Origin of the sequence: Methylobacterium sp. Leaf111 (assembly GCF_001423285.1) — a bacterium.
GTDB lineage: Bacteria > Pseudomonadota > Alphaproteobacteria > Rhizobiales > Beijerinckiaceae > Methylobacterium.
Map to the genome: position 1 here is coordinate 1 of NZ_LMNE01000006.1, position 52646 is coordinate 52646.

General features: G+C 71.9%; 52 protein-coding genes, 2 pseudogenes and 1 riboswitch. Of the genes and pseudogenes, 27 read left to right on the forward strand and 27 right to left on the reverse strand.

The genetic code is table 11. The features are described 5' to 3' along the window. A pseudogene (locus tag ASF41_RS06610) lies at window positions 1-392 on the reverse strand (sugar transporter); the annotation flags it as partial. A gap of 240 nt (window positions 393-632) precedes the next feature. On the opposite strand from ASF41_RS06610, the gene ASF41_RS06615 reads away from it, so the two are divergent. From ASF41_RS06615 to ASF41_RS06650, 8 genes are all read left to right on the forward strand, one after another. Then, window positions 633-1961 carry a hypothetical protein gene (locus ASF41_RS06615; RefSeq protein ID WP_056216363.1) on the forward strand — a complete coding sequence of 443 codons (1329 nt, stop codon included), beginning with the start codon at window positions 633-635 and terminating at the stop codon, window positions 1959-1961. A gap of 113 nt (window positions 1962-2074) precedes the next feature. Continuing rightward, entirely contained in the window at window positions 2075-2629 is a 555-nt protein-coding gene (locus ASF41_RS06620; RefSeq protein ID WP_056349932.1) for a gluconokinase, read from the forward strand. A gap of 15 nt (window positions 2630-2644) precedes the next feature. Then, window positions 2645-3472 carry a Cof-type HAD-IIB family hydrolase gene (locus ASF41_RS06625; RefSeq protein ID WP_056379632.1) on the forward strand — a complete coding sequence of 276 codons (828 nt, stop codon included), beginning with the start codon at window positions 2645-2647 and terminating at the stop codon, window positions 3470-3472. Between the two features lie 213 nt (window positions 3473-3685). Continuing rightward, window positions 3686-4582, forward strand: coding sequence for a transglycosylase SLT domain-containing protein (locus ASF41_RS06630; protein WP_056216369.1), 897 nt, complete (start codon window positions 3686-3688; stop codon window positions 4580-4582). 352 nt (window positions 4583-4934) lie between these two features. Beyond that, window positions 4935-5870: a helix-turn-helix transcriptional regulator gene (locus tag ASF41_RS06635; protein WP_277996197.1), complete on the forward strand. Its 936-nt coding sequence runs from the start codon at window positions 4935-4937 to the stop codon at window positions 5868-5870. A gap of 243 nt (window positions 5871-6113) precedes the next feature. Continuing rightward, entirely contained in the window at window positions 6114-6971 is an 858-nt protein-coding gene (gene cysE, locus ASF41_RS06640) for a serine O-acetyltransferase (protein ID WP_055950704.1), read from the forward strand. 164 nt (window positions 6972-7135) lie between these two features. Then, window positions 7136-7348: a DUF3126 family protein gene (locus ASF41_RS06645; RefSeq protein ID WP_055950709.1), complete on the forward strand. Its 213-nt coding sequence runs from the start codon at window positions 7136-7138 to the stop codon at window positions 7346-7348. A gap of 144 nt (window positions 7349-7492) precedes the next feature. Further along, window positions 7493-7822 (forward strand): DUF6949 family protein, encoded by a 330-nt coding sequence (locus ASF41_RS06650; protein WP_055950713.1) that lies wholly within the window; start codon window positions 7493-7495, stop codon window positions 7820-7822. A gap of 115 nt (window positions 7823-7937) precedes the next feature. Here the strand turns inward: ASF41_RS06650 and ASF41_RS06655 are convergent, their stop codons facing one another. Together ASF41_RS06655 and ASF41_RS06660 are read right to left on the reverse strand one after the other, a co-directional pair. Continuing rightward, window positions 7938-8624 carry a transglutaminase-like cysteine peptidase gene (locus tag ASF41_RS06655; protein ID WP_056216376.1) on the reverse strand — a complete coding sequence of 229 codons (687 nt, stop codon included), beginning with the start codon at window positions 8622-8624 and terminating at the stop codon, window positions 7938-7940. 205 nt (window positions 8625-8829) lie between these two features. After that, the gene (locus tag ASF41_RS06660; RefSeq protein WP_056216378.1) at window positions 8830-9453 is read right to left on the reverse strand and encodes a transglutaminase-like cysteine peptidase; all 624 of its coding nucleotides are present in this window, start codon (window positions 9451-9453) and stop codon (window positions 8830-8832) included. A gap of 333 nt (window positions 9454-9786) precedes the next feature. On the opposite strand from ASF41_RS06660, the gene argS reads away from it, so the two are divergent. The 6 genes from argS to tatC all read left to right on the forward strand — a co-directional run bounded on the left by argS (window position 9787) and on the right by tatC (window position 16366). Continuing rightward, window positions 9787-11535, forward strand: a complete 1749-nt coding sequence (argS, locus tag ASF41_RS06665; protein ID WP_056491829.1) for an arginine--tRNA ligase — start codon at window positions 9787-9789, stop codon at window positions 11533-11535. A gap of 30 nt (window positions 11536-11565) precedes the next feature. After that, window positions 11566-13041: an SPOR domain-containing protein gene (locus tag ASF41_RS06670; protein WP_056491832.1), complete on the forward strand. Its 1476-nt coding sequence runs from the start codon at window positions 11566-11568 to the stop codon at window positions 13039-13041. A 284-nt stretch (window positions 13042-13325) separates the two neighbouring features. Then, window positions 13326-14333, forward strand: coding sequence for a beta-N-acetylhexosaminidase (gene nagZ / locus ASF41_RS06675; RefSeq protein WP_056491835.1), 1008 nt, complete (start codon window positions 13326-13328; stop codon window positions 14331-14333). Window positions 14334-14585: 252 nt separating this feature from the next. Beyond that, entirely contained in the window at window positions 14586-14843 is a 258-nt protein-coding gene (locus ASF41_RS06680) for a twin-arginine translocase TatA/TatE family subunit (RefSeq protein ID WP_055950728.1), read from the forward strand. Between the two features lie 117 nt (window positions 14844-14960). Then, entirely contained in the window at window positions 14961-15569 is a 609-nt protein-coding gene (gene tatB / locus ASF41_RS23585; protein ID WP_082504135.1) for a Sec-independent protein translocase protein TatB, read from the forward strand. Then, window positions 15566-16366, forward strand: a complete 801-nt coding sequence (gene tatC / locus ASF41_RS06690) for a twin-arginine translocase subunit TatC (RefSeq protein ID WP_056216387.1) — start codon at window positions 15566-15568, stop codon at window positions 16364-16366. Before tatB ends, tatC begins: the two co-directional genes overlap by 4 nt. Before the next feature lie 11 nt (window positions 16367-16377). On the opposite strand, the gene ASF41_RS06695 is transcribed toward tatC, so the two are convergent. Continuing rightward, on the reverse strand, window positions 16378-17130 hold the full coding sequence (locus ASF41_RS06695) for a 1-acyl-sn-glycerol-3-phosphate acyltransferase (protein WP_056379644.1): 753 nt from the start codon (window positions 17128-17130) through the stop codon (window positions 16378-16380). A 166-nt stretch (window positions 17131-17296) separates the two neighbouring features. Between ASF41_RS06695 and ASF41_RS06700 the strand changes: the two genes are divergently transcribed. From ASF41_RS06700 to ASF41_RS06710, 3 genes and pseudogenes are all read left to right on the forward strand, one after another. Continuing rightward, a complete protein-coding gene (locus ASF41_RS06700; RefSeq protein WP_056491838.1) occupies window positions 17297-18106 on the forward strand; it encodes an exodeoxyribonuclease III in 810 nt (269 codons plus the stop codon). Between the two features lie 76 nt (window positions 18107-18182). Further along, window positions 18183-19431, forward strand: a pseudogene (locus ASF41_RS06705) (DUF3419 family protein). A 26-nt stretch (window positions 19432-19457) separates the two neighbouring features. Continuing rightward, window positions 19458-20069 (forward strand): class I SAM-dependent methyltransferase, encoded by a 612-nt coding sequence (locus ASF41_RS06710; protein ID WP_056491841.1) that lies wholly within the window; start codon window positions 19458-19460, stop codon window positions 20067-20069. 235 nt (window positions 20070-20304) lie between these two features. On the opposite strand, the gene ASF41_RS06715 is transcribed toward ASF41_RS06710, so the two are convergent. Next, complete coding sequence (locus ASF41_RS06715) at window positions 20305-21771, reverse strand: amino acid permease (RefSeq protein WP_082504137.1); 1467 nt, start codon at window positions 21769-21771, stop codon at window positions 20305-20307. A gap of 164 nt (window positions 21772-21935) precedes the next feature. Beyond that, a riboswitch (SAM-I-IV-variant riboswitch) is annotated at window positions 21936-22048 on the forward strand. A gap of 64 nt (window positions 22049-22112) precedes the next feature. On the opposite strand from ASF41_RS06715, the gene ASF41_RS06720 reads away from it, so the two are divergent. From ASF41_RS06720 to pnp, 3 genes are all read left to right on the forward strand, one after another. Then, window positions 22113-23168: a low specificity L-threonine aldolase gene (locus ASF41_RS06720; protein WP_056491844.1), complete on the forward strand. Its 1056-nt coding sequence runs from the start codon at window positions 22113-22115 to the stop codon at window positions 23166-23168. 218 nt (window positions 23169-23386) lie between these two features. Beyond that, window positions 23387-23656 carry a 30S ribosomal protein S15 gene (gene rpsO, locus ASF41_RS06725; RefSeq protein WP_055950756.1) on the forward strand — a complete coding sequence of 90 codons (270 nt, stop codon included), beginning with the start codon at window positions 23387-23389 and terminating at the stop codon, window positions 23654-23656. Between the two features lie 206 nt (window positions 23657-23862). Further along, window positions 23863-26034: a polyribonucleotide nucleotidyltransferase gene (pnp, locus tag ASF41_RS06730; protein ID WP_056491847.1), complete on the forward strand. Its 2172-nt coding sequence runs from the start codon at window positions 23863-23865 to the stop codon at window positions 26032-26034. Window positions 26035-26156: 122 nt separating this feature from the next. Here the strand turns inward: pnp and phnN are convergent, their stop codons facing one another. The 8 genes from phnN to phnG are packed head-to-tail and all read right to left on the reverse strand — an operon-like array spanning window position 26157 to window position 32509. Beyond that, on the reverse strand, window positions 26157-26693 hold the full coding sequence (gene phnN / locus ASF41_RS06735) for a phosphonate metabolism protein/1,5-bisphosphokinase (PRPP-forming) PhnN (RefSeq protein WP_056491850.1): 537 nt from the start codon (window positions 26691-26693) through the stop codon (window positions 26157-26159). Beyond that, window positions 26693-27835, reverse strand: coding sequence for an alpha-D-ribose 1-methylphosphonate 5-triphosphate diphosphatase (locus ASF41_RS06740; RefSeq protein WP_056349907.1), 1143 nt, complete (start codon window positions 27833-27835; stop codon window positions 26693-26695). The genes phnN and ASF41_RS06740 overlap by 1 nt, the downstream gene beginning before the upstream one ends. A gap of 23 nt (window positions 27836-27858) precedes the next feature. After that, window positions 27859-28566, reverse strand: coding sequence for a phosphonate C-P lyase system protein PhnL (gene phnL / locus ASF41_RS06745; protein WP_056379656.1), 708 nt, complete (start codon window positions 28564-28566; stop codon window positions 27859-27861). Then, window positions 28563-29333: a phosphonate C-P lyase system protein PhnK gene (phnK, locus tag ASF41_RS06750; RefSeq protein WP_056491854.1), complete on the reverse strand. Its 771-nt coding sequence runs from the start codon at window positions 29331-29333 to the stop codon at window positions 28563-28565. The genes phnL and phnK overlap by 4 nt, the downstream gene beginning before the upstream one ends. After that, window positions 29333-30277: an alpha-D-ribose 1-methylphosphonate 5-phosphate C-P-lyase PhnJ gene (locus tag ASF41_RS06755; RefSeq protein WP_056491857.1), complete on the reverse strand. Its 945-nt coding sequence runs from the start codon at window positions 30275-30277 to the stop codon at window positions 29333-29335. The genes phnK and ASF41_RS06755 overlap by 1 nt, the downstream gene beginning before the upstream one ends. Continuing rightward, window positions 30274-31413, reverse strand: coding sequence for a carbon-phosphorus lyase complex subunit PhnI (locus ASF41_RS06760; protein WP_056491860.1), 1140 nt, complete (start codon window positions 31411-31413; stop codon window positions 30274-30276). Before ASF41_RS06760 ends, ASF41_RS06755 begins: the two co-directional genes overlap by 4 nt. Further along, window positions 31404-32066, reverse strand: coding sequence for a phosphonate C-P lyase system protein PhnH (phnH, locus tag ASF41_RS06765; protein WP_056491863.1), 663 nt, complete (start codon window positions 32064-32066; stop codon window positions 31404-31406). Before phnH ends, ASF41_RS06760 begins: the two co-directional genes overlap by 10 nt. Next, entirely contained in the window at window positions 32066-32509 is a 444-nt protein-coding gene (gene phnG, locus ASF41_RS06770) for a phosphonate C-P lyase system protein PhnG (protein ID WP_280138132.1), read from the reverse strand. The genes phnH and phnG overlap by 1 nt, the downstream gene beginning before the upstream one ends. Before the next feature lie 169 nt (window positions 32510-32678). On the opposite strand from phnG, the gene phnF reads away from it, so the two are divergent. The 3 genes from phnF (at window position 32679) to ASF41_RS06785 (ending at window position 36215) form a co-directional block, all read left to right on the forward strand. Next, window positions 32679-33425 (forward strand): phosphonate metabolism transcriptional regulator PhnF, encoded by a 747-nt coding sequence (phnF, locus tag ASF41_RS06775; RefSeq protein WP_056491869.1) that lies wholly within the window; start codon window positions 32679-32681, stop codon window positions 33423-33425. A gap of 256 nt (window positions 33426-33681) precedes the next feature. After that, a complete protein-coding gene (locus ASF41_RS06780) occupies window positions 33682-35634 on the forward strand; it encodes a YgiQ family radical SAM protein (RefSeq protein ID WP_156653232.1) in 1953 nt (650 codons plus the stop codon). Between the two features lie 65 nt (window positions 35635-35699). Then, window positions 35700-36215: a DUF1993 family protein gene (locus ASF41_RS06785; protein ID WP_056491876.1), complete on the forward strand. Its 516-nt coding sequence runs from the start codon at window positions 35700-35702 to the stop codon at window positions 36213-36215. 504 nt (window positions 36216-36719) lie between these two features. Here the strand turns inward: ASF41_RS06785 and ASF41_RS06790 are convergent. The 7 genes from ASF41_RS06790 to ASF41_RS06820 all read right to left on the reverse strand — a co-directional run bounded on the left by ASF41_RS06790 (window position 36720) and on the right by ASF41_RS06820 (window position 42888). Next, on the reverse strand, window positions 36720-37580 hold the full coding sequence (locus ASF41_RS06790) for a universal stress protein (RefSeq protein WP_056277787.1): 861 nt from the start codon (window positions 37578-37580) through the stop codon (window positions 36720-36722). A gap of 381 nt (window positions 37581-37961) precedes the next feature. Further along, window positions 37962-38813 carry a phosphonate ABC transporter, permease protein PhnE gene (phnE, locus tag ASF41_RS06795; protein WP_056349885.1) on the reverse strand — a complete coding sequence of 284 codons (852 nt, stop codon included), beginning with the start codon at window positions 38811-38813 and terminating at the stop codon, window positions 37962-37964. Beyond that, a complete protein-coding gene (phnE, locus tag ASF41_RS06800) occupies window positions 38810-39688 on the reverse strand; it encodes a phosphonate ABC transporter, permease protein PhnE (RefSeq protein WP_056491879.1) in 879 nt (292 codons plus the stop codon). The genes phnE (ASF41_RS06795) and phnE (ASF41_RS06800) overlap by 4 nt, the downstream gene beginning before the upstream one ends. Window positions 39689-39736: 48 nt before the next feature. Next, window positions 39737-40663 (reverse strand): phosphonate ABC transporter substrate-binding protein, encoded by a 927-nt coding sequence (gene phnD, locus ASF41_RS06805; protein ID WP_056491882.1) that lies wholly within the window; start codon window positions 40661-40663, stop codon window positions 39737-39739. A 30-nt stretch (window positions 40664-40693) separates the two neighbouring features. Further along, window positions 40694-41488, reverse strand: coding sequence for a phosphonate ABC transporter ATP-binding protein (phnC, locus tag ASF41_RS06810; RefSeq protein ID WP_056491885.1), 795 nt, complete (start codon window positions 41486-41488; stop codon window positions 40694-40696). A 92-nt stretch (window positions 41489-41580) separates the two neighbouring features. Beyond that, window positions 41581-42210, reverse strand: a complete 630-nt coding sequence (locus ASF41_RS06815) for a DapH/DapD/GlmU-related protein (protein WP_056491888.1) — start codon at window positions 42208-42210, stop codon at window positions 41581-41583. 12 nt (window positions 42211-42222) lie between these two features. Then, complete coding sequence (locus tag ASF41_RS06820) at window positions 42223-42888, reverse strand: DUF1045 domain-containing protein (protein ID WP_056491891.1); 666 nt, start codon at window positions 42886-42888, stop codon at window positions 42223-42225. Window positions 42889-43028: 140 nt separating this feature from the next. Between ASF41_RS06820 and ASF41_RS06825 the strand changes: the two genes are divergently transcribed. Beyond that, complete coding sequence (locus tag ASF41_RS06825; protein ID WP_082504141.1) at window positions 43029-43931, forward strand: DUF3108 domain-containing protein; 903 nt, start codon at window positions 43029-43031, stop codon at window positions 43929-43931. Window positions 43932-44047: 116 nt separating this feature from the next. Continuing rightward, a complete protein-coding gene (locus ASF41_RS06830; protein WP_056216439.1) occupies window positions 44048-44266 on the forward strand; it encodes a DUF2892 domain-containing protein in 219 nt (72 codons plus the stop codon). A 110-nt stretch (window positions 44267-44376) separates the two neighbouring features. On the opposite strand, the gene ASF41_RS06835 is transcribed toward ASF41_RS06830, so the two are convergent. Beyond that, window positions 44377-44643 carry a GlsB/YeaQ/YmgE family stress response membrane protein gene (locus ASF41_RS06835; RefSeq protein WP_056185315.1) on the reverse strand — a complete coding sequence of 89 codons (267 nt, stop codon included), beginning with the start codon at window positions 44641-44643 and terminating at the stop codon, window positions 44377-44379. A gap of 322 nt (window positions 44644-44965) precedes the next feature. Here ASF41_RS06835 and ASF41_RS06840 point away from each other — a divergent pair, with 322 nt between their 5' ends. Both ASF41_RS06840 and ASF41_RS06845 read left to right on the forward strand, forming a co-directional pair. Then, the gene (locus ASF41_RS06840; RefSeq protein ID WP_056216442.1) at window positions 44966-45325 is read left to right on the forward strand and encodes a RidA family protein; all 360 of its coding nucleotides are present in this window, start codon (window positions 44966-44968) and stop codon (window positions 45323-45325) included. After that, window positions 45322-46464 (forward strand): polyamine ABC transporter substrate-binding protein, encoded by a 1143-nt coding sequence (locus tag ASF41_RS06845; protein WP_056491894.1) that lies wholly within the window; start codon window positions 45322-45324, stop codon window positions 46462-46464. Before ASF41_RS06840 ends, ASF41_RS06845 begins: the two co-directional genes overlap by 4 nt. 82 nt (window positions 46465-46546) lie before the next feature. Here ASF41_RS06845 and ASF41_RS06850 read toward each other — a convergent pair whose 3' ends face one another. From ASF41_RS06850 to ASF41_RS25965, 6 genes are all read right to left on the reverse strand, one after another. Beyond that, on the reverse strand, window positions 46547-47917 hold the full coding sequence (locus ASF41_RS06850) for a M23 family metallopeptidase (protein WP_056216446.1): 1371 nt from the start codon (window positions 47915-47917) through the stop codon (window positions 46547-46549). Between the two features lie 119 nt (window positions 47918-48036). Continuing rightward, the gene (locus tag ASF41_RS06855) at window positions 48037-48693 is read right to left on the reverse strand and encodes a protein-L-isoaspartate O-methyltransferase (RefSeq protein WP_156394180.1); all 657 of its coding nucleotides are present in this window, start codon (window positions 48691-48693) and stop codon (window positions 48037-48039) included. A 259-nt stretch (window positions 48694-48952) separates the two neighbouring features. After that, on the reverse strand, window positions 48953-49720 hold the full coding sequence (surE, locus tag ASF41_RS06860; protein WP_056491897.1) for a 5'/3'-nucleotidase SurE: 768 nt from the start codon (window positions 49718-49720) through the stop codon (window positions 48953-48955). Further along, the gene (gene serS, locus ASF41_RS06865; protein ID WP_056491900.1) at window positions 49720-51003 is read right to left on the reverse strand and encodes a serine--tRNA ligase; all 1284 of its coding nucleotides are present in this window, start codon (window positions 51001-51003) and stop codon (window positions 49720-49722) included. The genes surE and serS overlap by 1 nt, the downstream gene beginning before the upstream one ends. 81 nt (window positions 51004-51084) lie before the next feature. Next, a complete protein-coding gene (locus ASF41_RS06870; RefSeq protein WP_056216451.1) occupies window positions 51085-52044 on the reverse strand; it encodes an outer-membrane lipoprotein carrier protein LolA in 960 nt (319 codons plus the stop codon). Window positions 52045-52170: 126 nt separating this feature from the next. Continuing rightward, the coding region (locus ASF41_RS25965) for a DNA translocase FtsK (RefSeq protein WP_280138133.1) at window positions 52171-52646 on the reverse strand (476 nt) is incomplete at its 5' end.

The window sequence follows — 52646 nt, forward strand, 5'->3', positions numbered from 1 at the left end:
CGAGCTCCTTCGGGACGTAGCGCGCCTCCGAGGTTGGAGCCGGCCGAGAAGCGGTCGGCCACCAGGGGCCCGGAGAACAACCCGCCCGAGCCAGCCTCCCAGACCGAGACGGCCACGTAGTCGCCCACCCCGATCACGGGCTCGAGGGAGGGGCGCCGGTCCCCGAAGGAGGCCAGCAGGCTGTCCAGCGCACGCCCGCGCAGCGCCTCGATCGTGGCCGCCGACAGGTCCACGATCTCGTAGCGGGCGAACGTCCCCTCGCTCGTGGACACGTCCGCCCCCTCAACAACCGCCCCCGTCGTCGGGCCGGCCGCAGGCAGAAGCGACGAGCAGCCCGACACCGTCAGGGCAGTGCCCAGGACGGTGCAGAGGGCCAAAGGCAGTGCGCGCATGCGGGATCGCCTGTCGGTTTCTCTCATGGGCTGCCTAGACCATCGCCGGGTCCCTGTCCGTGGCGGCCGGGACACAGTCTCGCGGTGAGCACCCGTCTGCCGCCAGCCGTCCCCACTACCCACGTCTTTCCCAAAAAATCGTGTCCGAGACGATACTTGAAAGAAGCAACGCGATGTGCGTTCTCGTCGGGGAGGCAACAGTGAATTTGCCTGACCTGGGTTTCGGCAGAACCGGATTCGATGACAGCGTCGTTTGACTACACACCTCCTGGGCTAGCCCAGGGTGTTCCGGGATCGGTCCGACGACGGCACGTCTTTTATATTCCGGGTTACGATCCTGAGGGCAGCAGCCGCTACCGTATGCTGTTCGTCCGAGAGCTGGCCCGCTACGCCAAGCGGTTCGGAGAGCCGAAACGCACGGTAACCGCTGCGCATCTCAGCGCCGACGGGCTGGTTCAGAGCTGGCGCGTGGCCGGCCAGCCTGCCACGCAGGGGGCCGAGACCACCTACGACGTGCTCCTCTGGGACGACATCGTCCGCGCGGACTTCCGGCGCCGGCGTCCGGTCAGCGTCGCCCTCCTGGTCCTCGGCACGCTCCAGACCATCGTCTCCGGCCTGATGCTGCGATTCTACCGGCTGAACTGGAAGTACGGCAACGTCATCCTCTACCCGCTGGTGATGGTCCTGCTCCTCGCCCTGTGCACCCTGGCCATCGCCGCCTTCGTGCATGCCCATCTGGGAACGGCCTTCGGGCACAGCCTCGGGTGGCCGCTCTGGGTGACGCTGCCGGCAGGCCTCCTCATCGGCCTCGCCTGGATCAAGGCGATGGAAGCCGTCCTCAACCGGATCTTCTTCTGGCAGCTCCTGAACGACTGGGTCTTCAACTGGCAGCACGGCCAGGGCCGGCGGCCGGATTACGAGCGCCGGCTCGAGGCCTTCACCGCGCATGTCCTCGCCCGCTGCACCGCCCTGGCGGTCGGCGACCCGCCCGACGAGATCCTGATCCTCGGTCATTCCTCGGGAGCCCTGAGCGCCGTGGAGGTGACCGCCCGGGTGCTCGCCCACGATCCGCATCTCGGCACCGGAACGACCACGCTCGCCCTCGTCACCCTGGGGTCCGGCCTGCCCCTGGTGGCGATGCAGGGCGGGGCCAAGGGGCTGCGCGGCGAGATCGCCAGTCTCGTGACCTCGCAGCGCCTCGTCTGGGCCGACTTCCAGGCGCCCCAGGACTGGATGAACTTCCCCGGCTTCAACCCGGTGGTGCATCTGGAGCTCGACCTTCAGGGCCGGGCGGTCGCCAACCCCCTCGTGCGCTCGGCCCGGTTCCGCGAGATCATCAGCACGGAGACCTACCGGAAGGTGCGCTGGCGTCCGTTCCGGATGCACTTCCAGTTCCTCCTGGCCAACGACCGGCGCGGGTACTACGACTTCTTCGCGATGACCCTGGGCCCGCAGCGACTGCGCGAGCGGGCGCTCGCGCCCATCCTGCCCGACCCCGTATCGCCCGATCCCGCCTCGGCGCGGTCCGCGTCGCCCGGCGCCTGTCCGGGGACGCCGCTGGCCTCCTGAGGCCGGGGAAACCCGCCTTCGTCCGGCATGTTTCCGCACAGCCTCCGGGCGCCGCGGCCTGCTAAGAGGCCGGGGCCCGCCCGTCCGGGGCGGCTGCCAGGACGGGGCGCACGATGTCATCAGGTCAGATTCCGGCGTCGGGCGGCAGGCCCAGGGTCCTCGTGGTGATGGGCGTCTCGGGCTCGGGCAAGAGCACGGTGGCGTCCCGGCTCGCCGAGCGCCTCGGCTGGACCTTCGTCGACGGCGACAGCTTCCATAGCCCCGGGCACGTGGCCAAGATGCGGGCCGGGCACCCCCTCGACGACGACGACCGCGCGCCCTGGCTCGCGGCGATCGGCGCCTGGATCGACACGCAGCTGCAGCAGCGGACTCCCGGCGTGGTGGTCTGCTCGGCCCTGCGCCGGGCCTATCGCGACGTGCTGGTGCGCGGCCGGGAGGAGGTGCGGATCGTCTATCTGGCGGGCGACCGCCCCCTGATCGAGGGGCGCCTCGCGCGCCGGCAGGGGCACTTCATGCCAGCAGGCCTCCTCGACACCCAGTTCGCGATCCTGGAGCCGCCGGCCCCCGAGGAGAACGCCGTGGCGGTGGGCATCGATGCAGCCCCCGAGACCATCGTCGCAACGATCGTGGCCCGGTTGGGATTGGGGGAGGGCGCCCCGCAACCGTGAGCCCCCCCGAGTTCCATGCCCCCGTCCTCCGAACCGCTGCCCGCCGCGATCGCCCTGGTGATCTCGGACGTGGACGGCACCCTCGTGACCACCGACAAGCGGCTGACGCCCGCGACCCGCGCGGCCGTGCGGCGGCTGGAGGCGGCGGGCATCGCCTTCACCATCGCGTCGAGCCGGCCGCCCGTGGGTCTGAGGTCGCTGGTGGCCGAGCTCGGCCTCACCCTGCCGATGGGGGCCTATAACGGCAGCACCCTGGTCGCCCCCGATCTCACCCTCCTGTCGGAGACGCTGATCCCGGCCGAGACCGCCCGCGAGGCCGTGCGGCGCTTCGCCGAGGCCGGTCTCGCCACCTGGGTGTTCGCCCGCGGGCAGTGGAACCTCACCGATCCGCAGGGGCCCTACACCGACCTCGAGCGCCGGACCCTGCAGGCCGAGCCGAACGTGGTCGCGGACCTCGAACCGCTCCTGGACCAAGCCGCCAAGATCGTCGGCGTCAGCGCCGATGCGGCGCACCTGGAGGCCTGCGAGACGGAGACCGCCGCGGCGCTGACGGGGCGAGCCGACGTCCATCGCTCGCAGGCCTACTATCTCGACGTGACGCCGCCCGGCTCCGGCAAGGCCGCCTTCGTGGATGCCATGAGCCGGCATCTCGGCCTCGACCACGCCCGGATCGCGACCCTGGGCGACGCGGCCAACGACGTACCGATGTTCGCCCGGAGCGGATTTTCCGTTGCGATGGGCAACGCCGCGCCGGCCGTCCAGGCTGCGGCGCGGGCCGTCACGGCCACGAACGATGCGGACGGGTTCGCGAAAGCCATCGACGAATTCATTTTGCGGCGCTGAGGCGGTCCGCGCGCCGTCGCCCTTCCGATGCTGCGAGGCCCTTGGCAACATTGGCGAATCGCTTTGGATACAATCCGGACACGGCGGCGGCGACTGTGCCATGTGCGACACAGCACATGGGGAAACGGTCACGCTCGGCCCGCCGGAGCCGCTTTCCGGCCTCAATTCGCCCGGACCTTGACCGTCCAAGAACAAGGACGATCCGGGTCTCCGATGAACCAGCGCTTCCTGCTCCTCGCCATCGCCGCGGTCGCCCTCCCGTGCGGGATGCTCCCTGCCGGCGCGGCCCTGGCCCAGGGTGCGGCGGCGCGGGACAACATCGATGCCCTGATCGAGCAGCAGGCCAAGGCCAACGGGGTGCCGTCGAGCTTCGTCCACCAGGTCGTCAAGCGCGAGAGCAACTACAACCCGAACGCGAAGGGCGGCAGCGCCCTCGGGCTCATGCAGATCAAGCATGCGACCGCCCGGGGCCTCGGCTACCAGGGGGATGCGGCGGGCCTGTTCGACCCGCGGGTGAACCTCCGCTACGGCATCGCCTACCTCGCCGGCGCCTACCGGGCCGCCAAGGGCGACATCGCCCAGGCCTACAACTTCTACAATCGGGGCTACTACTACGCCGCCAAGCGCCTCGGCATCGAGACCAGCGTCCCCGAGGATCTCGAGACGCCGAAATCCGGCGAGGCCTTCTCCAACGCCTTCGCCCGCGCCGACAGCCCCGCCGTCATCGCCGCCAACACCGCCCTAGCCTACGCCCCGAGCCCCGCCGCCAATGGCGTTCCCACCGAGACGGTCGCGGTGCCGCTGCCGCCCCGCAGGCCCGCATCCCTCGCCGGTCTCGGCACGGTCGCGGTCGCGGCCCTGGCGCCGGCCGACGCCGCCCCCCCGGCATCCGCGGCGGCCATCAGCCCCCATCCCGGCGTCGTCCCGGGCATGACCCAGGCCGGCGCCCAGGTCGAGGCCGTCTTCACGGAGTCGATCGAAGTTCCGCTGCCGCCCCGCCGTCCGTCAGCGCCGGCCCTGGCCGCGGTCGGCCGGCCGGGGGTGGCGAAGAAGGCTCCAGTGGCCGGCACCGTGCTCGAGGCCTCGGCCCTGCCGGCCGCAGCGCAGTAGGCCGTCCCCGCCCTCGCTCCTCCCGCGCGGCGTTTGCGCGCAAGGGCAGTCCCAGACCGGCCTGACCGTCACGGCTCCGACGGAGACGGCAGCGAACCGATTCTCCGGGTTTCCCCCGTTCTGGTGCCCCTGACCGCTTGCGTCGGACCGCGCCTCGCCTCACATGGTGCAATGCGAAGCAGCGTGCTTGGGCTCGGTTCGGCCCCCTCGCGGCAACGATCCAAGGGCACTGTTCCGCCATCGAAGTTCCGCGTTGTTGCATTTTGACAGATTCGAAACGCCGAAGCTGGGCATAATATTTCCATATCCGGGAGCATAGTCCCGGTATCGACCCCCTGTTGTGGCACCCTGCGTGCGGGCTTCGGCCCGACCGCGAACCGAGGAAACGGACGACGGCATGGCCGGCGCGGTAGAACAAGAATCGACCTTCCTGGCTGATCTCGGCCGGCGGGTTCGTCATGCCCGGACCGTGCGGGGCCTGTCGCGCAAGCTCCTCTCGCAGACCTCCGGTCTGTCGGAGCGCTACATCGCGCAGCTCGAGAGCGGGCAGGGCAACGTCTCGATCATCCTGCTGCGCCGGGTCGCCAACGCGATGGGCGTGCGCCTGGACGACCTGATCGCCGGGCAGGAGACCCTGCCGGACTGGCACGTGATCCGCGATCTCCTCGGCAACGCGTCGCCGGAGCAGATCGCCCTGGCCAAGGGCATCCTGTCCGGCCAGTCCTCGGCCAGCGGCGAGGCTCCGCAGCCGCGCGTCGCGGTGATCGGCCTGCGGGGCGCCGGCAAGTCGACCCTCGGCCGCCGGGTCGCCGATCGCCTGGGCTGGACCTTCGTCGAACTCAACGCCGAGATCGAGCGCGAGAACGCGCTCTCGGTGAAGGAGATCTTCGCGATCTACGGACAGGAGGGATACCGCCGCCTGGAGCAGGCGGCCCTGCGCCGCCTCACCGAGCATCCCGGTCCCCTCGTGCTCGCCACCAGCGGCGGCATCGTCGCGGAGCCTCTGACCTACGACCTGCTCCTCCAGGCCTTCTTCACGATCTGGCTGCGGGCCCGGCCCGAGGAGCACATGCAGCGCGTGCGCGACCAGGGCGAACTCACCACCACCGGCGACCACCCCTCGGCCATGCAGGAACTGCGCGCCGTCCTGGCCAGCCGCGAGCCGCTCTATGCCCGCGCCTCGTCGGTCGTCGACACCTCCGACGTGCCGGTCGACGTGATGGTCGACCGCCTGGCCGAGGCCATCGAGGCGCGCTTCGGCACCCTCGACCACCGCCGCAGCGCCTGACGGCTCGGGCCCGACCGATCGGACCGGGACAGCGTGCGCTCTTGATCGGGCGTGCGATGCACACCAAGCTATGGGATGCGTGGTCCGGCACCGGTTTCCTCTGCCGGACCCCGTGAAGACAGACACGACCATTCCGGAACGCCGCGCGGCGGGAGCAGAAACCCACTGACGCGGCATGACCCGCGCGTCGGGTAGCGGCGCGCTTCGGCCCGACGCGACGCGCCCGGCCCAGAGGAGGCCCCGATGTCCGCCAGCCCCTTCCCCATCGCCGCGAAAGGCGCCGAGCCGCTGGCGGTCTGCGATCCGATCTGGGCGCGCCTGCGGGCCGAGGCCGAGGCGATCGTGCGCGAGGAGCCGCAGCTCGCCTCGTTCATCGTGGCGACCGTCCTCAACCATACCTCGCTGGAGGGCGCCGTGGCGCACCGCGTGGCGGCCCGGCTCGGACATGCCTCGCTGCCGGCCGAGCTCATCGCCCACGGCTTCTTCGAGGCGATCACCGCCGAGCCGAGCCTCGGCCAGGATTTTCGCGCCGACATCGCCGCCGTGCTCGATCGTGACCCGGCCACCAGCCGGGCCATCGAGCCGGTGCTGTACTTCAAGGGCTTCCACGCCATCCAGGCCCATCGCCTCGCCCACTGGTACTGGACGGCCGGGCGGCGCGACCTTGCCCTCTACCTCCAGAGCCGGTCCTCCGAGGTGTTCCAGACGGACATCCATCCGCAGGCCCGGATCGGGCGCGGCATCTTCCTCGACCATGCCACCGGCCTCGTGGTCGGCTCCACGGCGGTGATCGAGGACGATGTCTCGATCCTCCACGCCGTCACCCTGGGGGGCACCGGCAAGCAGGGCAGCGACCGTCACCCCAAGATCCGCCACGGCGTGATGATCGGCGCGGGCGCCAAGATCCTGGGCAACATCGAGGTCGGGGCCTGCGCCCGCATCGCCGCCGGCTCGGTGGTGCTGCGCCCGGTGCCGGCCAACACCACCGTGGTCGGCGTGCCCGCCCGCGTGGTCGGCACCGCCGGTTGCGCCGAGCCGTCGCGGGCCATGGACCAGCTCGTTGCCATGGACCAGTTCATTCACATGGCCGAGGGCATCTGACGGCGCGCCCGGCACGCCGGGATCGATCCGAAGCCCGGCTTGCCCATCCTCCGATGGCGTGGCAAGCGGAGGCCAGCCCGGCCCCGGCCGCCGGCAGGCCCTCGGGGCCGCCGCGCGCGACCGGCCATGAGCCGGAGACGACCCGAACGCGAGAGGCGATCAGCGTGAACAAGACCGACATTGTGAAGGTGCAGGACTACCTCCGCCGGACCTTCGCCAACACCAACATCCGCCTCGTTCCTCGTCCCAAGAAGGACGATTCGGCCGAGGTCTATATCGGCGAGGAATTCCTCGGCGTGGTCTCGGTGGACGACGAGGACGGCGACCGCTCGTTCAACTTCGCCATGGCGATCCTGGACATCGATCTCGAGGATTGAGGTCCCCTGCCTGCCGCGGGGCCCCGACAGGCCGCACCGGCCTGTGCGTGGATTTAACCCTGACGGCAGGAAACCCTTAACGTTTCGTAAACGACGCGGCACAGTGCGCGCCACATCGCCTCTCGATGGTGGAGCGTTCGCGTCATGACCCTCAGCCCCTCGGCCCTCGATTCCCTGCAGACCCTCTGCGTCGGTCTCGCCCTCTCGGGCCTCCTCGCCAGCGCCTTCGAGCTGTTCACGGAGCGTCGCGCGAGCTTCAGCCTGCTGGAGCGCGGCGGCGTCACGGCCGTGGCGGCCCTGCCGATGCTGGCCTTCGGCGCACCCTTCATCATCCTGCGCAACACCGTGCGTGGCCGCCGGCTGGAGCGCCGCCCGATTCCCTTCGTGATGATCGCCACGATGATCGCCTGCGGCTGGAGCCTGATGTCGGGCCGCGTCGCCCTCGACCTCGCGCACCTGATCGCGGGCGTCTGAGCGCCCGCCGCCGGCCCCGCGGTTTCCGGACGGGTCCCGGCCAACATCTGGAACCACCGACGCAGAAAGGGCGCCCCTCCGGAGGCGGCCTTTCGCGTGCCGACGGGAGCCGCCCTCAGCGGTTGGCGGTGGCCACCGGGGACGCCCCGCCGTTCAGGGTGACCCAGGCCAGACCATCCTGCCCCTCGCGTTTGATGAAGGTGTAGCCGGTGCGCGGGCCGGACAGGACCGCATTGGTCTTGTTGTCGAGGATCAGGTCGCCGCGATCGGTGCGGACCATCAGGACCGCGTGGCCCTCGCCGATCTCGTCGATGACCACGGTCATGCGCAGGGCCCGGCGCGGCAGGCCGCGCTCCACCAGCATCCGGCGCTTGAGGAGCTGGTAGTCCTCGCAGTCGCCGAAGCCGTCGTCGGGATAATCCCAGCGGTCGACGACCCCCCAATGGGCGAGGTCGGTGATCGGCTTGATCCGGGCGTTCACCCGCCGGTTGACGCGGTTCAGCAGGTCGCGGATGCGCGGCGTGAGGGCGATGACGGCCGGCTGCGTCGTGTCGACGGTGCATTCGGCGGGCATCCGGGCGCAGAAGGCAGTCCAGGCGGCGACGGGGCGAGCGGGGGCGCCTTCCTCCAGGGCCGCGGCATCGGGCAGGGCCGCGACGGTCTGGGCCTCGGTGCTGGCACCGCCGATGAGCAGGATGGTCCCGACGAGGCCGAACTGCACCGTGCGGGCGAGGCGTCGCCGAAGTCTCCCACGCGGCCCGTGCGGCAGTCCCTCGACGCTTCGCAGTATCGCGTGCCGCATGCCGGTCGCCCTGCCATCCCGCTGGTGGAGCGACAAGGTTTACACGGGAACGATCCAGGCTCAATCGGAAAGTTAAACCTGTGTTAACGCGCACCGGGGCGCGTTGGTTCCCTACAGGTTCGTGCGACGAGAGGATGCTTCCGGATCGCGCCACGCCGTTGGGACGGCCGGTGCCCGCGAGCCCGTTCGGCCTCCGCCGGGATGCTCAGCGGTTGGCGGTGGTGACGGGCGAGGTCACCCCGCCTAGCGAGACCCATGCCACCGTATCCGCCGACTCGCGTTTGATGAAGACGTAGCCCGTCCGGTACCAGGTCAGGACCTCGCTGGTCTTGTTGTCGAGGATGAAGTCGCCGCGGTCGGTGACCAGGGTCAGCACGGCGTGCCCCTCGCCCTTCTCGTCGATGACGACCGTCATCCGCATCGCCCGGCGCGGTAGGCCGCCCTCGGCCAGGAGCTTGCGCTTGAGCAGCTGGTAATCCTCGCAATCGCCCGAACCGTCCTCGGCGAGGTCCCAGCGATCCGGCACGCCCCAGTGCTCCTGGTCCGTCACGGCGTGCAGGGACTTGTTCACGCGACGGTTGACCGAGACCACGGTGTTCCAGATGGCCGGGGTGAGCGTGATGCGGTTGGGCTCGTTCGCGTCGATCGCGCATTCGGCGGCATAGCGCTGGCAGAAGGCGGCCCAGGCCGGCAGCGGACGGGCCGCGGCCAGGGTCGGGGCGGCGGGGGAGGGCGTGGGCAGGGCCGCCAGGGTCTGGGCCGTCGACGCACCGGTCGTCGCGGCCAGCACCGCGAGCAGGATCAGCGCAATCGTCTTCGTCCGGTCCATGGCGGCGTCCTCACGTCCTATGCCGCCAGGGTGCCGCCGCGGCGCCTGTTCCGCGCTGAAGCCGATCCGCGCAATTTTATCGATTCGCGGGCGCGATTGCGGCTCTCGTGCGACAGACCGAATGCGCCGTCTCGGCGATGGCGCGAAACGGCGCGATTCCGCCAACGGGTCGGTAACCGTGCTCGGAGAGGGGGCTTACCGGAAGCGGAGCGGGCGGGCCCGCCGTGACACCCGGGAGCGCCCTTGCTATGCCGCGGCCTGGGCGAGGGGGCGGAGCGTTCCCCGCGGGACGGACGTCCCCGCCGAGCCCCGGACACGGAATTTTACGGCACCATGAACATCTTCGCCACCTTCGAGGCCCGCGTGCGCGGCGCCGTGCAGGCCCTCATCCAATCCGGGCAGCTGCCCGAGGGGCTCGACCTCGCCCGCGTGGTGGTGGAGCCGCCGCGCGATGCGAGCCACGGCGACCTGGCCACCAACGCCGCGCTGGTGCTGGCCAAGGAGGCGAAGACCAACCCCAAGGCCCTGGGCGAGACCCTGGCCGCGGCCCTGCGCGCCGACCCGGACGTGACGGAGGCCAGTGTCGCCGGCCCCGGCTTCATCAACCTCCGGCTGGCCCCGGGCACCTTCCACGCCGTCGTCCGGGCCGCCCTCACGGAGGCCGAGGCCTACGGGCGCGGCACCATGCCGGGGGGCCCGGTCAACATCGAGTACGTCTCGGCCAATCCCACCGGCCCGATGCATGTGGGCCACGGGCGCGGGGCGGTGTTCGGCGATGCCCTGGCCAACCTCCTGGTGGCGGCCGGGCGCGACGTGACGCGCGAATACTACATCAACGATGCCGGCGCGCAGGTCGACGTGCTCGCCCGCTCGGCCTTCCTGCGCTACCGCGAGGCCCTGGGCGAGGCCGTCGGCCCGGTGCCGGAGGGGCTCTATCCGGGGGACTACCTCGTACCGGTGGGCGCCCGGCTGGCCGAGATCCATGGCCGTGCTCTCCTCGACCAGCCGGAGGCGGACTGGCTGCCGACGGTGCGGGCCTTCGCCATCGCGGCGATGATGGACCTGATCCGGGAGGACCTCGCCCGCCTCGGCATCCATCACGACGTGTTCTTCTCCGAAGCCACCCTCAAGGAGGAGGTGCCCGTCCTGCTGGCGGAGCTTCGCCAGAAGGGCCTCGTCTACGAGGGTCGCCTGCCGCCGCCCAAGGGGCAGCTGCCCGAGGACTGGGAGGATCGCGAGCAGACCCTGTTCCGCACCGTGGAGTTCGGTGACGACGTCGACCGGCCGCTGCTGAAGTCGGACGGCTCCTTCACCTACTTCGCCTCCGACATCGCCTATCACCGGACCAAGATCGCCCGGGGCGCCACCGATCTCATCGACGTGCTCGGTGCCGACCATGGCGGCTACGTCAAGCGCATGCAGGCCGCCGTGAAGGCGGTCAGCGACGGCCGCGCCACCCTCGACGTGAAGCTGTGCCAGCTCGTGCGGCTGCTGCGCGCGGGCGAGCCCGTGAAGATGTCGAAGCGCGCGGGCGAGTTCGTCACCCTGCGCGAGGTCGTCGACGAGGTCGGGCGCGATCCGGTGCGCTTCATGATGCTCTACCGGAAGAACGACGCCACCCTCGACTTCGACCTCGCCAAGGTGGTGGAGCAGTCGAAGGAGAACCCGGTCTTCTACGTGCAGTACGCCCATGCGCGCTGCGTCTCGGTGTTCCGCCAGGCCGCGCAGGCGATGCCGGGTGAGGATTTTTCGCGGGCCGGGCTGCTGGGCGAGGCCGACCTCGCCTGTCTCACCGATCCGGGCGAAGGGGAGATCATGCGGTTGATCGCGCAGTACCCGCGCGTCCTCGAGGCGGCGGCCGGCGCCCATGAACCGCATCGCGTGGCGTTCTACCTCTACGAACTGGCCTCGTCGCTGCACGGTTTATGGAACAAAGGCAAAGACTTGCCGCAATTACGGTTTATTAATCCTGACGACCGAAACTCCACTCGGGCTCGATTGGCCCTCGTTGAGGCGTTGCGGGGCGTTGTCGCCTCCGGCCTCGCGGTGTTGGGCGTCACCGCGCCGGACGAAATGCGGTGAGGTGATCTCGGCGTGAAGAGGGATGCTGCCATGACGACGAACGCTTCGCGGGCGACGGTCGATTTCGACGCCTTTGCGCGGGATCTGCAGCAGCCTCCGGCGCCGGCCCAGGCGCCCGTCCAGGGTGTCGCGCCCGTCCAGGCTCAGGCCCCGGCTGCGGCCAAGGCCGACCCCCTGGCCGAACTCGCCCGCATCGTCGGGCAGGACGATCCCTTCCGCGCCCTGCTCCAGGCCCGCGATTCCCGCGCCGATGCCGCCGCGCGCGGCCGCATCGAGCCGAGCTTCGGCGACGGCCCGGTCCAGGGCCGCCCCGCCCAGGTCGAGGCTCACACGCCCGTTCACGCCCCGGCCCCCGTGCACCAGGCCGCTCAGCAGCCGGTCTCGCCGACCGACGCCTTCGACCAGTATCTCGCCTCCGTCGATCACGGCGCCTATGCCGATTCGCAGGGCGCCTATCCGGATCCCAACGCGGCCGAATTCGCCCCCAACGACGCAGACGACCGGGTCCGCTCCCTGGAGCGTCCGCGCAAGCGCAGCCGCCTCGTGTCGGTGGGTGCCGGCCTCAGCGTTCTCGCCCTCTGCGTCACCGGCGCCCTGGCCTGGCGCGGCCTGCACGGCCAGTCCGGCGGCAGCGGCGGCGTCCCCACCATCCTGGCCGACACCGCGCCCCTGAAGATCGCGCCGCAGAAGTCCGATGGGGTCGAGATTCCGGACCAGAACAAGCAGATCTACGAGCGCACCGCCAAGGACGGCCAGATCCGAATCGTCAACCGCGAGGAGCAGCCCCTCGACGTGGCCCAGGCCGCCCGGGCGGCTCTCGGGACCGGCGAAGGGGGAGCGACCCCCGGCAGCGCCGCTCCGGCAGCGGCGCCCCAGCCGGCCCAGCAGGGCGGCCTCGGCGAGTCCCTCGGCGAACCCCGTCGGGTCCGCACGGTCTCTGTGAAGCCCGATACGCCCCCGCCGCCGCCGCAGCGCGAGACCTCCGCCGAAGCGACGACACCGTCGGTGATCCCGACCATGACCCTGCCGGGCGCCACCGGCGACGGCGCCGCCAGCCCGTCCCTGCGCCAGCGCGCGACCCGGCTGCCGCCGCCGGTGGCGACGACCCCGGTGGCCGAAGCGCCCGCCGCGACTCCGCCGGAGCCGGCACCGGCCCCGCGCGTCAAAGCGCCCCAGCGCGTGGCCGCCGTGGCCCCGGAGGCGACCTCCGCCATCTCCGCCCCGCCGCCCGTCGCGGCGGCACCCGCCGCAGCCTCCGCGGGCGGGGGCGGCTACGCCGTCCAGCTCGGCGTCCGCACCAGCGAGAGCGAGGCCCAGGCCGCCTTCCGCCAGATGCAGGGCAAATACAGCCAGCTCTCCGGCCAGCCGGCCCTGATCCGTCAGGCCGAGGTCAACGGCAAGACGATCTACCGCGTCCGCGTCGGGCCCCTCGGCAAGACCGAGGCGACCAGCCTGTGCACCCAGCTCCAGGGTGCCGGCGGCCAGTGCTTCGTGGCCAAGAACTGAGGTCCGCTCCCGGACGCCGGACGCCGGACGAACCGGGCGCCGGCGCGCGCCCGGTCGGTCGGTCGACCGGCCAGCGGGCGCAGCGCCTTCGAGGCGCCGCTCGTCCTGTGGCCACCGCGCCACGCTCGCCCCCTCCCGTGAGCCCCCCCATTCCGTTCGTGGTTGTCCGGCCGCATCCTGCCCCGATTGGCGTGATGTCGATTCGTCGCCGAACCCCTCCGAGCGTCGTCCCACCCCGCCGGCCCAATGCACCGCGCCGATCCACCGAGGATGCGTCCCCGATCATGACCTCCCGTGCCCTGATCCTTGGTTGCGCCGGCAAGACCCTCTCGGCGGAGGAGGCCGCCTTCTTCCGGGACGTGGCGCCCTGGGGTTTCATCCTGTTCAAGCGCAACATCGGCACGCCTGACGAGGTCCGGGCGCTGACCGACGCCCTGCGGGACACGGTCGGCCGCGCCGACGCCCCGATCCTCATCGACCAGGAAGGCGGCCGGGTGCAGCGCATGGGACCGCCGCACTGGCCGGCCTATCCGGCGGGGCGTCGCTTCGCCGGGCTCAACGGATCGGCCGCGACGATCGCGCATCTGGGCGCCCGGCTGATGGCCCATGACCTCGCCAGCGTCGGCATCAACGTCGACTGCGCCCCGGTCCTCGATGTGCCGGTGGCCGGCGCCCACGACGTGATCGGCGACCGCGCCTACGACACCACCCCCGACCGCGTGGCCGAGATCGGCCGGGCCGTGGCCGAGGGCCTGATGCAGGGCGGCGTGCTGCCGGTGATGAAGCACATCCCCGGCCACGGCCGCGCCGGCTGCGACAGCCACAAGGGCCTGCCGGTGGTGGAGGCGGACCTCGCCACCCTCAGCGCCCAGGATTTCGTGCCCTTCCGAGCCCTCGCCGACCTGCCGATGGCCATGAGCGCCCATGTGGTGCTCACGGCCCTCGATCCCGCCCATCCGGCGACGCAATCGGCCATCGTGATTCGCGACATCATCCGCGGCGCCATCGGCTTCGACGGCCTGCTGATGACCGACGACCTCTCGATGCACGCCCTCCAGGGCACGTTCCGGACCCGGACCGAGGCCTGCTTCGCCGCCGGAATCGATGTCGGCCTGCACTGCAACGGCGATCCGGACGAGATGCAGGGCGTCGCCGAGGGTGCCCCCGCCCTGGCCGGCGCGGCCCTGCGTCGGGCCGAGGCCGCCCTGGCCCGCCTGCCCGCCGGCCCCGACGCCTTCGACGTGCACGAGGCCCGGGCTCGCTTCGCGGCAGCCCTGTCGATGGCCGCCTGAGGTCCGGGTCGCCTTGGACGCCCGGCCACCTGACGTCCCGCGCGCCGGTGGCCGGACGAGGCGACAACGGCGCGCGGCTGGTCTATGACCCGGCGGTGGGCCGGAAACTTGCATGCCCGCGATGCGGCGATCGGAACGGAGCGCGCGTCACCCGCACTTCTTGTGCTCGGGGTGCCCGATCCTTAGGTTCGCCATCAATCGACACACGAGACGGCGCCGCGCAGTGTTCGGGCTGTGGCGCGGGAGGTTGCCATGGGCAGCATGAGTATCTGGCACTGGATCATCGTCGCCGGCATCGTGATGCTGCTGTTCGGCCGCGGGAAGATCTCGGACCTGATGGGCGACGTCGCCAAGGGCATCAAGGCCTTCAAGAAGGGCATGGCCGAGGACGAGACGCCGACCACCACGGCCGTGCCGCCGCCGAGCGCGGGAGAGCCGGTGCGGACGCTGCCCCACCAGGGGGAGCCCGCCACCGCCAACACGGTGTCGGCCGACCGCAAGGTCGTCTGATCCGCCACGCGAGAATGGGGTGCTGCGGCCGATCGCGGGTCTGGCGCACGGCGCCGCGACCTGCCATGGGCAGCACGCCGTGGATGGGCGGCGCAGGGTCGCGGGACAGTCGACACCATGTTTGACATGAGTTGGGGCGAGGTGATGCTGATCGGCGGCGTCGCCCTCATCGTCATCGGCCCGAAGGATCTGCCGAAGGCCCTGCGCACGGTCGGCCAGATCACCGGCAAGATGCGCCGCATGGCCGGCGAGTTCCAGTCGCAGTTCAACGAGGCGATCCGCGAGGCGGAGTTCGACGAGATCCGCCGCGAGGTGGATGGGGTCAAGCGCTCGGCGAGCACGATGGGGCCGACCTTCAACCCGGTGCAGACCATCCGCGACGAGCTGAAGGGCGCTGTCGACGGCCAAACCGAGACCAAGACGACCCCTTCGCCGACCCAGGGCCTTGCCAACGTCGCCGACCAGCTGGCCGAGCGCGAGACGACGATGCCGGCCCCGCCTGCGCCGATGCCACCCGAGACCTTGCCGTCCGAGCCCGTCCGACACGCGCCCGGCCCCGTGGAAGCGCTGCCCGACCTGCCGCCGCGCTCCGCCTCGGAAACGCCCGCTCCGGCCACGCCCCACGCCTGGACCGCCGAACCCCCGGCCGCCTTCCCCGACCCGACTCCCAGCGCGTCGCCTCGCTTCGAGACGCCGGCCAAACCCCAGCTTGATTCCGGCCGATGATCAACGAGACCGACGAAGCCGAGATCGAAGCCTCGCGGGCCCCGCTCCTCGACCATCTCATCGAATTGCGGTCGCGGCTGATTAAGTCGCTGGCCGCCTTCGTGGTGATGTTCTTCGGGTGCTTCTTCTTCTCGCGGCACATCTACAACATCCTTGTCTACCCCTACGTCTCCGTGGTGGGTGTCGAGAACGCGAAGCTGATCGCGACGCACTTCCTTGAGCAGGTGTTCACCAACATCAAGCTGAGCGTGTTCGGGGCCGGCTTCCTGGCCTTCCCGGTCATCGCCACGCAGATCTACGCCTTCGTGGCCCCGGGCCTCTATCGCAACGAGCGTCAAGCCTTCCTGCCGTACCTCGTCGCCACGCCGATCTTCTTCATCCTCGGCGCCCTGGTGGTGTTCTTCCTGGCGATGCCGCTGCTGATCCAGTTCTCGGTCTCGCTGCAGCAGATCGGGCAGCCCGGCGAGGCGACGATTGCGCTCCTGCCGAAGGTGGACGAGTACCTCTCACTCATCATGACGCTGATCTTCGCCTTCGGCATCGCCTTCCAGCTGCCGGTGATCCTGACCCTGCTCGGTCAGATCGGCGTGATCGACACGGCGTTCCTGCGCGAGAAGCGCCGCTATGCCATCGTCCTGGTCTTCGTGGCCGCCGCCGTGCTGACGCCGCCGGACGTGATCTCGCAGCTCTCCCTCGCCATTCCGATGCTGCTGCTCTACGAGGCCTCGATCTTCTCGGTGGCCCGCGTCGAGCGCCGCCGGGCCGCCAAGCGCAAGGCCGAGGGGCTCGACCCGTAAGGCTTTCGGTCCTACGGGGCCTCGGCCGGCAGGGGCGAGGCGACGGGGGCGGCAGGATCACGCCAGCGGTTCAGCTCGGCATCGATCGCCCCTTGCGTCCCGCGCATGAACTCGGCGCCGCTCAGGCCCGGGGGCAGGGGCGGAAGGTAGCTCACCGTCACGGCGCCGGGGCTGTGGCGGGCGCCCCCGTGGGGCCAGTACAGGCCGGAATTCACCGCCACCGGCAGCACCGGCAGGCCGAGCTTGGCATAGAGCAGCTCGACCCCGCGCTTGAACTGGACCGGCTCGGCGATGCCGCCGCGGGTGCCTTCCGGAAACATCAGCACCGAGCGTCCCTGCGCGATCGCCGCGCGGCTCTCGTCGATCATCACCCGCAGGGCCTGGGTGCCGTTGGCCCGGTCGATGATGATCATCGGCGAGCGGCGCAGGAACCAGCCGACGATGGGGATCGCCACCAGCTCGCGCTTGGCCACGATGGCGACGTTGGGCACCAGCACGAGGAAGGCCAGGGTCTCCCAGGCCGACTGGTGGTTGGCCACGATGAGACAGGGCTCGGCCGGGATGCGGTCGCGGCCCTCCTCGACATAGGTGAGCCCGACGATGCGGGCGAGGCCGAACAGGATGCCCCGCGACCACAGGCGGGTGAAGGCGCGGATGGGCCGCGCCGGCGCGCCCAGCAGGGCGAGCACCGCCAGCGGCACGATGAACAGGGCGGTCCAGCCGGCCCAGTAGGCGTTGAAGAGCGCGGAACGGATGCGCGACACGTGACGATCCCTCGATCTCGCCCCGGGCGCGATCCCTCGCGGATCAGGAGCCCCAGGCGCGGCATTTCCCCGGCGACGGCGGCGGCGATCCGGTCTATGCCGGCCCGCCGCGCCGACGCGCGCACGATCCTTTAAACATTTTCCAGTCTCACGCGAGCCGAACGCCGTGCGCCTCACCGTCACCACCTGGAACATCAACTCGGTGCGCTTGCGCATCGATTCGGTCCTGCGCTTCCTCGCCGAGGCCCAGCCGGACGTGCTCTGCCTGCAGGAGACGAAGTGCCCGGACGACGCGTTTCCGCTGAAGGCCCTGCGGGGCTCCGGCTACGAGCACGTCGTGTTCGCCGGCCAGAAGGGCTACAACGGCGTCGCGATCCTGTCGCGCTTTCCCCTCCTCACGCGCGACGTGATGGCGTTCTGCGAGCGCCAGGACGCGCGTCACATCTCGGCGGTCCTCGGCCCCGAAGCCGGGACGGCGGCCGGGATCGTCCTGCACGACTTCTACGTGCCGGCCGGCGGCGACGTGCCCGACCGCGGCTTCAACCCGAAATTCGCGCACAAGCTCGACTTCCTCGACGAACTGCGCGCCTGGGGCGGCCGTCGGGTCACGGGCCCCGCGATCCTGGTCGGCGACCTCAACGTGGCGCCCCTGGAGCACGACGTCTGGTCGCACAAGCAGCTCCTCGACGTGGTGAGCCACACCCCCATCGAGACCGAGCGGCTCGAGACCCTGCGGGGCGAGGCCGGTTGGGTCGATGCCGCCCGCCTGCTCGTGCCGGAGCCGACGAAGATCTACACGTGGTGGAGCTACCGCTCCCCCGACTGGTCGGCGGCCGACAAGGGCCGGCGCCTCGACCATGCCTGGGTCTCTCCCGACCTCGCCGGTACGGTACGCGACATGACGGTCGCCCGCCATGTCCGGGGCTGGGACCGCCCCTCCGACCATGCGCCGGTGACGCTGACCCTGGAACTCTGAGGGCTGTCACCGGCCGGTCATGCGCGAGGCGTAGGGGCGGCGTCCATCATCCCCGATGGACAGCCCGAGAGCCCGCATGAATCCCGCAGCACGGGCGGTCCGCCGCGAAACCAGCCTCGGCCTGACCCAGGCCGTGCATCGCAGCCGCGCCCTGTCCCGCGCCGGCCTGTCCGAACGGCTGTTCACCCTGGCCTTCAGCGGGCTGGTCTATCCCCAGATCTGGGAGGATCCAGCGGTCGATCTGGAGGCCCTGGCGCTGGGGCCGGAGGACCACGTCGTCGCCATCGCGTCGGGCAGCTGCAACGTCCTGTCCTACCTCACCGCCGATCCGGCGCGGATCAGCGCGGTCGATCTCAACGGCGCGCACATCGCCCTGGGGCGCCTCAAGCTCGCGGCCCTGACGCGGCTGCCGGATTCGGCAGCCTACCTGCGCTTCTTCGGGCGGGCCGACAGGGCCGACAACATCGCCGCCTACGATGCATGGATCGCGCCCCACCTCGACGCCACCGCGCGCGCCTACTGGGAGGCCCATCGCCTCGACGGGCGCCGGCGCATCGCCGCCTTCTCGGAGAACGTCTTCGGCCACGGCCTGCTCGGGCGCTTCATCGGGACCGGGCATCGGCTGGCCCGGCTCTACGGCTGCGACCTCTCCGCCGTCCTCAAGGCCCGCGACCGCGCCGAACAGCGCAGCCTGTTCGCGGCGCACGTGGCCCCCCCTGTTCGAGAAGCGCCTCGTGCGCTGGCTGATCCGGCGCCCGGCCTCCCTCTACGGCCTCGGGATTCCCCCGGCCCAGTACCGCGCCCTCGCCCAGGACCACCCGGGCGGCATGGTCGACGTCCTGCGCCACCGCCTGGAGCGCCTCGCCTGCGACTTCGACCTCGCCGACAACTACTTCGCCTGGCAGGCCTTCGGCCGGGGCTACGCCCCGGGTCCCGACGCCGCCCTGCCGCCCTACCTGGAGCCGCGCCATTTCGAGACCCTGCGGGCCCGGGCCGGACGCGTGAGCTACCGCCAGCAGTCGATGACGGCGTTCCTGGCCGCCAGCCCCGACCGGAGTGCGGATGCCTACGTGCTCCTCGATGCGCAGGACTGGATGAGCGACGCCGACCTGACCGCCCTGTGGACCGAGATCACCCGCACCGCCCGGCCGGGCGCACGGGTCATCTTCCGCACGGCCGCCGACGAGCGCTGCCTGCCGGGCCGGGTGCCGGACGGGATCCTGGACGCCTGGGACTATGCTGAGGCCGAGAGCCGCGCGGGACAGGCCCGCGACCGCTCGGCCATCTACGGCGGCTTCCATCTCTACCGTCGGCGGGCGGCGTGAGCGACGCCGCGCGGGCGATGGACCGGATGTACCGGCGCCAGCGCCATTTGTACGACGCCAGCCGCAAGTTCTATCTCCTCGGGCGTGACCGGGCGATCGCGGACCTCGCCGTGCCGGCGGGCGGTTCGGTGCTGGAGATCGGCTGCGGCACCGGACGCAACCTCGTGCGCATCGCCCGAAGCTACCCGGAGGCCGCCTGCCACGGCCTCGACGTCTCGGCGGCAATGCTCGCCACGGCCGCCCGCAGCGTCGCACGTGCCGGGCTCCAGCCCCGCATTCGCCTCGCGCGCGGGGACGCCACGGCCTTCGACCCGGAGGCCCTCTTCGGGCGGGCCCGCTTCGACCGGATCGTGATCTCCTACGCCCTGTCGATGATCCCGCCGTGGGAGCGGGTGCTGGCCCAGGCCGCCGGACACCTCGCGCCGGGCGGCCAGCTCCACGTGGTGGATTTCGGCGATCAGGCGGCCCTGCCGCGGCCCGCCCGCAGCCTCCTCAACCGATGGCTCGCGGCTTTCGCGGTGACGCCGCGCGCAGACCTGCCGCGGGCGGTCGCGGCCGTGGCCTCCGCCCTGGACGCCGAGGCGCGGGTGCAGCAGCGCTTCCGCGGCTACTGCGTGCACGCGGTGATCACGCGCTGAGGCGGTGCAGGACCCTCCCGGCGACCGCCGATCGCAGAGATTGATTCAGCCGTCTCCGGAACGCCCGGGCCCGACCCCGCATTGGGTTTCCGACGCGGCGGCTTCCAGGCCGCCCACCCCAACCGGAGGTTTTCCCATGCGCAAGCTCCTCGTCGCCTTCCTGCTCCCGAAGCTCGTCTCCTATCTGCGCCGGCGCTATTCCGGCCGTCCGAGCCCGCGCCACTACTCCTGAGGTTCAGCGCGCCGCGCCCGCCCCGAGGCCCGGCGCGCGCAGCCGCGCCGCCCGTCGACCGTAGCCGAGGTAGATCGCCAGCCCCACGACGAGCCACAGGGCGAGCCGCAACCAGGTGTCTCCGGGCAGGCCGAGCATCAGTGCGAGGCAGGACAGGATGCCGAGGATCGGCACCACCGGCATGCCCGGCACCCGGAAGGGGCGGGGGCGCCCCGGATCCGTCCGGCGCAGCACCAGGACGGCGGTGCAGATCACCAGAAAGGCGAAGAGGGTGCCGATGCTCACCAGTTCGCCCAGGAGATCCATCGGAACCAGCCCCGCCACCAGGGCCGTCACCGCGCCGATGGTGACTTGGCTGGCGGCCGGCGTGCGAAAGCGCGGATGCACCCGTGCGAAGGCCGGCGGCAACAGACCGTCGCGCGCCATGGCGTAGAAGATCCGGGCCTGCCCGTAGAGGGCGGCGAGCGCCGCCGTGGTCAGGCCGAGGATCGCCCCGATCTTGATCGCCACCGCGAAGGCCCCGAAGCCGATCGCCTCCACCGCCTTGGCGATGGGGTCGGGCACGTCGAGGGCCCGGTAGGGGACGAGGCCGGTGAGCACCGCCGCCACCGCCACGTAGAGCACCGTGCTGATCGCCAGCGCCCCCAGGAGCCCGATCGGCGCGTCGCGCTGGGGGCGGCGCGTCTCGCCCGCCGCCGTCGAGATCGTCTCGAAGCCGATGAAGGCGAAGAACACCACGCCGGCCCCGCGCAGCACGCCGCTCCAGCCGAACGCGCCGAAGGGGCCGGTGTTCTCCGGCACCAGGGGAAACCACAGGCCCACATCCACATGGGCGGCACCGACGCCGACGAAGGACAGGATGATCGCGACCTTGATCGCCACCATCACGGCGTTCACCCGGGTCGATTCGCGGTTGCCACGCACGAGGAGCAGGGTCAGCAGGCCGATGACGGCCGCCGCCGGCAGGTCGAACCATGCGGCGCCCCCGCCGGGCAGGGGGGTGAAGGGAGCCGCCGACAGAAACGCAGGCAGGTGCAGGCCGGCATCGGCGAGGAGGGAGCGAGCGTAGCCCGACCAGCCCACCGCCACGGTCGCAGCGCTCATTGCGTATTCGAGAACGAGATCCCAACCGATGATCCAGGCGCAGGCCTCGCCGAGGGTTGCGTAGGCATAGGTGTAGGTGCTGCCCGGGGCCGGCACCATCGCGGCGAGCTCGGCATAGCAGAGCGCGACGAATCCGCAGGCGATGCCGCCGAGCACGAAGGACAGGGTCAGGCCGGGGCCGGCATAGTTCGCCGCCGCCGTGCCGGTGAGGACGAAGATGCCCGCCCCGATGGTAGCACCCACGCCGAGGGCGACGAGGTCGAACGCCGAGAGCGAACGCGGCAGGCGCGAGGATTCCTTGCCCTCGGCGTCGGCCGCCAGGATGTCGGCGACGGATTTGCGCGCGGTGAGGCTGTTGCCCGTCATCGGCAGGACCTTCGCATGACGGTGGATCGCGGGCCAGTCGGGGCAAGTCGCGGGCCAGGCAGGGGGTGCCGAGCACTCGCCCCGGATTTCACGCCACGATCTAGTTCCCGCACCAGGCGGCAACCTGCCCGTGTTGTCAGAGCCGGACCCCTCTGGTAAATCATGGGCCGCATCAAGAGTCGGGGCGATCCCTGACGCCAACCTGCTCCCCCGGGCAAGGTGGCACCCTCCGGCAATCGGCGGGGATGTGGCCGGACCGGCAACCAAACGGGCTTCGCCATATCTCTGTTCGGCCGGTCGCTGCACTCCCGATGCGGACCTTGGCCAGACGAGAGCGACCCATGCCCCCCGAGCCCCAGCAATTCGCGAGCGACAACTACGCCGGCATCTGCCCCGAGGCCTGGGCCGCCATGGACGCGGCCAATCGCGGCTCGGTACCGGCCTACGGCGAAGACCCGTGGACGAAGCGGGCGGCCGACACCTTCAGGACCCTGTTCGAGACGGACGCCGCCGACATCTTCTTCGCCTTCAACGGCACCGCCGCCAACGCCCTGGCCCTGGCCTCTCTCTGCCAATCCTACCACAGCGTCATCTGCTCGGCCTCGGCCCATGTCGAAACGGACGAGTGCGGCGCGCCCGAGTTCTTCTCCAACGGCTCGAAGCTGCTCGTGGTGGCGAGCCCCGACGGCAAGCTCGACCCGGCCCTGATCCGGGGCGTCGCCACGGGGCGCTCGGACATCCATTTCCCCAAGCCCCGCGTGGTCACGATCACCCAGCCCACCGAGACGGGGCAGCTCTACAGCCTCGCCGAGATCCGGGCGATCGCCGCCACCTGCCGGGATCTCGGCCTGCGCCTCCACATGGACGGAGCGCGCTTCGCCAATGCCTGTGCCAGCCTCGGCTGCAGCCCCGCCGACATGACCTGGAAGGCCGGCGTCGACCTCCTTTGCTTCGGCGGCACCAAGAACGGCATGGCGGCGGGCGAGGCGATCCTGTTCTTCGACGCCGCCCTGGCGGAGGATTTCGGCTACCGCTGCAAGCAGGCGGGGCAGCTCGCCTCGAAGATGCGCTTCCTCTCCGCTCCCTGGGTCGGGGTGCTGGAGGACGGGGCCTGGCTGCGTCACGCGACCCACGCCAATGCCTGCGCGCAGAGCCTCGCCGCCGCCGTAGCCGATGTGGCGGCCTTCGACCTGATGTTCCCGGTGGAGGCCAACGCCGTGTTCCTGCGCGCCGCGCCCGAGCACCTCGAGGCCCTGCGCGCCCGGGGCTGGCGCTTCTACACCTTCATCGGCGGCGGTGCCCGTTTCATGTTCGCCTGGGATTCGGACCCGGCCCGGATCGAGGCCCTGGCGGCGGACATCCGCGCCGTGGGCGCCTCGGTCTCCGTGGCGGCCTGAGACGTCGATTTCTCCCTGCGACGGACGGAGGGCTGGCGTCAGGGCCGGTTTCGTGTATGGTCCGCGCCGCTCCGACCCGTATGAACGGGGCCGGGGCACAAACTGCTTGTGGGCCTGACCGTGCTGGACGACATCCCGGCACCGGCCTTCCGCGAGCGTGGCGCGGCCCTCCTGACGAGGCCGCCCGTTTCCGAAAACCCGGACCGAAAGGCACTGCGATGTCGATCACGGCAGAGCGCAAGACCGCGCTCATCAAGGAATACGCGACCGGCGGCAAGGACACCGGTTCTCCGGAGGTCCAGGTGGCGATCCTCACCGAGCGGATCACCAACCTCACCGGCCACTTCAAGACCCATGGCAAGGACAACCATTCCCGCCGCGGCCTCCTGAAGATGGTCTCGCAGCGCCGCTCGCTGCTCGACTACGTCAAGCGCAAGGACGAGGCCCGCTACCGCAGCCTCATCGAGCGTCTCGGCATCCGCCGCTAAACACGGCGTTCACGCGGTTCCGGGCCCGGCCCGGGACCGCGTTTTGACAGTTCGGGCTGCCGGAATGGGTCCGGCCACCCGAAGACCCGGGCGACTTGAAGGCGGATGCGTCGGGGACAGGATCGCGGGGGGCGCGGCGCGCGGCGCCCCCCGCCATCTTGCCCCTGACGGCGCCGGGTTCGCCCGACCGCAGGAAGGCTAGACATATGTTCGATATCCAACGCGAAGAGCTGATGTGGGGCGACCGCAAGCTCGTCCTCGAGACGGGCAAGGTCGCCCGCCAGGCCGACGGTTCCGTCATGGCGACCTACGGCGAGACCTCGGTGCTCGCCACCGTCGTGTCCGGCAAGGAGCCCAAGGCCGGCATCGATTTCCTGCCCCTCACGGTGAACTACCAGGAGCGCGCCTACGCCGCCGGCCGAATCCCCGGCGGGTACTTCAAGCGCGAAGGCCGTCCGTCCGAGAAGGAGACCCTGGTCTCCCGCCTGATCGACCGCCCGATCCGCCCCCTCTTCGTCGAGGGCTGGCGCAACGACACCCAGGTGGTCGTCACCGTCCTGACCCACGACCTCGAGAACGACCCCGACATCCTCGCGATGGTCGCGGCCTCCGCCGCCCTGACCCTGTCGGGCGTGCCCTTCATGGGCCCGATCGGCGCCGCCCGCGTCGGCTACGTCAACGGCCAGTACACCCTGAACCCGCACGTGGCCGACCTCGAGGCTTCGACCCTCGACCTCGTCGTCGCCGGCACCCAGGACGCCGTCCTGATGGTCGAGTCCGAGGCCAAGGAACTCGGCGAGGAGGTCATGCTCGGCGCCGTGATGTTCGGCCACAAGCACTTCCAGCCGGTCATCGAGGCGATCATCCGCCTCGCCGAGAAGGCTGCCAAGGAGCCCCGCAACTTCCAGGCGCCGGAGAACGGCGACGTGGAGCAGGCCGTCCTCGACGTGTGCGAGGCCGACCTGCGCGCCGCCTACAAGAACACCGTCAAGCAGGAGCGCTACGCCGCCGTCGACGCCGTGAAGGTGAAGGTGATGGCCGCGCTCTGCCCCGCCGAGGGCGAGGCCCGTTTCCCGGCCGAGAAGGTCAAGGCCGCGTTCAAGGAAGCGCAGTCGAAGGTCGTGCGCTGGAACATCCTCGACACGGGGTCCCGCATCGACGGACGCGACGTGCGCACCGTGCGCCCGATCGAGTCCCAGGTCGGCGTGCTGCCCCGCGCCCACGGTTCCTCGCTCTTCACCCGCGGCGAGACCCAGGCCCTCGTGGTCGCCACCCTCGGCACCGGCGAGGACGAGCAGTTCATCGACGCGCTGGAAGGCACCTACAAGGAGACCTTCCTGCTTCACTACAACTTCCCCCCCTACTCGGTGGGCGAGACCGGCCGCATGGGCTCCCCGGGTCGTCGCGAGATCGGCCACGGCAAGCTCGCCTGGCGCGCCGTACACCCCGTGCTGCCGCCGGCCCACGAGTTCCCGTACACGATCCGCGTCGTGTCCGAGATCACCGAGTCCAACGGCTCCTCCTCGATGGCCTCCGTCTGCGGCGCCTCGCTGTCGCTGATGGATGCGGGCGTGCCCCTGCGCCGTCCGGTGGCGGGCATCGCCATGGGCCTCATCCTCGAGGGTGAGCGCTACGCCGTGCTGTCCGACATCCTCGGCGACGAGGATCACCTCGGCGACATGGACTTCAAGGTGGCGGGCACGGAAGCCGGTATCACCTCGCTGCAGATGGACATCAAGATCGCGGGCATCACCGAGGAGATCATGAAGGTCGCCCTGCATCAGGCGCAGGAAGGCCGCGTCCACATCCTCGGCGAGATGGCGAAGGCCCTGACCGATGCCCGTCCCGAGCTCGGCGAGTACGCGCCGCGCATCGAGACCATGCAGATCCCCACCGACAAGATCCGGGAAGTGATCGGCACCGGCGGCAAGGTGATCCGCGAGATCGTCGAGAAGACCGGCGCCAAGATCAACATCGACGACACCGGCACGGTGAAGATCGCCTCCAGCGACGGCAAGGCCATCAAGGCCGCCTACAACTGGATCCGGTCCATCGTGGCGGAGGCCGAGCCGGGCATGATCTATGACGGCACCGTCGTGAAGACGATGGAGTTCGGCGCTTTCGTGAACTTCTTCGGCGCCAAGGACGGCCTCGTCCACATCTCGGAGCTCGCCGCCCAGCGGGTCGCCAAGGTGACGGACGTCGTCAAGGAGGGCCAGAAGGTCAAGGTGAAGTTCCTCGGCCAGGACGACCGCGGCAAGATCCGCCTGTCCATGAAGGTCGTCGACCAGGAGACCGGCGAGGACCTCACCGAGAAGCTTAAGGCCGAGCGCAACGCCGAGCAGGACCGCGCCCGCGGACCTCGCCAGGAGGCGTAGGCCATCCGATCCGGCCGGGTGCGCGAGCGCCCGGCCGCACGGTCAGAACGAGAAGAGCGCGGTCCCGCCAGGGCCGCGCTCTTCTCGTTTGGACAGCGCCTTGACCCGCGATCGGCCGAGGCTCAGGCCGCCCGCTCCCGCAGGTGCGCGACCAGCACGGCGGCGGCGCTGTCCGGATCGCGATCGTTCCAGATCGTGCACTCGGCCGCGATCGGGACGACGCGGTCGAGGCGGGTGCGCAGGTCGCCGTCCTCGGGCCGGGCGCGGGCGGCGAGGCGCCGGGCCAGCACCTCGGGGGCCGCCGTGATGGCGACGACGCCGACCTGTGGCAGGGTCCGCCGCGCCTCCTCGACGATCCGGCGGGAAACGTTGCAGACCACCAGCCGTCCGGCCCGCGCCAGCTCCACGGCGTTGCCGGGAATCGCGTAGCCGAGACCGTGCGCCCGCCAGTGCAGGGCGAAGGCGCCGGCGGCGGCGCCTTCGGTGAAGGCCTCCTCCGTGAGGGCGACGTTGTCCTCGTGGGCCGAGGGTGCGCGGGTGATGAGGCGGCGCGGGAAGACGAAACGGGGATCACCGCCCAGCGCGTCCCGCGCCAGCCGCAGCAGGGTGTCCTTGCCGGCACCGCTCGGGCCGACCACGAGGGCGAAGCCGCCCGCCATCACACCACCCGCTCGCCGGCGCGCCACACCTGGCGCACCACCGGCACGCCCCGGGCGAGGCGGACGCGGACGAGGTCGGCGCGCAGGCCCGGCGCCAGCCGGCCGCGATCTGTCAGGCCGGTGGCGCGGGCGGGGTTCGCCGTCACGGTGGCGATGGCGTCCGGCAGGGTGATCCCGGGGACGCGCTCGGGCAGCCCGAAGGCCGCCATCAGCAGGCTCGCCGGCACGTAGTCCGAGGACAGGATGCTGAGGGTGCCGGCCTCCGCCAGGGTATGGGCCGCGACGTTGCCTGAATGCGAGCCGCCCCGGATCAGGTTGGGCGCCCCCATCATCACGGTGATGCCGGCCGCGTGCGAAGCCTCCGCCGCCTCCAGGGTGGTGGGGAACTCGGCGAGGACCACCGATTCCTCCCGCGACAGCGCGACATCGGCCAGGGTGGTGTCGTCGTGGCTGGCGAGGGGGATGCCGTGCGCGTGGGCGAGGGCCACCAGGGCGGGCCGGTTCACGGCGTTGAGGGCGCGGCCGTCGCGCATCTTGCGGGCGGTGCTGCGTTTTATCTCCTCGAGGGAGCGGCCGCCGCGCCCGGCATACACGTAGTACTTGTCGACGTCACGGAACTGGCGCTGGCCCGGCGTGTGGTCCATCAGCGACAGCAGGCCGATGGGGTAGCGCCCCGCGAAGGCGCGCACGGTCTCGACCACGTCGGGGGAGGGGATCTCGCAGCGCAGGTGCGTGCGGTGCTCGGCCCGGAACAGGCCGGCCTCCCCGGCCTCCGCCAGGGCGGCGGCGAGCAGGTCCAGCTCGGTGCCGAGGCCGCTGCCGTCCGGGTCGGTGCCGGCGCGCAGCGAGTCGAACACCGTGGTGATGCCCGACGCCGCGATCTGCGCATCGTAGGCCAGCACCGCCCCGAGGGGATGCCAGCGCACGCCGGGGCGCGGGGCGTAGTGGCTCTCCAGGTGGTCGGTGTGGAGCTCGACGAGGCCCGGAATGAGGGTGTCGCCGGCGCAGTCGAGGCCGCGCTCGGGGGCGCGACCGGTGCCGATCTCGGCGATGCGCCCGTCGGCCACGGCGAGCCAGCCGTCCTCGACCCGGTCGGGCAGGACCAGGCGGGCGTTCTCGAGGATCTGGACCCGGTCCGTCATGCTTGCCTGTTCCCGATCCCGAATCATGCCGCCAGCGCCCCGTGGAAGGCCGAGACGTCAACGATGCGCGTCGCCACCGCCTCGCGCACGTCCGCATCGTGGAAGATGCCGAGGATGGCGGTGCCGGCGGCCCGCTTCTCGGTGATGAGGTCCACCACCACGGCGCGGTTCCGCGCGTCGAGGGAGGCGGTGGGCTCGTCCAGGAGCAGGATGGGCCGGTCGGCGATGAGGCCGCGGGCGATGTTCACCCGCTGCTGCTCGCCCCCCGAGAAGGTTGCGGGCGGGAGGGCCCAGAGGCGCTCGGGCAGGTTGAGGCGGGCCAGGAGGTCGCCCGCCCGGGTCCGGGCCGCCGCGGGGGCGAGGCCGCCCTCGAGGCCGGCGGCCTCCACCACGGCGCGGGCGCCGACCCGGGGAATCACCCGCAGGAACTGCGAGACGTAGGACAGCGTGGTGCGGCGCAGCCCCAGGATCTCGCGCGGCGCGGCCGTGGCGAGGTCGACGATGCGGGCCCCGTCGCGGACCCGGATCGCCCCGGCGGCGCAGCGATAGTTGCCGTAGGCCATCTTCAGCAGAGAGGACTTGCCCGCGCCGGAGGCACCGCCGAGCACGACGCACTCGCCCGGACGGACCGCCAGGGTGGCGCCGGCGATGACGGGCAGCACGGCGCCGCCGCGCAGGTGCAGGGTGAAGCTCTTGGCCACGTCTTCGAAGGCGAGGAGGGGGGGCGTCATGCGGCGAGCACCGAGGAGACGAGGAGCTGGGTGTAGGCGGCCTGCGGATCGTCGAGGACCTGGTCGGTCAGGCCGGTCTCGATCACCCGGCCCGCCCGCATGACGAGGACGCGGTGCGAGAGCAGGCGCGCCACGGCCAGGTCGTGGGTGACGATGATGACCGCGAGGCCGAGCTCGGCCACCAGGCCCCGGATCAGGTCGAGGAGGCGGGCCTGGACCGAGACGTCGAGGCCCGAGGTCGGCTCGTCCATGAGGACGAGGCGGGGGGCGGTGACGAGGTTGCGGGCGATCTGCAGGCGCTGGCGCATGCCGCCGGAGAAGCGCGTCGGCGGGTCGTCGACCCGGTCGGGGGCGATCTCGACCCGGGCGAGCCAGTCGAGGGCGGTGGCGCGGATGCGGCCGTAATGGCGGTCGCCGATGCCCATCAGGCGCTCGCCGACATTGCCCCCGGCCGAGACCGCCATGCGCAGGCCCTGCGTCGCGTCCTGGCGCACGAACCCCCAATCCGTGCGCATGAGCGTGCGGCGCTCGACCGCGCTCAGCGTATCGAGGTCGCGCGTCGCGCCGTCGCGCAGGCGGTAGGCGACCGATCCGGCATCGGCCGCGACCTCGCCGGCGACGAGCGAGAGCAGGGTCGACTTGCCGGAGCCGGATTCGCCGACCACCGCCAGGACCTCGCCGGGGTCGAGGGTGAAGCCGATGCCGTCGCAGGCGAGGCGCCGGCCGTAGCGCTTGGTCAGGCCCTCGACGCTCAGGAGCGGGTCCATCACGCGGCCTCCCCGGTCTGGCCGTCGGCGCGGCGGGTCTCGCCAAGGCAGCTCTCGCCAAGGCGGCTCTCGCCAAGGCGGCTCTCGCAATGGTCGGTGTCCGAGCAGACGAACATCCGCCCGCCGGCATCGTCGAGGACGACCTCGTCGAGATAGACGCCCTCGGCGCCGCAGAGGGCGCAGGGGCGGTCGAAGCTCTGGACCCGGAAGGGGTGGTCCTCGAAGTCGAGGCTGCGCACCCGCGTGTAGGGCGGGATCGCGTAGATGCGCTTCTCGCGCCCAGCGCCGAAGAGCTGGAGGGCGGGGCAGTCGTCCATCTTGGGGTTGTCGAATTTCGGGGTCGGGGAGGGGTCCATCACGTAGCGGCCGGCCACCTCCACCGGATAGGCGTAGGTGGTGGCGATGTGGCCGTGGCGGGCGATGTCCTCGTAGAGCTTCACGTGCATGAGGCCGTACTCGGCCAGCGCGTGGAGCTGGCGCGTCTCGGTCTCGCGCGGTTCGAGGAAGCGCAGGGGCTCGGGGATCGGCACCTGGTAGACGAGGACCTGCCCCTCGACGAGCGGCGCCTCCGGGATGCGGTGGCGGGTCTGGATCACGCTGGCCTCGGCCGTGCGCGTCGTCGTGGCGATTCCCGCGGTGGCGGTGAAGAAGCGCCGGATCGAGACCGCGTTGGTGGTGTCGTCGGCGCCCTGGTCGATCACCTTGAGGACGTCGGCGGCGCCGAGGATCGCGGCGGTGACCTGCACGCCGCCGGTGCCCCAGCCGTAGGGCATCGGCATCTCGCGGGCGGCGAAGGGCACCTGGTAGCCCGGGATCGCGATGGCCTTGAGGATGGCCCGGCGGATCATCCGCTTCGTGCCCGCGTCGAGATAGGCGAAGCTGTAGCCGGGGCCGGCCGAGACGGGGGCGGCGGCGGGCGCCGCGGCGGGATTGGACGGGTTCATTCGGCGGCCTCCCGCAGCGGCGATTCGTCGGATTCGGGCGGAGGCGCCGCCGCCCGGGCGGCGTGCTCGGCGCGCAGGCGCCGCACCAGGTCGAGCTCGGCCTGGAAATCCACGTAGTGCGGCAGCTTCATGTGCTCGACGAAGCCCGTGGCCTGCAGGCTGTCGCAATGGGCCAGCACGAATTCCTGGTCCTGGGCCGGCACCGCCACGGCCTCGCCGAGTTCGGCGGCCCGGAGCGAGCGGTCGACCAGGGCCATGGCCATGGCCTTGCGCTCGCCCTGGCCGAAGACGAGGCCGTAGCCCCGGGTGAATTGCGGCGGCACCGCCCCGTGGCCGTGGAACTGGTTGATCATCTGGCACTCGGTCAGGTCCACCGTGCCGAGGCCGACCGGAAAGCCGAGTTCCTCCGGGGTGAATTCGAGGTCCACCGCCCCGACCCGGATCTCGCCGACGAAGGGGTGGGTGCGGCCGTAGCCGCGCTGCGTCGAGTAGCCGAGGGCGAGGAGGAAGCCCTCGTCGCCCCGGGCCAGCCCCTGGAGCCGCACCGCCCGGTCGACGGGGTAGTCCACCGGCTCGCGGGTGAGGTCGCCCACGGGGGCGCCCGCGTCCGGGGGCGAGGGTTCGAGCAGGCCGGCCTGCCCCAGGAGGTCGGTGACCCGCGGGCAGGCGGCGGCATCGGCCTCCGGCTCCGCCTCGGCGGCGGGATCGGGGGAGCGGTCTCGCGAATCCCCGTCGGCCAGGCCGAAATCCACGAGGCGGTGGGTGTAGTCGAAGGTCGGGCCGAGCACCTGCCCGCCGGGCAGGTCCTTGAAGGTGGCGGAGATGCGCCGCGCCAGGGTCATCGCGCCGGTGTCGACCGGCTCGGTGGCGCCGAAGCGCGGCAGGGTGGTGCGGTAGGCCCGCACCAGGAACACCGCTTCGACCACGTCGCCCCGGGCCTGCTTCAGGGCGAGGGCGGCCAGATCGGGATCGTAGAGGGAGCCCTCGGTCATCACCCGGTCGACGAGGAGGCGCATCTGCTCGCGGATCTGCGCCACGGTGAGCTCGGGCACGGCCGGGTCGCCGCGCCGGACCTCGGCCAGGAGGCGGTGGGCGTTGTCGATGGCGGCCTCGCCGCCCTTGACCGCTACGTACATGGCAGAGCCTCCGAACCCGGCGAAGCTTCGGCGCCGACGGGCCGGGCCGAGCGCGGCAGCCCGGCGAGGCGGCCCGGCGCCACGAACAGACAGTCGATCCCGAGCGGGAAGCCCGCATGGTTCGCGGCCCAGCGCGCGGCCCAGGCGGCGGGCAGGGGGCCGGCGTCGAGCCGCGCCGTGCCGCGGATGCCGGGTCCCGCGAAAACCTGCCCCGCGAAACCCGGCCCCGTGAAACCCGGCCCTGCCTCGTCGGAGAGGGTGTCGACGGCCAGGATCAGCGTGGCGGAGGCATCCGGGTAGGCGGGGGTGCCTGGCGCGAAATCCGTGAAGGGCGGGCAATGGGCCGGATCGGCGATCAGCGCGAAGGCGGCCTCTGCGGGGGCCGCGACCAGGGGCGCCCCGGTGTGGAAGCGCAGGAAGCCGGCGACCGCCGGGTCCGCCCGGAGCGGCGCATCGAGCCAGACCGGCGTGTCGGCGTCGGTCAGCGCCAGGGCCAGGGCCGCGAGCTCGGGAGTGAGGGGGGCGGGGGGCGCCAGGGCGGTGACCAGGGGGCGGATCCGCCCGGGCCGGCTCAGGGCCTCCATCGCGGCGCGGAAGACGGCCTGGCCTTCGTGGACGGGATCGGCGAAGCCGGGGGCGAGCCTGTGGGCCATCAATCCTCGCCCCGCGCCAGGGTGAAGAAGGTGACCCGGGTGGCCGCCGCCTTGCGGGCGGCCCGTTGCGCCGCCTCCGCCCGGTGGCCGGCGATCTCCGCCAGCGCCGCCTCGAGAGCGGGCCGCGCCTCCGGGCGCTGCCAGTGGGCATCCAGGATGGCGGCGAGGCGGGCGCGGGCCCGGTCGCGGCCGAGATGGTAGGCGAAGCCGGTCTCGCCCCCGGGCAGGCGCACCGCCGCCCGGGTCACCGTGGCCTCGCCGGCGTTGAAGGGCCGGCCGTCGCCGCCGATCCGCCCGCGGACCATGACGAGGCCCGTCTCGGGCGCCCGCAGGTCCTCCGCCTCGGGGGCGGCGCCGGCCCGCGCCAGGGCGGCCAGCAACTCGTCCGCGGAGGCTTGGCCGGCCCGCGCCATCGCCCGTTGGCGCGGGGCAAGGTCTGGCATCCCGGGCCCGGGTGGTGTTTGGCTGGCGCTCGGCATCGGTCGGTCTCCAAACCTGTCTATATGTGTAGACAAGTGGATGATCGGGCGCAAGGGCTTTCGAGGACACCGTGCATTTCGAGGACACCATGCCTTTCGAGGACACCATGCAGACGACGCACGCGAGCCACCCATGACCGAGGCGGGCGACAGCCGCGTGACGGCGCTCCAGCGCGGGGGCGGCCTCGCCGCCTGGCGGCAGATCGCGGACGCCCTGGCGGACGAGATCCGCGGCGGGACCCTGGCGGCCGGGGCGCAGCTGCCGGCCGAATCGGCGCTCGCCGCGCGCTTCGGCGTGAACCGGCACACGGTGCGCCGGGCGCTCGGCGTGCTCGCCGAGGGCGGGCTGGTGCGGACCACGCAGGGGCGGGGCAGCTTCGTGGAGCAGGGCCCGATCGCCTACCCGATCGGCCCGCGCACCCGCTTCTCCGAGATCGTCTCGCGCACCGGGCGCGAGGCCTGGGGCGACCTGATCGCGGCCGCCACCAACCCGGCGGATGCGGACTGGGCCGAGGCCCTGGGGATCGCCCCGGGCGCGCCGATCCTCGAACTCCTCACCGTGCACCGGGCCGACCGCGCCCCGATCTCGACGGCCCGGACCTGCCTGCCCCTGCCGCGCTTTACCGGTTTCGACGCCGCTTACGCCGCCAGCGGCTCGCTCACCCGGGCCTATGCGGGCTTCGGGGTGGCCGACTACACCCGGCTCTCCACCCGGATCGGTGCCCGCCCGGCCAGCCCCGAGGAGGCGGAGCGCCTGGACATCGCCCCCGGCCGCACCCTGATCGCCCTGTCCAGCGTGAACGTGGACGGCGCGGGCACCCGCATCCAGGCCACCCGCAGCCTCTTCGCCGCCGACCGGGTGGAACTGGTGGTGGAGTGAGGCGGGCTCCGATTCGGCCGGGGCGGGCGACGTGCTGGCAGTACGGGAAAGGCCAGGAGACGGACGAGGCGGACGGGCACGGCGTCGCGGCCGGTCCGATGTGGTCGCGGCACCCGGCCGCCGCGGGCTTCGTTGAGATCGCGGCCCGGGCGGGCTATGCACGGGCCCCATGGACCTCCAAGCTCCCGTGAGTCGCTCCGTGGCTCCCCTCGCCTGCACGCCGCCGCTGAACCGGACGGCGGCGCCGTTCCTGCCCATGAGCCGCGCCGAGATGGACCGGCTCGGGTGGGACGCCTGCGACATCGTCCTGGTGACGGGGGACGCCTACGTGGACCACCCGAGCTTCGGCATGGCCATCATCGGCCGGCTGCTCGAGGCGCAGGGCTTCCGGGTCGGCATCATCGCGCAGCCGGACTGGCAATCGGCGGAGCCGTTCAAGGCCCTGGGCCGGCCGACGCTGTTCTTCGGCGTCACCGGCGGCAACCTCGATTCGATGGTGAACCGCTACACGGCGGACCGGCGCCTGCGCAGCGACGACGCCTATACGGCCGGAGGCGAAGGCGGCGCCCGGCCGGACCGCTGCACCATCGTCTACACGCAGCGCTGCCGCGAGGCCTACAAGGACGTGCCGATCATCCTCGGCGGCATCGAGGCCTCGCTGCGCCGCATCGCCCATTACGATTACTGGTCCGACAAGGTGCGCCGCTCGATCCTGGCGGATGCCAAGGCCGACCTGCTCCTCTACGGCAATGCCGAGCGCGCCGTGGTCGAGGTGGCCAACCGCCTCGCGGCCGGCGAGGCCCCGCAGGATCTCCACTCCGTCCGGGGCGTCGCCCTGTTCCGCCGGGTGCCCGAGCCCTACACCGAGTTGCCCGCCGACGACCTCGATTCGGCCGACGAGGCCGCCAGCCGCCGCCCCGGCGAGACCGTGATCCGGCTCCCCGCCTACGACGAGGTCAAGGACGACAAGGAGGCCTATGCCCGCGCCTCGCGGGTGCTGCACCGGGAGGCCAATCCCGGCAACGCGCGCCCCCTCGTCCAGCGCCACGGCGACCGCGACCTGTGGCTGAACCCGCCGCCGATCCCGCTCTCCAGCGACGAGATGGATGCGGTCTACGACCTGCCCTACGCCCGCGCGCCCCATCCGTCCTACGGCGACGCCAAGATCCCCGCCTGGGACATGATCAAGTTCTCGGTGACGATCATGCGTGGCTGCTTCGGCGGCTGCACCTTCTGCTCCATCACCGAGCACGAGGGCCGCGTCATCCAGAACCGCTCGGAGGGTTCGATCCTGCGCGAGATCGAGCACATTCGCGACAAGACGCCGGGCTTCACGGGCGTGATCTCGGATGTCGGCGGGCCGACGGCGAACATGTACCGGATGGCCTGCAAGGACCCGAAGATCGAGGCGGCCTGCCGGCTGCCGTCCTGCGTCTTCCCCGACATCTGCCCGAACCTGAACACCTCGCACGACGACCTGATCCGGCTCTACCGCAAGGTCCGCGAGGTGGAGGGCGTCAAGAAGGTGATGGTCGCCTCCGGCGTGCGCTACGACCTCGCGGTCCGGAGCCCCGAATACGTCGAGGAGCTCGTGACCCACCACGTCGGCGGCCGTCTCAAGATCGCCCCCGAGCACACCGAGCGCGGCCCCCTCGACCTGATGATGAAGCCGGGCATCGGCACCTACGACCGCTTCAAGGAGATGTTCGACGCCGCCGCCCAGAAGGCCGGGAAGAAGTACTACCTGATCCCGTACTTCATCGCGGCCCATCCGGGCACGACCGACGCGGACATGCTCAACCTCGCCCTCTGGCTCAAGAAGAACGACTACCGCGCCGATCAGGTCCAGACCTTCCTGCCCTCGCCCATGGCGACGGCGACGACCATGTACCACACCGAGATCAACCCCCTGCAGGGCGTGCGGCGCGGCGGCAGCGAACCGGTCGACGCGATCAAGGGGCTGCGGCAGCGCCGGCTGCACAAGGCGTTCCTGCGCTATCACGACCCCGAGAACTGGCCCCTGCTGCGCGAGGCGCTGCGGGCGATGGGCCGGGCGGATCTCATCGGGCCGCGGCCGGACCAGCTGGTTCCGGTCTCGCAGCCGCCGGGAACGGGCTCCGGGGCGGGCAAGGGGCGGGGCCAGCCGCACCCCGCCCGCCATCCGGGCGCGCCGCGCTTCACCACGAAGGGCGTGCCGCTGCGGAAGTGACGGTCCCGCGCGCCATGTGCGCGGTCTCACCGCATCCGGGGCGACAGGTGCCCTACGTCCCCCGGATGAGCATCCCCATCCGCGACGTCAGCGTCCCGATCTTCGTCAACGCCCTGCGCAGCATGAGCGCGTGGCTCGACAAGGCGGCATCGGAACAGCCGGAGGCCGCGTTGATCGGCCGGCGACTGGCGCCGGACATGAAGCCCCTGCCGGCCCAGTATCAGATGGCCTCCGACAGCGCGAAGAACGCGGTGGCCCGGCTCGCCGGGATCGAGGCGCCCGCGATGCCCGACGTCGAGACGACCTTCGCCGAACTCCAGGCGCGCTGTGCCAGGACGATCGCCTTCGTCGAGGGCGTCGATCCGGCCGCCTTGAGCGCCGAGCGCGAGGTGGAGCTGAAATTCCCGAACGGCATGGGATACCGCTTCAGCGGGCAGGCGTATCTCACCGGCTTCGCGCTTCCGAACTTCTTCTTCCACGTCACCACCGCGTACGGCATCCTCCGCAGCGCCGGGGTGAGCCTCGGCAAGATCGACTACCTCCAGCATCTCGGCCCGCCGACCCTCCCCACGACGAAGTAGGCGCGCCAGGCGCCCGAACCCCGAAACCCGAGACCGGGCGCTCGTCGCCGGCCTGCCGGTGGACGCCGTGGCGGCCGATCCGCCCCCCGGCAGGACCCGGATCTTGACGGCCGGGCGGGATCAAGGCCGGGGCGCGCGGGACGAGCCAGGATGTCCCGGCCCGGGGACCGATTGCCCCCGGGCAGAGGATGGGATGCGGGCGGGCCGACGACGTCCCGAACTCACTCGACGAAGCCCCAGGCGGCGTCCCGCGCGCGCCGGTCGTCCTCGTCCATCGGGCGCATCCAATCATCCGGGCGAGGAGTTCGGCACGGATCTCGGCAGGCATCCCCGGCGACCGCCGGTGCGGCGGGCGGCGCAGGCCGGACCGGGGATGCCGGTTCCCCCGCGCGGCGCGGGCCGGGCCGGGGCGGATCGCCCGCCCGCGCTCCCCGTCCCGGGGTCCGACCGCCGACGTGTCGTCTCGGAATCGTCATGGAAGCCCTCCTCAATGGGCCAGGAATCTCAATGGGCCAGGAACAGCGCCGCCGGGCTGCCCCGAAGGAGCGCCCGGGTGACGCCGCCGAAGAAGAACTCCCGGATGGGGGAATGCCGGTAGGCGCCGGCCACGATCAGGTCGGCCCGGAGCATCCGCGCCCGGTCGCACAGCGTCTCCGCGATGCCGTCCGCCACCGGCAGGTCGACGACCGTGACGGCCACGCCGTGGCGCGCCAGATGGGGGGCGAACTCGGCGCCCGGCACGGCGGCATGGAGGTCCTCCGGGTCGGCGACGCAGACGATCTCCACCACCTCGGCCGCGCGCAGGAACGGCAGCGCGTCGTTGGCCGCCCGCGCCGCCTGCGCGCTGCCGTCCCAGGCCACGACGATCCGCTGAGCGGAGAAGGCCTCGATGCCCGGCGGCACGGCGATGACGGGGCGTCCGCTGATGAACAGGGCCTTCTCGACGATCTCGCGGTCGATGTCGTAGGTCCGGGAGCCCGCGTCGAGGACCGTCAGGTCGTGCAGGCGCGCCTGCCTCGCGAGCCGGCCCACGATCTCCGGGAAGGGCAGGCTCGGCGTCTCGACCGTGCAGATCACGCCCGCCTGCGCCGCATCCCCGGCCACGCGGTCCGCGACGGAGCGAGCCAGCGCATCGAGGCGCCGGTCGATGGCGGCCACGCCGTCGAGGTCGAACGCGCCGAGCCAGGCATCGTCGCCGGTCAGCCGCCACGAGGCCGACTGGACCGTCAGGTGGGCGCCCGCGGCTCTCGCGAGGGTCAGCCCGTAGCCGATGGCGGCGGAGGCCTCCGGGCGGTCGGATTCGATGGCGGTCCCGACGAGGATGTCGCGGATGGCAGAGAGCGGCGAAGGAACGGCCTGGGACATCGTTCGTCTCCCGATTGAGCCGCCCTCAGCCTCGGCCGGTTTCGAACGATCCGCCTTGATCCACCTCAAGTCATCGCGCAGGCCCGCTCCCGGCGAACGCGGCCGGGCGGGATTTCCACTGCGTGCCGCGAAGACGAGACGCACCACCACGGACCCGGGAAGGCCTGGGATGCGCGGGACAGCCCGCCCCTGCGATGACGTCCCGACCCGGGAGCTTTCCGGCAGGATGTCCCCGACGGCGCCCGCCCTTGGCGAGATGCGCCGATGCCTCGGACGTTCGCCCGGCGGCTCGATCCCCCATGCGGCGACCGGCCGGCCCGGGGCGGACGATCCGGGCCGCGTCAGACCCGATCCGCCCCATCTCGCCGCGGGACCGGCCGCCTAGCGCGCGGCCCCGCCGATCAGGGCCCGGCGCAGGCGTCCCGAGACGGCGTCGATGAGGGCCACGGTCACCAGGATCATCAGGATCAGGAAGGCGACCTGGCGCAGTTCGAGGACGCGGATCAGCTCGCTGAGATACTGGCCGATGCCGCCCGCGCCGACGATGCCGATGATGGTGGCCGAGCGGGTGTTCGATTCGAAGAAGTACAGCACCTGGCTGCCGAGCACCGGCAGCACCGCCGGGATCAGCCCGAAGCGGATGCGGTGCAGCGCGGTGCCGCCGGAGGCGGAGACGCCCTCGCCGGCCTTGGCGTCGGCGGTCTCCACCGCCTCGGAGAACAGCTTGCCCAGCGCCCCGACATCCGCGCACGCGATAGCGAGCGCCCCGGCGAAGGGGCCGAGCCCGACGACGTTGATCCAGATCAGGGCCCAGATCAGCACGTCGACGGAGCGCATCACGTCGAGGCCGCGCCGGACGGTGAAGTGCACGAAGGGGTTCGGCACCACGGTGCGGGCGGCCAGGAACGCCACCGGAAAGGCCACGAGCGCGGCCGTCAGTGTGCCGATGAAGGCGATGCCGAGGGTCTCGGCCAGCGCCTGGAGGAAGGCGAAGGCCCGGCCGCCGGTCTCGGGCGGCCACATCAGCAGGCTGAACTCGCCGAGGCGGCCGAGACCGGCCAGCAGGCGCGCGCCGGAGACATCGAGGCGCACCAGGGCGTAGGCCGCCAGGGCGGCGAGGCCGGCCAGCGCCAGGACCGCCAGGAGGCGCCCCCGCCAGGCCGGCCGGAAGCTGTCGGGAAAGCGCCGGCGCAGGGCGGCGATCTCGGCCGGGGTCGGGTCGGGGCCGGTCATCGCAGGCCCCCGAGCAGCCCGTGGCGCAGGCGCTCGGTGCCGAGGTCGATCGCCATCACGGTGAGGATGATCAGGACCAGGATGGCGCTGACGTCGGCGTAGTAGAAGTTGCGGATCGCCACGAGGAGCTCCTGCCCGATGCCGCCGGCGCCGACGAAGCCCATGACGCCGGCACCCCGCACGTTGATCTCGAAGCGCAGCAGCCCGTAGGAGACGAAGTTCGACAGCACCTGCGGCAGCACGGCGAAGCGCAGGGTCTCGATCCGCCCGGCCCCGGCGGCGGTGAGGCTCTCCACCGGCCGCATGTCGATGTTCTCGACGACCTCCGAGAACAGCTTGCCGAGCGCCCCCGTGCTGTGGATCGCCAGGGCCAGCACGCCCACCATCGGCCCGAGGCCGAAGGCGATGACGAAGAGCAGCGCGAACACGATCTCGGGCACGGTGCGGCAGAATTCGAGCCCGCGCCGCACCAGGATGCAGGCCGTCCGGCTGCCCGTCACGTTGGCGGCGGCGGAGAAGCACAGGAGGACGCCGCCGATCGCCCCCAGGAGGGTGCCGAGATAGGCCATCAGCAGCGTCTCCCCCAGGAGCCCGAGCCATTTCGGCCCGCCCCAGTACCATTCGGCCAGGTCCCCCGGCAGGTTCGCCCAGGTCAGGGGTGGCAGGATCTGGACGATGTAGTCGGTGAAGCGGCCGAGATGGGTCGCCAGCACCCAGGGGCGCACCTCCGCGGCCCAGGCGGCGAGCCCGGTGAGGACGACGAGCCCGGCGAGGCCCGCACAGGTCCGGCGCCGGGTCGCGGCGACGGCGGCGTCGTAGGCCCCCGCCAGGGCGGCGGCCCGGTCCGGGGGCAGGGGCGCGATCCGCTCAGGCATCGGTCGTCCCCGGCGCGCCCCCGCGCCCACGGCTCGTGACGGGTCCGGTCAAGATTTGCGGCGCTGGTCGTCGTTGAACTTCAGCATCTCGATGATCGGCTGGTAGTCCTTCAGGGTCACGGGGGTGAGGCCCTGGTCCTTGCCGTCCGAGAGCCAGTCGAAGGCCGCCTTGTCGGCCGTGGGCATCGCCACCAGGGCCTCGCGGATCTTCGCCTTGAGGGCGTCGGGCAGGCTCGACAGCATGGCGAAGGGGCCCTCGGGCAGGAAGTCGGACTTGAACACCACGCGGAAATCGGCCTGGCTCATCGGCGTGCCATCGGGCTTCTTCAGCATGCCCTTGGCGGCCATGCGGGTGACCATGGTGTCGGTGTCGGTGTTGTAGAGGTTGGCCGCCGCGTCCACGGTGCCCTGCACCAGGGCGAGGACCGCGTTCTCGTGGCTGCCGGCATAGACGGTCTTGCCGAAGACCGTGTCGACCGGGTAGCCGGCCTTGTTCAGGAAGAAGCGCGGCGCCTGGTTGCCGGAGGTGGAGTTCGGGTCGACCAGGGCCAGGTTCTTGCCCTTGAGGTCCTCGATCGTCTTGTAGGGGCTGTCGGCGCGCACGTAGACCACCGAATAGTAGCCCGAGGCGCCGGTGTTGTGGCGCTGGTTGACGATGGGCTCGACCTTGACGCCGGTCATCACCGCGCGGGCGAAGGAGGCGGGGCCGTAGAAGGCGAGCTGGGCGTTGCCGGCACGCTGGCTCTCGATCACGGCGGCGTAGTCGTTGGCGATGCGCAGCTTGACCGGCACCCCGAGGGCCTTCGACAGGTAGGCGGTCATCGGCGCGTAGCGATCGGTGGTGCCCGACGCGTTCTCGGCCGGGATCACCGCCAGGGTCAGCTCCGGATAGGCCGCACTCCAGTCCTGGGCGGCGGCGGGCGCGGCGAGGAGGGCGAGCGCGAGGGCTCCGGCGAGGGATCGGCGGGTCAGCATGGGAAACTCCCGGATGGAGGGTTTCAGGACTCAGGCGACGAGGGCGGCGGGGTAGGGCGCGCGGCGCGCGGGCGCGTCCATGACCTCGCCCGCCTCCAGCCCGTAGAGCTGGCGGGCGACGTCCTCGGTGAGGTCGGCGGGGGAGCCGTCGAACACGAGGCGGCCGTCGGCGAGGCCGACGAGGCGGTCGCAATAGGTGCGGGCCAGATCCAGGGAATGCAGGTTGCACAGGACCGTGATGCCGTGGCGCCGGTTGGCCTCGGCCAGGGCGTCCATGACGATGCGGGTGTTGCGCGGGTCGAGGGAGGCCACGGGCTCGTCGGCCAGGATCAGGTCGGGGGCCTGCATCATCGCCCGCGCGATGGCGACGCGCTGCTGCTGGCCGCCGGAGAGCTGGTCGGCCCGGTGCCCGGCGAAGTCGCCCATGCCGAAGCCGTCGAGGGCGGCCAGGGCCAGGGCGCGCTCGCGCTCGGACCAGAGCTTGAGCAGCGCGCGGTGACGGGGCACCTCCGAGAGCCGGCCCATCAGGACGTTGCTGAGCACGTCGAGGCGGCCGACGAGGTGGAACTGCTGGAAGATCATGGCGCAGCGCGCCCGCCAGCGCCGCAGGTCGCGCCCGCGCAGGGCCGTGACGTCGAGGCCGTCGAACAGGATGCGGCCGCCCGTCGGCTCGGCGAGGCGGTTGATCATCCGCAGCAGGGTCGACTTGCCGGCGCCCGAGCGCCCGATCACGCCGACGAAGCGGCCGCGGGGGATGGCGAGGGAGACGCGCTCCACGGCGCGGCGGTCGCCGTAACGGCGCGTCAGATCTTCGAGGATCAGCATGCGGGTATCCGGCGCTTCACGATGAACGCCGGTAAACCCGCGGGGCACGACAGGATCATGACAGTTGTTCGGCTAATCGAGAGCCGGAAGTCTCAGGCCTCTGCTTCGTAGCGCTCCAGGAACGCGTCGATCGACAGGGCGCGGAAGTCCGGCAGGGCGCGGCGCAGGCGGGCGTGGTCCCAATCCCACCAGGCCAGGGCCAGCAGGCGCTCGGCGATCGCCTCGGGGAAGCGGCGGCGCACGACCCGGCCCGGATTGCCGACCACGACGGTGTAGGGCGCGACATCCCGCGTCACGATCGTGCCGGCGCCCACCACCGCCCCGGTGCCGATGGTGCGCCCGGCCAGGATGACGGCGCCGTGGCCGATCCAGACGTCGTGGCCGATGCGGACGGGCAGGGCCCGGCGCCGGGCGAAGAAGGCGGGCTCGTCCCGCTCCTCCCCCGGCCAGTAGGCGCCGGCCCGGTAGGTGACGTGGGATTGCGAGGCCCGCTCCATCGGGTGGTTGCCGGGGTTGATCCGCACGTGGGAGGCGATGGAGCAGAACTTGCCGATGGTGGTGTGGTTCGCCTGCCCGTCCTCGACGATGTACGTGTAATCGTCGAGATGCGTCTCGCTGAGGCGCGTGCGCGCGCCGACCTCGGTGTAGCGGCCGAGGCGGCACGCCGAGAGCTCGGCGGTCGGGTGGACGGCCGGTTCGAGGCCGAGGCGATCGGAGACCATCGGGCGATCCTGTCAGGCGAGGAAGGGAAGGCGGCGCAGGAGGCGGAACGGGCCCGCGCCGTCCTGGACGACCACGCTCACCGCATCGACCGTCAGGTCGGGCAGGCCCGCGGCGGCGGCGGCCAGCAGGGGCAGGGCGGTCGCCCCGTCCTCCGGCCCGAGGGGGCCGGTGAGCGTCATGTGGAAGCGGAAGGCCTCGAAGACGTGCGGATAGCCCCAGCGCTCCAGCAGCGCCCGGCCGCGGGGATCGAGGCGCTCGGGGCGGCGGCGGGCCCGCTCGGCGGGCGTGAGGGGCGCGCGCAGGGGATCGAGGGCCGCGACGCACTCGGCGGCGAGGAGGCCGAGGGCGGCCGGGGGGGCAACCGGCACCAGGGCGGCGAAGGCCCCGAGGGCGGCGACCCGCAGGGGGCCGACGGGCAGGGGGCTCCGGTGCGCGGCCAGGGCCTCGGCCGCCGCGAGGAGATCGGCCTCGGTGGCGCCGGGGGCGAGGCGCATCGGCGCCTTCAGGGTGGCGTGGAAGCCGTAGGTGCGCGGCTCGGCGGTGTGGGCGGCCAGGATCGCCCGGAGCGCCTCCGGGCCGGGCGCCGGGCCGGGACCGAGGATCGCCTCGCCGAAGGCGTCCAGGGCCGAGCCGGGGGCGGGCGTGAAGTAGAGGGCGTATCGGGCGGGTCGGTCCAACGGGGTCGTGTCCTGGCGGCACGCGAGGGGCGGGGTGGGCCGCACGGGGTGCGCCCGCGCGCGAGGTGCCGAAGCGCGCATACCACGGGCGCCCGACGCCGATATGACAGGCTGGGCGCCGTCCGAGGCGCGATGAGGCGATGGCCGTGTCCGCGCGCAGGCACAGACAGATCCGGACCCTGACTCCGCCCTCCCTTGCCGTGGCGGTCGCCCTGCTAGTGGCCGGCGGGGCCGGCGCGCAGGCCGCGGGGGAGGCGCCCACGCGCCGCTTCACGGCCGCCTACGGCCTGAGCTTCCTGAACCTGCCGGCGGGCGAGGCGAGCCTCGCGGTCGAGCGGGCGGACGCGCGCTACGCCCTCGAGCTCGAGGCGGGCCTGCGCGGCCTCGCCGGCTTCTTCTTCGACGGGGCCGGCAAGGCCACCGTCGCGGGGTCGACGAATCGCGCCGGCGCGGTCACCGCCACCTTCCGGATCGACAGCCGCTACGGCGGCAAGCCGATCGCGGTGGAACTCGACCTCGCCGGCGGGCGCGTGCGCAGCGCCAGCGTCGCGCCGCCCCCGACCCCGCGCGACGACCGGGTCCCGGTGGCGCCGGAGGACAGGGTCGGCGTGGTCGACCCCCTGACCATGCTGACGATTCCCCTCGGGACCGCTCCCCTGGACCCCGGCCTGTGCGACCGGCGCATCCCGGTCTTCGACGGGGCGAGCCGGGCCGACCTCGTGCTGTCGCGGGGCAGCCTCGCCACGGTGACGGAGGGCGCCTATCGCGGCCCCGCCCTCGACTGCCGGGTCCGGTGGGTGCCGATCTCCGGGCACCGCTCCGGCGGGAGCAACGTCCGCCGCATGGCCGCCAACGACGACATGCGGGTGCGCTTCGCCCCGATCCTCGACGGGGCGCTGCTGCTGCCGCTGTCGATCACGGTCGCCACCGGCTGGGGCTCGGTGCGCATCGAGGCGACCCGCTGGGGCGGGGCGCCGCCGGCCGGCCCGGACGCCCCGGCGGCGAGGCCCGGCGTGACCGTGCGGCTGCCCAACGCCCGCTAGCTGGGGCGTGGCTGGGACCGGGCCCGGCGACGACCTCGTGCCGCCCCGCACGCCGGCGGTGGAACGCCCGTTCCCCCGCCGCGTTCGCCCCGCGACGCAGCACAGGAGACGCCAGCATGGCCAATGCGATGATCCACGACATCTTCAGCGGCACCCCGAACCTCACCACCACGGAGCGCGCCGTCTCGGTGGTGCTCGGCCTCGGCATCGCCGCCGCCGCCGCGCAGCCGCGCCCGAACAAGTGGCTCAGCCTCGCGGCCCTCGTGGTCGGCGCCGGCCTCGCCATCCGCGGCGCCACCGGCCACTGCGCCGTCAAGGCCGCCACCGAGGCCTGACCGGCCCCGCGCCCGGTGCCCACGGCATCGGGCGGATCGCGACCGGACACGAAAAAGGGGCGCCTCGGTGAGGCGCCCCATCTCGTTTCGGGCTTCGGACGTCGCTGGCCTTACAGCGTGGTGGTCGAGCGGCGGCCCTGGATGAAGCCGTAGATCGCCAGCACGACGATGGCGCCGACGACGGCGCCGATCAGGCCCGCGCCCTGGTTCGGACCGTACCAGCCCAGCGCCTGGCCGAGGAAGGTGGCGACGAAGGCGCCGACGATGCCGAGGATCGTGGTCAGGATGAAGCCGCCGGGCTCGTTGCTGCCCGGCATGATGAACTTGGCGATGACACCGGCCAGAAAGCCGATGATGATGGTCCAGATGATACCCATGAGCTGATCCTCGAACTTGGCCGAACCCTCTGGGTCGGACGTCACTGGCGGCAGGGGCCGGCTTTCGAGCCTTGGCCTTGGCGCATGGGGTGAGAACGCCGCACCCGCGGGATGAGTTGCGCCGCACGACGGGACTTTGTCACGTGGACGGAAACGCCGATCCGGCGCGCCCGGTTCGCCGCGCGCGCCGGGCGCGGGGGGCCTTTACGTTCGGGTCCCCGACGCGGCACAACGCTTGCCCCGAGCCGGGATGCCAAGGGGGCATTCCAGGGGTGCCCAGCGGCATCCCGCGGCCGACACGCGAGAGGCACGTATCCCCGCCATGACGATCCAGCGCTTCGAATCCGGTCCCCGCATGAGCCAGGCCGTCACCTACGGCGACATGGTCTTCCTCGCGGGCCAGGTGGCCGGCACGGTGGTGGGCGCCGGCGTCACCGCGCAGACCCAGGAGATCCTGGGCGAGATCGACCGCCTGCTGGCGGCCGCCGGCACCGACAAGAGCCGCATCCTCACCGCCACCATCTACCTGGCCGACATCGCCACCTTCGCGGAGATGAACGCCGCCTGGGACGCCTGGGTGGCGAAGGACAACCCGCCGGCCCGCGCCACGGTGGAGGCCAAGCTCGCCGCCCCCGAATACCTTGTCGAGATCGTGGTCGTGGCCGCGAAAGGACAGGCATGAGCCGAGCCGGCACCCGCCGCGCGCTCCTGTCCGGGGGGCTGGTCGCCGGGGCGCTCGCCGCCCTGGCGCCCGGCCTGCCGGGGGCCCGGGCGCAGACGCCCGCGCCGCAGGGCGAGCGCGTGGTCAACATCTACAACTGGTCGGACTACATCGACCCGAAGGTGCTCGACGCCTTCACCCGGGAGACCGGGATCAAGGTCGTGTACGACACCTACGACAACAACGAGATCCTCGAGACCAAGCTGCTGGCCGGGCGCTCGGGCTACGACGTGGTGGCCCCTTCCGGGCCGTTCCTGCAGCGGCTGATCCGGGCGGGCGTGTTCCAGCCCCTCGACAAGGCCCGGATCCCCAACCTCGTCCATGCCTGGCCCGAGATCGCCGCGCGGCTCGCCACCTACGACCCCGGCAACACCTACGCCGTGGACTACATGTGGGGCACCACCGGCATCGGCGTGAACCTCGCCCAGGTGCGCGAGCGCCTGGGGGCGAACCAGCCCCTCAACAGCTGGGGCCTCGTCCTCAATCCGGGCCTGATGGCCAAGCTCAAGGATTGCGGGGTGATGCTGCTCGATTCCCCCGAGGACCTGATCCCGAACCTGCTGCCGTTCTACGGCTTCAAGCCGGATTCCAAGCGCTGGGACGACATCACCCAGGTCACCGACGCCCTGTTCAAGGTCCGCGGCTCGGTGCGCAAGTTCCACTCCTCGGAATACATCAACGGGCTGGCCAACGGCGACCTCTGCCTGGCGGTCGGCTATTCCGGCGACATCATGCAGGCGCGCAAGCGGGCCGAGGAGGCCAAGAACGGGGTCGAGATCGGCTATGTCATCCCCCGCGAGGGCGCGCTGATGTGGTTCGACGCCCTCGCGATCCCGAAGGACGCCCCCCATCCCGCCGAGGCCCACCGCTTCCTCGACTACCTGATGCGGCCCGAGGTGGCGGCGGCCAACACCAACTTCGTCTCCTACGCCAGCGGCAACGCGGCGGCCCGGAAGTTCGTCAAGCCCGAGATCCTGGCCAATCCCGGCATCTACCCGGACGAGGCGACGATGCAGCGCCTCGCCAGCAACACCGCCTGGGACGACCGCACCCAGCGCTTCGTCACCCGGAGCTGGACCCGGGTGCGCACCGGCCGCTGAGGCCGTCGCCGACCGGACCCCCAAACGAGAACGGCGGCCCCGAGGGACCGCCGTTTCGTGTTTCGGCGCGAGCGCCCGACGATCAGTTGCTGGCGAGGTGGGGCATCGGGTCGACCGGGGTCGCGCCCTTGCGGATCTCGAAGTGGAGCTGGGGCGAGGTCACGTTGCCGGAGGCGCCGGACTTCGCGATGGTCTGGCCGCGCTTCACCTTCTCGCCGGGGCGCACGTCGAGCTCGCCGTTATGGGCGTAGGCCGAGACGTAACCGTTGGAGTGGCGCACCAGGACGAGCTTGCCGTAGCCCTTCACGTCGGAGCCCGCATAGGCCACGGTGCCGTCCTCGGCGGCCTTCACCGCGGTGCCCTCGGGCACCGAGATGTTGATGCCCTCGTTGCCGGAGGTGCCGTAGCCCGAGATCACCCGGCCCTTGGCGGGCCAGCGGAAGGACTGCTCGGAGGCGGCGACCGACCCGGTGCTGGCCGGCTCGGCCTTGGGCGCCTCGACCGCGGCGACCTTCACGGGCGCCTTGGCGGCCTCCTTGGCGGCGGCCTCCGCGGCCTTCGCCTCGGCGACCTTGCGGGCGGCCTCCTTGGCGGCGTCGGCCTTGGCCAGCTTGGCCGCCTCGGCCTCGGCCGTCTTGCGGGCCGCCTCGGCCTTCTTGGCCGCGTCCTTGGCCGCGTCCGCCTTCGCCTCGGCCTTCACCTCGGCCTTGGCTTCCTTGATCTCGATCTTGCGGACCGCCTTGTCCTCGGCCTTGGCGACGGCCTGACCGGGACGGGGATGGGCCTTGCGGGCCTCGGCCGCCTTGGTCTCGGCGAGCTTGGCGGCGGCCGCCGCCTTCTCCGAGGCCTTGCGGGTCTCGGAGGCCTTCGCAGCCTCCACGACCTTGCGGGCTTCGGCGAGCTTGGCGGCCTCGGCCTGGCGCTTGGCCTCGACCTTGGCCTCGGCGGCCTCGCGGGCCTCCGCCTCGCGGCGGGCGTCGGCGGCACGCTTCTCGGCGGCCCGGTCGATCACCTTCGGGGCCGGCGCGGCGGGCACCGCGCGGGTGCTCATGCGGGCCGCATCGGGATTCATGCCCGAGACCGCCGAACCCGTCATGCCGCCCGAGACCGGCTCGGTGGAGGCGAGACGCGTGGTCTGGGGCCGGGCCGGGGCGGGGGCCGCCGCCATCGGGCGGGGCGACATGGCCGCCGGCGAGGAAGCCGCGCCCGGGGCCCCGAGGGCCTGGGACTGGATGCGGCTGGTGCGCACCACCGGCGCCGGGGCGATCTCGCCGTCGGGCAGGCTGCCCGTCGCGGCGGGCTCGCTCGACAGGTTCGAGGCAAATGGATTGCCGAAGGGATCGCCCAACCGGGACGCATCCGAAGAACAGGCGGCCGCACCGCCTCCAATCACGCCGATGAGCGCGAAACGCGACAGCGTCCTCAACCCTCGACCAGTCCCGCGAACCCGCATCGACGCACCTGTTTGCCTGACGCAACTTGATGACGTCATTCAAACCCGATTCAGGTTAAGCAACCGTTCCGATTCACCACGTTCGCGGCACGGACGGGGCTCCGCCGGAACCTTTCGCGCTACAGGACGCCGGCGCGCCCCGGGGTGAGCGGCGCCAGCCGGACGGCCGCGCCGGGGCGCACGTCCAGGGCGCCGTCCGGTCCCCGCGTCCAGGTGACGAGGCCCGCCGCCTCGGGCCGGCCGACCGGGGCGACGAGGCGGCCGCCGGGGCCGAGCAGGTCGCCGAAGTGCCCAGGAATCGCCGGAACCGTCCCGTTGAGGAGGATGCGGTCGAAGGGCTCCGCCCCCCGCAGGGTCGCCGGGTGCAGCCCGTCCCCGATGGTGATCGTGGCGAGCGGCCGGTCCTCCGGCACGAGGTTGTCGCGGGCCTCGTCCGCCAGGGTGGCGTAGCGCTCGAGGCTGCGGACATGGGCGGCGCCCAGCCGCAGCAGCAGGGCGGTGACGTAGCCCGAGCCGGTGCCGATCTCGAGGATGCGGGCGCCCGGGCGCAGGCCCAGGGCCTTCAGCATCGCCGCCACCGTGGTCGGCGCCGTCATGGTCTGCCCGCAGGCCAGGGGCAGGGCGAGGTCGCGCCGGGCGAGGTCGCGGTGCCGGGCCGGGGCGAAGCGCTCGCGCGGCACCCGCTCCATCGCCCGCAGGGTGTCGGTGTCGCGCACGCCGCGGCCCCGCAGGGCCATGACGAAGGCGGCATCCTCGATCGAGCCCTCGTGCATCATGGCTGATTCTCGAAGAAGGCCCATTGTCTCTGGGTGTGTGCCGCAGGGGGGACGGCTTGTCCCGGGCGCGGCTGCTCAGAGTTGCGGCTCGGATTCGAATGGAACGCGTTCCCCTCCCCCCTGCGGGGAGGGGGCAGGGGTGGGGGTCGCTCCGCTGGCCTCAGTCGGTCGCGGGTCACCCAGCCACCCCCACCTCCCACGCCTCCCACGCCTCCCCACAAGGGGGAGGAGGGCCGCATCGGGCTGAGCAAAACGATTGCTAAACCTCCGAAAAACCCTGCGCGAAGCGCGTCAGGCTCGGCTCGTCGGTGAGGTCGAGGCGCAGCGGCGTGACCGAGATGCGCTTCTCCGCGATGGCCTTGAGGTCGGTGCCGTGGCCGGGCTGGAACGTCGCCTTGGCGAAGGCGAGCCAGAAATAGGGATTGCCGCGCCCGTCCTGGCGCGCATCGATCTGGAGCAGGGCCTGGTTGCGGAAGCCCTGCGCCGTCACCGCCGTGCCCAGGACCTCCCCGGGCTCGCAATCGGGGAAGTTCACGTTGACGACGATGCCGGGCTCGATGCCGATGTCGAGGATCTTGCGGACGACCCCGGGGCCGTGCTCGGCGGCGCACTGCCACTTGATGGCGCCGCGCCCGCCGGCCCCGTAGGCCTGGCTCAGCGCGATCGATTTCACGTTGAGGATCGTCCCCTCCATGGCCGCCGCGATGGTGCCCGAATAGGTCACGTCCTCGGCGACGTTCTGGCCGCGGTTGACGCCCGAGAGCACCAGGTCGGGCCCGTGGTCCTTGAGGATGTGGCGCACGCCCATGATCACGCAATCGGACGGCGTGCCCTTCACGGCGAAGCGCTTCTCGGCGACTTGGCGCAGACGCAGGGGGTCGTTCAGCGAGAGGGAATGCGAGACGCCGGACTGGTCGGTCTCCGGCGCCACCACCCAGACGTCGTCCGAGAGGGCCCGGGCGATCCCCTCCAGGGTCTCGAGCCCCGGCGCGTGGATGCCGTCGTCGTTGGTGACGAGAATGCGCATCAGCTCTTGAACCCCTCGATCCGGTCGATCCCGCCCATATAGGCCTTCAGCACCGACGGCACCGTGACGCTGCCATCCGGGTTCTGGTAGTTCTCCATGACGGCGATGAGCGCGCGGCCCACGGCCACGCCGGACCCGTTGAGGGTGTGGACGAAATTCACCGCCTTGCCATCCCGGGCGCGGACGCGCGCGTTCATCCGCCGCGCCTGGAAGTCGCCGCAGACCGAGCAGGACGAGATCTCGCGGAACGTCTCCTGGCCCGGCATCCAGACCTCGATGTCGTAGGTCTTCTGGGAGGCGAAGCCCATGTCGCCGGTACACAGCGTCATGATCCGGTAGGGCAGGTCGAGCTTCTTCAAGACCGCCTCGGCCGAGCCCAGCATGCGCTCGTGCTCCGCGGCCGACTGCTCCGGATGGGTGATCGAGACGAGCTCGACCTTGTTGAACTGGTGCTGGCGCAGCATGCCGCGGGTGTCCCGCCCCGCCGAGCCGGCCTCGGCCCGGAAGCACGGGGTGAGGGCGGTGAAGCGCAGGGGAAGCTCTTCCTCGCGCAGGATGCTCTCGCGCACGAGGTTGGTGAGGGGGACTTCCGCCGTGGGGATGAGCCAGTGCTCGCCCGCCTGGAACTGGTCGTCCCGGAACTTCGGCAGCTGCGCCGTGCCGAACATCGCCTCGTCGCGGACCAGGATGGGCGGCGCCACCTCGGTGTAGCCGTGCTCGCCGGTATGCAGATCGAGCATGAACTGGCCGAGCGCCCGCTCCATACGGGCGAGCTGGCCCTTGAGCACCACGAAGCGGGCGCCGGACATCCGGGACGCGGCCTCGAAATCCATCAGGCCCGAGGCCTCGCCGATCTCGAAATGCTGCTTTCCGGTGGCGAGCTGGGGCCGGTGCGCCGCGAAGCGCCGGTACTCGACGTTGCCGTGCTCGTCGGCGCCCTCGGGCACGTCCGGGTTCGGGCGGTTCGGGATCGCGGCGAGGCGCGCGTCGAGGGTCGTCGCCGCCTCCGCCTGCGCGGCTTCCAGCGCCGGAGCCTCGTCCTTCAGATGGGCGACCTCGGCCATGAGCGCTTGCGCCCGGGCCTCGTCCTTGGCCTTCTTGGCGCCGCCGATCTCCTTGGCCAAAGCGTTGCGGCGCTCCTGGTTGCCTTGCGCGGCCGAGATCGCGGACTTGCGCGCGTCGTCCAGGGCGATCAGCTCGGCGGCGAGCGGCGCCAGCCCGCGGCGGCGCAGGGCCTCGTCGAAGGCGTCCGGGTTCTCGCGGATGGCGCGGATGTCGTGCATGGGCTCGGCTCGTACGATGCGAGCCCGACGCTTAGCCGCATCGGCCCCGGCCCGACAAGCGCGGCCGGGTGATCCGCCCCGCTACTGCGCCCGGATCTGGCGCTCGGCCGCCTTGTCCTCGGCGCGCCCGTAATTGATGAAGAACAGGTTCCCCTCCACGGGGCGCCCCTTCTGCAGGTTCGTGAGCTGCACCGTGGTCTGGTAGCCCTGCGGATCGGTGATCCGCCACTGGCTGAGGGTCTTCACCTCGGCGTCGAAGAAGAGCTGGATCTTCGAGGTGCCGCCCAGCGTCGAGCGGTCCTCCAGGGCGATGCGCAGGCCGCCCGGATCGTTGGCCACGTCGGTGACGGAGAGATCGCGGGCGAGGTCGATCTTGTCGCGCAGCAGGAATTTCAGGGGCGTCTGCGAGATGAAGTAGAGGTCCTGGGTGCCGAGCTTGCGGTCCTTGACCGCCACCGAGGTCCCGTCGGCCACGATCTCGAGAGGGGAGGGCTGGTCGTAGTCGAAGCGCAGGCGGCCGGGCTTGGCCAGCGTCAGCTTGCCGCCGATCCGGCGCCCGTCCGGGCCGATCTGGACGAAGCTGCCGGTGAGCGTGGTCATGCCGTTGAAGTAGGCGTTGGCCTGCGCGATCACGGTGGCGTCGTCCGCCTCGACCGCGACGGCGGCCGCTGCGGGCGCGCCCACGGCCGCGACCTTGGCGGCCTTTCCGTCGGCGACCTTGCCGTCGGCGGCCTTCCCATCGGCAGCCTTCGGATCCGCGGCCTTGGCCTCGCCCCTGGGGGCTTTCGCCTCGCCCTTGGCCGCCTTGTCGGACGGCTTCGTGGTCTTCGGCGCCTGGGCGACGGGCTTCTTCGGAGCGGCGGCCGGGGGCGCGGCCTCCGGGGCGGGCTCCGGCTCGGGGGCCGGGGCCGGCTGCTCCTTGCGGCCGAACAGGCCGTCGAGGAACGAGGAGACCTGGGCGGAGGCCGGCTGCGGCAGGGCGAGGCCCGCCGCCAGGACGAGCAGCGGACCGGCGGCGAGGCGGTGACGGCGGCCGATCATCGGGACGCTCCCTTGAGGCGATGCGTAGGCGTGCGGATCGAGTGCGGGTGGTGCCCGCTTAGAAGCCCGCCCTGTGGCGAATATGCGACGGGTGGGACGGCCACCGCCCCACCCGCGCCATCCGGCTCAGTCGTCGTAATCCATCATGCCGGAGGCGGCGTGGCCGCCCTCCATCAGGATCTCGCGCTTGCCGGCATGGTTGGCCGGGCCGACGATGCCCTCGATCTCCATCCGCTCCATGATGGAGGCGGCGCGGTTGTAGCCGATCTGCAGGCGGCGCTGGATGTAGCTCGTCGAGGCCTTGCGGTCGCGCATCACCACCTGCACCGCCTGGTCGTAGAGCTCGGCGCCGGGATCGATGCCGCCGCTGCCCGCATAGGCGCCGGCGTCGAAGATCGGGGCGTCGCTGTCCTCGATCTCGGCCGCCTGGGCCTTCTCGGCCCGGTCGGCCTTGTCCGCCTTCGCGCCCTTGGCGGGCTTCTCGTCGCCGCTGCCGTCGTCGGCCGTGACGGCCTCGAGGTAGGAGGGTCGGCCCTGGCGCTTGAGGTGGGCGACCACGCTCTCGACCTCCGCATCCGAGCAGAACGGCCCGTGCACGCGCG

What these genes read in the sequence shown, in the direction of transcription:
- ASF41_RS06615 (WP_056216363.1), top strand. Translation starts at nt 633, where the DNA reads ATGACAGCGTCGTTTGACTACACACCTCCTGGGCTAGCCCAGGGTGTT.
- ASF41_RS06620 (WP_056349932.1), top strand. Translation starts at nt 2,075, where the DNA reads ATGTCATCAGGTCAGATTCCGGCGTCGGGCGGCAGGCCCAGGGTCCTC.
- ASF41_RS06625 (WP_056379632.1), top strand. Translation starts at nt 2,645, where the DNA reads ATGCCCCCGTCCTCCGAACCGCTGCCCGCCGCGATCGCCCTGGTGATC.
- ASF41_RS06630 (WP_056216369.1), top strand. Translation starts at nt 3,686, where the DNA reads ATGAACCAGCGCTTCCTGCTCCTCGCCATCGCCGCGGTCGCCCTCCCG.
- cysE (WP_055950704.1), top strand. Translation starts at nt 6,114, where the DNA reads ATGTCCGCCAGCCCCTTCCCCATCGCCGCGAAAGGCGCCGAGCCGCTG.
- ASF41_RS06650 (WP_055950713.1), top strand. Translation starts at nt 7,493, where the DNA reads ATGACCCTCAGCCCCTCGGCCCTCGATTCCCTGCAGACCCTCTGCGTC.
- ASF41_RS06655 (WP_056216376.1), bottom strand. Translation starts at nt 8,624, where the DNA reads ATGCGGCACGCGATACTGCGAAGCGTCGAGGGACTGCCGCACGGGCCG.
- ASF41_RS06660 (WP_056216378.1), bottom strand. Translation starts at nt 9,453, where the DNA reads ATGGACCGGACGAAGACGATTGCGCTGATCCTGCTCGCGGTGCTGGCC.
- argS (WP_056491829.1), top strand. Translation starts at nt 9,787, where the DNA reads ATGAACATCTTCGCCACCTTCGAGGCCCGCGTGCGCGGCGCCGTGCAG.
- ASF41_RS06670 (WP_056491832.1), top strand. Translation starts at nt 11,566, where the DNA reads ATGACGACGAACGCTTCGCGGGCGACGGTCGATTTCGACGCCTTTGCG.
- nagZ (WP_056491835.1), top strand. Translation starts at nt 13,326, where the DNA reads ATGACCTCCCGTGCCCTGATCCTTGGTTGCGCCGGCAAGACCCTCTCG.
- ASF41_RS06680 (WP_055950728.1), top strand. Translation starts at nt 14,586, where the DNA reads ATGGGCAGCATGAGTATCTGGCACTGGATCATCGTCGCCGGCATCGTG.
- tatB (WP_082504135.1), top strand. Translation starts at nt 14,961, where the DNA reads ATGTTTGACATGAGTTGGGGCGAGGTGATGCTGATCGGCGGCGTCGCC.
- tatC (WP_056216387.1), top strand. Translation starts at nt 15,566, where the DNA reads ATGATCAACGAGACCGACGAAGCCGAGATCGAAGCCTCGCGGGCCCCG.
- ASF41_RS06710 (WP_056491841.1), top strand. Translation starts at nt 19,458, where the DNA reads ATGTACCGGCGCCAGCGCCATTTGTACGACGCCAGCCGCAAGTTCTAT.
- ASF41_RS06715 (WP_082504137.1), bottom strand. Translation starts at nt 21,771, where the DNA reads ATGACGGGCAACAGCCTCACCGCGCGCAAATCCGTCGCCGACATCCTG.
- ASF41_RS06720 (WP_056491844.1), top strand. Translation starts at nt 22,113, where the DNA reads ATGCCCCCCGAGCCCCAGCAATTCGCGAGCGACAACTACGCCGGCATC.
- rpsO (WP_055950756.1), top strand. Translation starts at nt 23,387, where the DNA reads ATGTCGATCACGGCAGAGCGCAAGACCGCGCTCATCAAGGAATACGCG.
- pnp (WP_056491847.1), top strand. Translation starts at nt 23,863, where the DNA reads ATGTTCGATATCCAACGCGAAGAGCTGATGTGGGGCGACCGCAAGCTC.
- phnN (WP_056491850.1), bottom strand. Translation starts at nt 26,693, where the DNA reads ATGGCGGGCGGCTTCGCCCTCGTGGTCGGCCCGAGCGGTGCCGGCAAG.
- ASF41_RS06740 (WP_056349907.1), bottom strand. Translation starts at nt 27,835, where the DNA reads ATGACGGACCGGGTCCAGATCCTCGAGAACGCCCGCCTGGTCCTGCCC.
- phnL (WP_056379656.1), bottom strand. Translation starts at nt 28,566, where the DNA reads ATGACGCCCCCCCTCCTCGCCTTCGAAGACGTGGCCAAGAGCTTCACC.
- phnK (WP_056491854.1), bottom strand. Translation starts at nt 29,333, where the DNA reads ATGGACCCGCTCCTGAGCGTCGAGGGCCTGACCAAGCGCTACGGCCGG.
- ASF41_RS06755 (WP_056491857.1), bottom strand. Translation starts at nt 30,277, where the DNA reads ATGAACCCGTCCAATCCCGCCGCGGCGCCCGCCGCCGCCCCCGTCTCG.
- ASF41_RS06760 (WP_056491860.1), bottom strand. Translation starts at nt 31,413, where the DNA reads ATGTACGTAGCGGTCAAGGGCGGCGAGGCCGCCATCGACAACGCCCAC.
- phnH (WP_056491863.1), bottom strand. Translation starts at nt 32,066, where the DNA reads ATGGCCCACAGGCTCGCCCCCGGCTTCGCCGATCCCGTCCACGAAGGC.
- phnG (WP_280138132.1), bottom strand. Translation starts at nt 32,509, where the DNA reads ATGCCAGACCTTGCCCCGCGCCAACGGGCGATGGCGCGGGCCGGCCAA.
- phnF (WP_056491869.1), top strand. Translation starts at nt 32,679, where the DNA reads ATGACCGAGGCGGGCGACAGCCGCGTGACGGCGCTCCAGCGCGGGGGC.
- ASF41_RS06780 (WP_156653232.1), top strand. Translation starts at nt 33,682, where the DNA reads ATGAGCCGCGCCGAGATGGACCGGCTCGGGTGGGACGCCTGCGACATC.
- ASF41_RS06785 (WP_056491876.1), top strand. Translation starts at nt 35,700, where the DNA reads ATGAGCATCCCCATCCGCGACGTCAGCGTCCCGATCTTCGTCAACGCC.
- ASF41_RS06790 (WP_056277787.1), bottom strand. Translation starts at nt 37,580, where the DNA reads ATGTCCCAGGCCGTTCCTTCGCCGCTCTCTGCCATCCGCGACATCCTC.
- phnE (WP_056349885.1), bottom strand. Translation starts at nt 38,813, where the DNA reads ATGACCGGCCCCGACCCGACCCCGGCCGAGATCGCCGCCCTGCGCCGG.
- phnE (WP_056491879.1), bottom strand. Translation starts at nt 39,688, where the DNA reads ATGCCTGAGCGGATCGCGCCCCTGCCCCCGGACCGGGCCGCCGCCCTG.
- phnD (WP_056491882.1), bottom strand. Translation starts at nt 40,663, where the DNA reads ATGCTGACCCGCCGATCCCTCGCCGGAGCCCTCGCGCTCGCCCTCCTC.
- phnC (WP_056491885.1), bottom strand. Translation starts at nt 41,488, where the DNA reads ATGCTGATCCTCGAAGATCTGACGCGCCGTTACGGCGACCGCCGCGCC.
- ASF41_RS06815 (WP_056491888.1), bottom strand. Translation starts at nt 42,210, where the DNA reads ATGGTCTCCGATCGCCTCGGCCTCGAACCGGCCGTCCACCCGACCGCC.
- ASF41_RS06825 (WP_082504141.1), top strand. Translation starts at nt 43,029, where the DNA reads ATGGCCGTGTCCGCGCGCAGGCACAGACAGATCCGGACCCTGACTCCG.
- ASF41_RS06830 (WP_056216439.1), top strand. Translation starts at nt 44,048, where the DNA reads ATGGCCAATGCGATGATCCACGACATCTTCAGCGGCACCCCGAACCTC.
- ASF41_RS06835 (WP_056185315.1), bottom strand. Translation starts at nt 44,643, where the DNA reads ATGGGTATCATCTGGACCATCATCATCGGCTTTCTGGCCGGTGTCATC.
- ASF41_RS06840 (WP_056216442.1), top strand. Translation starts at nt 44,966, where the DNA reads ATGACGATCCAGCGCTTCGAATCCGGTCCCCGCATGAGCCAGGCCGTC.
- ASF41_RS06845 (WP_056491894.1), top strand. Translation starts at nt 45,322, where the DNA reads ATGAGCCGAGCCGGCACCCGCCGCGCGCTCCTGTCCGGGGGGCTGGTC.
- ASF41_RS06850 (WP_056216446.1), bottom strand. Translation starts at nt 47,917, where the DNA reads ATGCGGGTTCGCGGGACTGGTCGAGGGTTGAGGACGCTGTCGCGTTTC.
- ASF41_RS06855 (WP_156394180.1), bottom strand. Translation starts at nt 48,693, where the DNA reads ATGATGCACGAGGGCTCGATCGAGGATGCCGCCTTCGTCATGGCCCTG.
- surE (WP_056491897.1), bottom strand. Translation starts at nt 49,720, where the DNA reads ATGCGCATTCTCGTCACCAACGACGACGGCATCCACGCGCCGGGGCTC.
- serS (WP_056491900.1), bottom strand. Translation starts at nt 51,003, where the DNA reads ATGCACGACATCCGCGCCATCCGCGAGAACCCGGACGCCTTCGACGAG.
- ASF41_RS06870 (WP_056216451.1), bottom strand. Translation starts at nt 52,044, where the DNA reads ATGATCGGCCGCCGTCACCGCCTCGCCGCCGGTCCGCTGCTCGTCCTG.